Below are 57,671 nucleotides of genomic sequence, written 5' to 3' on the forward strand. Positions count from 1 at the left end.
AGAAGCTCAAAGACCCAAAACAGCGTGAATTTATTTACGGCAGCAGCGAAACGCTGATGGACCAGGTGTTCCCAAAACAAGCCTACTGGTCAACCTGGATTTTCTTTGCTGGGATCCTGGTGGTGGTCTTATTGGGCGCTATTCCGACACTGCGTCCAGCGTTTGAAATTAAAGGCGCGTTAAAACCGCTATCAATGAATCTGGTTATCCAGATGATGATGCTGATTGCGGGTGCCGTAATGTTGATAGTCTGCAAAGTAAATGCATCCGCTATCTCTAATGGTGCGGTATTTAAAGCCGGGATGGTGGCGATTTTCTCGGTGTTTGGTGTCGCCTGGATGAGTGATACCTTCTTTCAAGCACACCTTGAAGAGCTGAAAATAGCACTGGAAGGCGTGGTGAAAAGCCACCCGTGGACTTATGCCATCGTGCTGTTTTTGGTTTCTAAACTGGTAAATAGCCAGGCGGCTGCGTTAACAGCTGTGGCACCGATGGGATTGATGCTGGGTGTTGAGCCGAAAATGCTGATTGCCTTCTTCCCGGCATCTTACGGCTACTTTGTCCTACCTACCTATCCGAGTGATCTGGCATGTATTGGCTTTGACCGCTCGGGCACCACGAAGATTGGTAAATTCATCATCAACCATAGCTTCATTTTACCAGGGTTGATTGGCGTGAGCTGTGCTTGTGCGGCGAGTTACTTGCTGGTGATGACGTTCTTCTAAAAATACCCGTCATACTTCAAGTTGCCTCTTTGTTGGCTGCATTCACTCACCCGAATCACTTACTTTAGTAAGCTCATCGGGATTTGTTCTCTTGCCGCCGCTATGCAACTTGAATTATTAGGGTATTTAACGGATGAAATTAATGCGCTTCGTTCTGGGGTGTAAACTTCAACTCAATCAAGCTAATCGCTTTCTGAATTGCGCGGCGGGTCACCGGATCTGCCGCTGCCGGATGAGTGGCGAAATCAATGGTCTTTAATTGATTAGCCATTTTTTCGCGCACTTCTACCGGTGCAATCACATCAATTACATCCAGAATTTGCTTAATCACCAGCTGGCATGCCACCACATCGGAAACCAGTTCCTGGTCGGCAGATAATTGTTCAGACATCATTTCTCTCCTGTTTCACAATGGGCGACATAGTACATTTCTGCACGCTGAAACGGTATCGGTAATCGACATTCCATTACTTTATTCGCGCAGCGAATTTTGTGGCTTTTACAACAGTATTTTTATGGTCACACGATTAGAATGCTGCCAATAAACATAAGGGCAGAACAATGACAGAACATGAAAAATTGCTGGCGGGTTTGCATTACAACACCCGAGATCCTGAATTGCTCGGGATGTATCACAACGCACGGGCGGTAACCAAACAATTGGCACAGCTGGATTCTCATGACTTTGAAACCAAACTTACGCTGCTGCGTGAAATGCTGGGTGGTTTTGGTGATGAAAGTTGGATTGAATTACCGTTGTGGTGTGACTACGGAAAGCACGTCACCATTGGCCGTAACTGCTTTATTAATACCAATGTGGTGTTTCTTGACTGCAATACCGTGACGATTGGCGATAACACATTGGTAGGGCCAAATGTTCAGTTCTACACCCCTGTACATCCGCTGTCGGCGAAAGAGCGCCTGACCGGAGATCCCGATTATCCATTCCTCACCAGCGCCAAACCGATTGTTGTTGGCAGCAATGTCTGGATTGGCGGCAATGTGGTTATTTTACCGGGTGTGACGATTGGTGATAACACCACGATTGGCGCAGGAAGCATTGTCAGCAAAGATATTCCTGCTGGTGTGCTGGCAATGGGGCAACCATGCAAAGTAGTGCGGGAGCTTGAATAAGCCCCCCGCTATTAATCACGAGTTTTCAAACAACCAACAAGCAACCCGATGCCCTGGTGAAATCTCTTGCATCACCGGGCTTTGGCTTTGGCATTTATCCATCGCCCTAGGGCAGCGATTGCAGAATTTGCAACCTGGCCAGTCGCTCATGGCACCTGGTAATTCGCCTTTAATGCCGCCTTGATCAAGCATTTGCACATGCGGATCGGCCACCGGGATTGAGGCAAGCAGTGCCCGGGTATATGGATGCGCCGGCTCTGTATATAGAGTTTCAGCCGGTGCTTCCTCAACCAGAGTGCCAAGATACATCACACCAATTCGGTCTGAAATATGGCGCACCATGGACAGGTCATGTGCAATAAACAGATATGTCAGCCCCAATGCCTGCTGCAAATCCTGCAAGATATTAACCACCTGCGCCTGCACGGATACATCTAGTGCCGACAGTGGTTCGTCGCAAAGCACAAACTCAGGGTTTACTGACAGAGCTCGGGCAATACTTATACGCTGCCGCTGGCCACCGCTAAACTCATGCGGGAAGCGGTTTAAGTGTTCCGCTTTTAACCCCACTTTTTCCAGCAGTTCAAGTGTGCGGGTTTCGCGCTGTTGTTTACCATAACCATGGATTTTCATCGGCTCGGCAATTAATTGCGCGACAGTCATGCCCGGGTTAAGCGATGAGTATGGGTCCTGAAAAATTGCCTGCATGCGACGGCGCAACGGTTTAAGTTGCTTGTCGCTCATCTTTGCAATGTCCTGGCCTGCAAACTCAATTTCGCCATCGGTAATATCAAACAGGCGCAGGACGCTGCGCCCAAGTGTTGATTTCCCGCACCCAGACTCGCCAACCAGCCCGTAGGTTTCACCTGGATAGATATCGAAACTCACCCCATCGACAGCTTTCACTGGTGGCGTTTTATTAAACCATCCCTGTTGGCTATGGAAATATTTGCGTAAGCCCTTTACACGGACTAATGGCTTAACGTCCTGCATTGTTCACCTCCGAATCCCATAACCAACACATTGCCTGATGACCCTCTCCGGTTTGGTACATCGGAGGCAGGCTGCTACAACGATCCATGCGCTGCGGGCAACGTTCTGCAAACGGGCAACCAGGTGGTGGGTTGAGTAACCCTGGTGGCGAGCCTTCGATAGGTGACAAACGAGCGCTTGCCTCGCCTGGGCGCGGCAATGATGCCAAAAGCCCGCGGGTATAAGGGTGCGCTGGACGGTAGAAAATATCCTCCACGCTCCCCTGCTCCATCACAAGCCCACCGTACATCACCACCACACGTGAACAAACCTGGGCTACGACCCCAAGATCGTGCGTGATGAGCATAATTGCGGTGTCGGTTTGCTGTTGTAGTTGTTTTAGCAGGCGTAAAATCTGCGCCTGAATGGTGACATCCAGTGCAGTTGTTGGCTCGTCGGCAATCAGTAACGCCGGGTGGCATGAGAGTGCAATAGCAATCATCACGCGCTGGCGCATACCGCCACTGAACTCGTGCGGATACTGGTTGTAACGCTGCTCCGCATTACCAATCCCCACCTGCTGCAACATGGCAATCGACTTTTCTTTGGCCGCTTTTTTACTGAGGTTCTGATTGCGTATCAGGATTTCGCTCATCTGCTTGCCAATGGTCAGCACCGGGTTAAGTGCCGTCATGGGATCCTGGAAGATCATGGCAATATCGTTGCCACGAATATGGCGCATTTGTTCGGGAGTTTTACGGGCTAAATCTTCGCCCATAAAATGGACATGGCCGCCTACGACCTTGCCGTTGCTACCTAGCAGTTTGAGCACTGATTTACAGGTAACACTCTTGCCGCAGCCTGATTCACCAACAATCCCTACCACTTCACCGCGTTTGACTGCAAAGCTTACACCGCGCACCGCCTTGACTTCCCCTTCGCGGGTGAAGAAGGACGTTTGCAGGTTATCGAGTTCCAGTAAGTTATTCATCGCGGTTAGCTCCGGGCTCAAAGGCAGTACGTAATACATCGCCCAATACGTTAAAACTCAGCACCGTCAGCAAAATAAGGACACCCGGGAACATCGCAAGCCATGTTGCTTCACCAATAAAGGATTGCGCATTGTTGAGCATGCTTCCCCATGAGGCATTTGGCTGCTGCACACCAAGTCCGAGGAAGCTCAGCGTCGACTCCATCAGAATTGCTGAGGCGATATTCAGCGTTGCCGCAACCATAATGGTCGGCAAAATATTCGGGATGATATGGCGCGCAATAATGATTAACGGATGCTCACCACACGCGCGGGCGTACACCACATACTCACGCTCTTTCACCGACAAGGTTTCAGCCCGCACCAGGCGCGACATATTCATCCAGGTCAATGCACTGATAATCAGGATGATATTGGCAATGCCGGGCTTCAGGTATGCGTTCAGTACCAACAGCAGGAAAAAGGCTGGGATCGACATCAAAATATCGACTACCCGCATCATCAGGTTATCGATTCGCCCACCAAAATAGCCGCTGACAGTGCCTACCAGCGTGCCAATCAACGTTGAAAATATCATTGCCAGAAAACCGACCATTAACGAAATCTGGCCGCCGTATAAAGCGCGAGTGAAATAGTCACGTCCGTAGTCATCAGTTCCGAACCAGTGTTGTGCATCCGGCGGTGTGAGTCTTGCGGTCAGTGACATCTGGTTTGGGTCCCAGGGACTGAATGTTGCCAATAATGCTGCAATGCTGAAAACGACCAGAACCAGAAGTGATAATTGAGCTGGACGATTACGTTTCAGGCCATGTTTAACTTGTTGCCAACGTCTACTCATCGTCTTACCTCAACGCCTTAATGCGCGGGTCTGCCACGCGATATAACATGTCAGCCAATAAATTGCCGACGATAAGCATCGTTGAAGAGAGCATGATCATCGCCATGATTAACGGGTAATCCAGGGAAGTTATCGACTGAATCCCCAACAGGCCCATACCTGGCCAGGAGAAGACGCTTTCAGTCACGTACGCCCCCACCACCAGCTCGCCAAAGGAGATACCAAAGAGTGTGATAACCGGCAGCAGCACGTTTTTAAGGACATGACGGAATAGGATTGAACGACGTGTAGCACCGTATGCCAGCTGCGTTTGCACATAATCAGCCGACAACTGCGTAATGGTGTTGGAGCGGATGTAACGCACGTAATTGGAAAGGTTATAAAAACTCAGTGCAATGCACGGCAAAATACCGTGACGAACCACATCAAGCCACGAGTCTTCCATACCAATTGTTCGCATGCCCATACTCGGCAACCAGTTTAGCTGCACCGAAAACACGGTTATCAGCAAAATACCAAACCAGAAGATAGGCACCGAAATACCAATATAGGCAAACATATTCAGGAAGTGATCAAGCCAGCGGTGTTTGTAAGCGCCTGCCACTAAACCCAGCGGGATAGCCAACACCATAGCCAGAACTAGTGATGCACCCATCAGGCCAAGAGTTGCAGGAATGCGCTCGGCAATCATAGTTAACACCGGGCGATGGTAAATCAGTGAGTAGCCTAAATCCCCTTGCAGCACGTTTTTTAGCCACAACAGGTATTGCATAAACATGGGCTTATCGAGCCCCAGGCTGTGGCGGATACGCTCGATATCCTCCGGGCTCATACGCGGAGTAATATAAGCCTGCACCGGGTCGCCGGGAGCCAGTTTGACCAGCAAAAACGACACCAGCGAGATGAAGAACAGCATCGGCACCAGTTGGGCCAGGCGTCGGACTAACACATTGTTCATACTGCTTTCCAAAAAATAAGCCCCCAGAAGGGGGAAAACTGTAGGGCGAGTAGCTTGCGTTACCCACCCTACGACTACCTCAGGGCAGTGTGTTCATTATTGTTGATAGATCTTCGACCAATCCTGGAACATATAAACAGGCTTAGGTTCAGCCTCTTTGGTTCCGGCAAAACGTTTATCTACCGCAACAACCGCATTGGTATAAGCAATTGGGTACCATGCCATGTCGTTTGCAACGGTCTGCTGGATTTGCTTATAGATTTCAGCACGTTTTGTTTTGTCAATTTCAGTTGCGCCCTGGTTCCACAACGCATCGAACGCTGGGTTCTTGTAGTGGGCATAGTTATAAGCTTCGTTGCTCAGGTACAAAGACTTATAGCCATCAGGTTCCATACCCATGATGTAGCCACCCAGACTCAGCTCATAAGAGGTATTTTTCATATCCAGGCTGCGTTGCGACATGGCGTTAGCATCCAGTGGCATCAGCTCAACCGCAATACCCACGTTTTTCAGCTGCTGCTGAATATACAGCCCCATGCTTTCCTGAGTTTTATTGCTATTGATGTAGGCGAGACGCAGTTTCAGATCGGCAGGCGTGCCCGCTTCTTTCAACAATGCTTTCGCTTTTTCAACATCGTACTTGTAGGTTTCAACATCGTTGGTCTGATACAGCGTGTCTGGCGTCAGAATAGATGCGGCAGGTTGCGCATATTCCAGCGAAGAGAATGCAGCCTGAACCAGTTCATCTTTATTGATGGCATAAGCAATGGCCTGACGCAGTGCCTTGTTCTTCATACTGTCAATATTCTGGTTAAACGTCATATATGCCAGACGCCCTTCCGGGTAGATAACGAAGTCAAATTTACCGCTATTTTTCAAACGATTGACATCCTGAGGGTCAATCATCTTCATATTGATTTCGCCGTTTTGCAGCGCAAGATTGGCAGAGTTGCTGTCTTTAGCGAAACGGTAAGTCACAGTCTCAAGCTTCGGCTTGCCGTTCCAGTAATCATCAAAGCGTGTCAGCGAGTAATACTGCCCGGCGCGATATTCTTTGAATTTGAACGGGCCTGAACCGACTGGAGCATCGTTTTTGGTACTCTTTTCCAGATCGTCACTTTCATTAGCAAACACATGTTCTGGGATTGGGTAAATCTGTACCAGGGTGCCTACAAACGCAGCACTCACCTGTGGCAGAGTAAATTTCACGGTCAGGTCATCAATTTTGCTGACCTGAATTGGCTTATCGCCGTACACAAACATGCTGCGGAAGAAGCTGTGCTGTTTCTCATCAAGCAATTTGTTGAAAGTGAACACCACATCGCCTGCGGTAATAGGCTTGCCGTCTTGCCATTTCAGATTCGGTTTGAGTTTTAAGATGTATGAGAGGTTATCTTCTGAAGGCGTAAGACTTTCTGCCAGAGCCCATTCAATTTTATCGCCATTGAAGCTATAAAGCGGTGCGTATAGCGTCTGCATGATAGTCAGCGTAGTACGGTCGCTGGCATACAGTGGGTTCATCGCTAGCGGATCGCCGGTGGTCACCCCAACAATTAAATTGCCGCCATCCTGGGCTGCTTGTTTAGCCGGTGCAGGAGCAGCCGCAGTTTCAGTTTTTGCATTATCACAGCCAGAAAGGGCCAGGGCCAAAGAGGCAAACAGCGCAGATAACAACAGGGGTTTACGCATTTATCACGGACTCCATCTCAATTAGAGCCCGCATAGTGCACCAGCCATACCCACAATGTAAATAAGTGTAAAACGCATAACGTTATGCGAAATAGTGCTAAAGAAGAAATTGTGGATATAAAGATTAATATCGTGGGTAAAAAGGCAAATTTCAGACATAAAAAAACCTGCCGCAGCAGGTTTTTTTTCAAGCGGGCAGATTAAAACATGCCAGCCGGCGGTACATCTTTAAAAGTCTTGCAGTATTGCTCGAACATGCTTTTCAGGATTTTGCGCATTTTCATTGTGTGCTCCAGTTTTTTTGTTTTGCAGGTGTTGCTCGTTATGGGGCTAATAATAAGACATCCGTCACATAAATCAATAGTTTTGTGATGCGCATCACACATTTTCAGTGTGGATTTTACATTTCCGTCACACAAAATGGCTTGCATATCCACGACTTAACTGGTTAATTGACTCAACAATTTTTTAAAACATTATTTTAATTTTGAATTTCACTCATGACTAACTCCCCTTCTCCGGCAGCAAAGCGTGGCATTTCAGGAATGGCACTCCTGGTCGCTGGCGCTTTTTTTATGGAATTTCTCGACGGGACGGTCATTGCCACCGCGCTGCCGGAAATGGCCCGAACTTTTGGTGTTGATGCCGTTGATCTGAATATCGGTATGAGTGCCTACTTGCTGACTCTGGCGGTATTGATACCCGCCAGCGGCTGGATTGCGGACCGATTTGGCGCACGTAAAGTTTTCACCCTGGCACTAGGGATCTTCACCTTCGCCTCGGTACTGTGCGGCATGGCCAATACGATTGAGCAGTTTGTCGCGATGCGCATTTTACAGGGGGTCGGTGGTGCGCTAATGGTGCCAGTCGGGCGGTTGGCTGTGCTGCGTACAACCCCTAAGCATTTACTGATCACCGCGATTGCCACCCTCACCTGGCCCGCGCTGGTTGCTCCTATTATTGGCCCTCCTCTGGGCGGATTTATCACCAGCTACGCGTCGTGGCGTTGGATTTTCTATATCAACTTACCACTTGGGTTAATTGCCATGGCGCTGGCGTGGCGATTGATTCCAGATATTCATGATGATGACCGCCGCCCGTTTGACGGCATTGGCTTTACCGGCACTGCGGTGGCAATGATTAGCCTGGTGTACGGCCTGGAAATGCTTGGGCAATCGCAAATTAAGGTGCTGCCAACTGTGAGCTTGCTGGTATTAGGTGCAGCGGCGCTGTGGTTCTCACTGTGGCACTTTAAACACGCTAAGCACCCGATGATTCGCCTTGATGCTTTAAAGGTACAGACCTTTGGTGTGACGATGTACGGGGGCTCTTTATTTCGTACCTCCATCAGCGCGGTCCCTTTTTTATTGCCGTTGCTATTCCAGGTTGGTTTCGGAATGGATGCTTTTCATTCGGGCTTACTGGTATTGGCAGTCTTCGCCGGAAATCTCGCGATGAAGCCTGCAACGACATCGTTAATTCGCGCATTAGGGTTCAAGAAATTACTCATTATTAACGGCCTTCTGAACGTCGCTTCTCTGCTGGCTTGTGCGTTTCTTACTCCGCACACCGCAGCATGGGCGACCATAGCAATACTCTTCTTTGGCGGGATGTTCCGTTCGATGCAGTTTACGGGCATAAGCACCCTCGCCTTTTCAGATGTACCATCCACGCAAATGAGCTACGCCAACACGCTATTTAGTACCGCCACACAGCTTTCTGTAGGGCTGGGAATTACCCTTGGTGCGATAGGGATTCGTCTGGGGGAGAAAGTCAGTCAGTGGCTCGATTTAACCGCAATCCCAGGCATTTCTATCAAGATTTCTTTTGTGATGATTACGCTCATTTGCCTGGTAGGTTTGTTTGATCTGCTACGTTTACCACACAATGCGGGTAGCAGTGTGTCGAAAAAACACTAACCCTGTCGCGGGCCTCAATTACACTTAACTATAGGTCAGGTGTGTGAGGCCACTATGAAACGCTTATCGATATTCTTACTGATGATGTTATCGCTGATAGGGTCTCAAGCTCTTGCTGTTGAGATCCATCCTCTTACCAACCCTTCTTTGCATAACCCTTATCCAAAAACCAGTGCTGTGCAGCAAGACTGGCCGGAGATGATGCCGGAGCAAGGAATAAACAGTAAACATTGGGATGAGCAGCAGATGGCTGCCGAACATCAAAGGTGGCCGCAAGAGCCAGTTCCACATTTTAGCGGGCGAATCGAAGGATGGCGCTAAAAGCGCCACGAGTTAAAGCGGTGTTGGCACAAAAAATACGGCCAGCAAAGGCTGGCCGTAAGCATGGCTAAAAGAGATTAAGCAAGGATTTCGCGTACGAATGCTTCAATCTCTTTGTTCTGACAGTTTTCGAAGAAACATTTCTGGAAGCGTTCGCCGGTCACAGCGGTTTTCACTAGTTCACGGTCGATAGAACGCAGGGTATCCAGGTAGTTTTCTTTAACAACTGCAGCTTTAACCTGGTTCAGGATACCGGCGTTACGAACCTGTGGTTCTTTACGCTCAATCGGGTAACCTTCGCCTTTACGGCCAGTAAATGCTTTTTCAAACATGTAACGAACGTTGAGCTCAGCGCCCCAGCCGAAGCCTTTAGCGAATGCCAGTGACAACGCATTACCGTTGTTGATTTGTGAGAACAGGAATGCATCAGCAGGGTCCAGGCAGTAGCCACAAACCACACCTGGGTGGATGTTCAGAGACATCATTGCGCCCTGACCTGTGCCGCAACCGGTCACAACGAAATCTACAGCTTTAGAGTTCAACAGGATACTGGCCATAATACCGAGGTGGATGTAGGTCAGGTGGTGATCCTGCTCATCGCTCATACCTACGTTGTAAACCGGGTACTCTTTCTCAGCAGCAACCGCTTGCAACTCATTAAGAATGATTGCATTTTTGCCAGCCTGACTGTTTTCCATCATCAGTGCTATTTTCATTTCCGTCTCCTGATTGGGTCACGGGATTTTCCGTGGTGAATAGCTTTGGTATGCACTAACGATACTAGCTCACAAACACACTTTCAAATTTAATGAAATTTTGTTTTAAAAAATTAAGGTGCGCTCACACTTCTGTGTTCGACTGAGAGTATTCCCACATTTTCAGCCGGGTTTAGCGATGCGAAACATCGACACAATATCGTTAAGCTGGTGCGCTTGTTTTTCCAGTTCCACTGACGAAAGTGCAGATTGATGAACCAGATTGACGTTTTGCTGCGTGACCGCATCCATCTGTCTTACTGCAACCCCCACCTGCCCAATACCCTGACTCTGCTCACCCGACGCATTGGCAATATCTCCCATAATATTGTTCACTTGAGTGACCGCATTCAGAATCTCCCCCATCGCTTCACCCGCTTTCTTCACCTGTTCAGAACCAGTATGAATGTTATCAACGGACTCTTTGAGCAAGGTTTCTATCTCTTTCGCCGCCACTGCACTACGTTGAGCGAGATTACGTACCTCACTTGCTACTACTGCAAAACCTCGCCCTTGCTCACCGGCCCGAGCGGCTTCAACTGCAGCATTCAACGCCAGAATATTGGTCTGGAAGGAGATGCTGTTAATCACGGTGGTGATATCGACAATTTTATGAGAGCTGCTGGTTATCGTCTCCATCGTGGTCATCACTTTTTTTACCGACTCCCCGCCGTTTACTGCCGTCTTAGTCGCATTTTTTGCAAGCACGCTCGCGTGGCTGGCATTTTCAGCATTCAGCGTAACCGTGCTACTCAATTGCTCCATGCTGGTAGTCGTTTCTTCTAACGCTGCGGCGAGTTGCTCAGAACGAGAAGACAATTCGTTGTTCACCTCAGCCACTTCCGTGGCATTTCCGCGAATGGTGTGAGCGCTGGAACGAATGTTGGAAACGGCTTTTTCCCAATTCGACTGCATTTTTTGGATCGGTGAAACCATCAAACCAATGCAGTTACTGCCTAAATCAGGTAATTGGGTTTCGAGTTCACCACGCGCAAGAATATGCATATGTGCGCGAATGTTCTCGACCGGCTTCACCAGGCAGAAATAAAGATAGCGCTCAGTTACCAACGTAATGGCAATGCTTGCTAACACCGAAGCCCCGAGCAAGAAACGAACGATACCGATCCACTTTTCTTGTTGCGCATTCAGTACCAGGTTTTGTTGCAAATCATGTAAAAACCACAGCGCCAGCCCGGAAACACCGAGCCACGCCACTGACGAGAAGATCAGTATCAGCACCACCATGACGCGGATTTTGATATTACGAATAAACTTCATGTTTTGTATTTTCCTGGTGAAATAATAAAAAGTCTTTCCTGCACCAGCTGTAGTCACCTCAGCTCCGTTTATTCGGTTTTTGTATACCAATACTGAGAGTAGACCGTGCATTACCAGTATTGTCGGCACGATTCAGCCAAACTTGATGGCAGTTGTGATCAAAATTTAATCACCCCACAAATATTGGTGATGCCCATTTTCACCATTATTAAGCCCCAAAATTTATGTTAGGAAGATCCATTTACCTCGCCCTAATTGAAATTAAACAGCTTTATGCTGTTGGTCATTTTTCATTTTTGTGCGTGCTAAAATCATTAAAAAGTCATTCGAGCATCAGAATAATGAAAACTGTTTATTTAATTTTAACCACGGCGTTATTAGCTGGATGTACGGTGAATAAAACGCCTGTGCCCGTAAAAAGTAGTGAAGTGGTGGGTGTGGTTCGTCTGGGATTTGACCTCGCGCCATTACAAACGGCAAAAGTGGATACTTATGTTGCGCAATCAGCAGCCAGCCACCAATGCCAGCAGTGGGGTTATATCGCCGCATATCCTTACGGAGAGCCAATCAAAACCTGTAGCGTGACCAGTGGCTCTGTGTGCCTGAGCCAAAAAGTGACGCTTGAGTACCAGTGTCGCGGAGTGGGAATGGAGCGGTATCTGAAAGATGAGAGTGTTGTTCAATAATAGAACAATCACCTTAACGTCATTAAAATTAGGGTTGGCTAAGATTTATCTTCTGACCCATAAGTAAACAGTAATAATTCTTATTTTCAGAACGAATTAATTATAGAAAAGAAACAATATTAACAACCATTCTCATTACAATAATATAATTAACAATTCCTTTGCATTATAGAAATAATAAAATTAAAGTAGCGACATTGTTAAATATACATTCTCGTGGAGCGCACCATGCTAAAAGCTGAAATGATCGAAAAACTTAACGAACAAATGAATCTTGAGCTTTATTCCTCCCTGCTTTATCAACAAATGAGTGCCTGGTGCAGCTACCATAGCTTTGAAGGGGCTGCCGCTTTCCTGCGTCGCCATGCTCAGGAAGAAATGGAGCATATGCAGCGTCTGTTTTCTTACCTGACTGACACTGGAAGCTTGCCACGCATTAATGCGGTCCCGGCACCAGACCATGACTACTCATCTTTAGATAACCTGTTTAATGCCACTTACGAACATGAGCAGTTAATTACTCGCAAGATTAATGAATTGGCTCATGCTGCGATGACATCTCAGGACTATCCAACTTTCAACTTCCTGCAATGGTATGTTTCTGAACAACATGAAGAAGAGAAACTGTTCAAGTCCGTACTGGATAAATTAAGTCTGGTTGGAAAAAGCGGCGAAGGTCTGTATTTCGTAGATAAAGAGCTTTCTACCCTCGATACTCAAGCTTAATAAATATTCCCGGCAAGGATATCTTGTACTTGCCGGTTCTCCTTAACTAAAACTCCCCCTCTCCCTTCAGTAATCCCTGATAATCACTTTTCTGCTAAAAACCTTACTCTGTGGCGGATATCTGTTAAGCGTCTATACTCCAATTCAGCACCTTCTCATGTCAGTTTTCTATGGCTACTTGCTGGTGCAATGAGCTGCTCCACACATCGATTGTTAAGCATTATTTATAATAATAAGCGTCATGTTTTTCCTGTTACTTGCAATAACTAATATGGACAATATGATAAAATGTTAAGTAAAAACAATAAATTAATTAGAAAGTTATTTTTCCATGAATCATGGGATATTATGATCATCAAAAATAACTCTCATTCTTTTCCAGAAAATACCCTGGATATTTTAAATAATTCACACGCAAAATTACTGAAGAAAAAATATACCTTCCAGGCAGATCCTTTTATTATAGAGAAAGATAATAAACTCTACCTTTTCTATGAAGCACTTAGCTTTCTAAATTCTAAAGGCATTCTCAGATGTCGGATTCTTGACGATAATCTTAATGAGATTCAGGATATCAAACTAGAAGGGTTTGATGATTTAAAGTGCCATTTATCCTTCCCATATCTTTTTTATCTTAACGATAATCTGTTTATGATTCCTGAGTCTTCAGAGCGAAGAGAAGTGATACTCTTCCAATCCACTGAGTTTCCCACTCGCTGGAAAAAGGTGAAGGTGCTAATTTCTGACGCTGAATTTACCGATAATATATTCTTCACCTTAGAGAATACCTGTTACCTCATTTCTACCACACTTAACAATGAGATGGTTATTCACACTGCAGATCAAATACTCGGTGAGTGGAAAAAAATAAACCCGTCTTTAAAACTGTGCAACCACCATCACCGTGGGGCCGGTGCTTCTTATTTTATTAATGATAAGAAATATATCCTCACTCAAGAATGCACATCTGACTCTTACGGAAAATCCATTTTTATCAAAGAATTAATCACCATCAACCCACTGATTTTTGAGGAAAAACTGGTGGCACATGTCACACCTGAAATCAACCAAAGCGCAGGTATTCACACGTTAAACTTTTCGAATAACCATCTTGTTTATGACACCAAAAATTGGGTATTCAGCCTTTTGTCTCCTTTAAAAAAAGTTTTATTTAAGGCTTGGGTTAAATACCGTAAAAATCGTTTGCCTGAATATACATAAGAAAAACCCATCGACCGGTGCTAGGTTTTCAATATTTGACAGTAAATTAAGCACCGAATACCACCCTAGTTTTGTAATATTTATCTGGAGATATTATGGCAATTCTTGTAACAGGTGGTGCTGGCTATATAGGCTCCCATACTGTATTGGCTTTACTGGAAAGAGGTGATGAGGTCATCGTTATCGATAATCTCTCTAACTCATCTCAAGAATCTTTAGTCCGGGTTGCAGAGTTAACAGGAACAAAACCCACTCTCTATGTTGCTAATGTTTTAGATAAGAATATTTTGAGAACTATTTTTTCAAAACATTCGATTACTGATGTGATTCATTTTGCTGGTTTAAAATCTGTTGGTGAATCAATTAAAAAACCACTGGAATATTATGAGAATAATGTTACTGGCACAATAGTGTTACTTAGTGAGATGCTACATGCCGGTGTAAATAGCCTCATCTTCAGTTCATCGGCAACCGTCTATGGGAATCCCGAAAAAGTGCCGTTGAGCGAAGATTGCCAGACCGGCGGCACCACAAACCCTTATGGCACATCGAAACTTATGGTTGAGCAGATTCTGCGTGATTTCTCCCTCGCACAACCGGAGTTTCGCATTACCTGTTTGCGCTATTTCAATCCGGTTGGCGCTCATCAATCGGGGCGAATTGGCGAAGATCCTAACGGTATTCCAAATAATCTGGTTCCCTATATTTCACAAGTGGCAATCGGCAAACTGACGTGTCTGTCGGTATATGGCAATGATTACCCTACACCTGATGGCACAGGCGTTCGCGATTATATCCATGTGCTGGACTTAGCAAGTGGTCATCTGGCGGCATTGGATCATCAAACTGAGGGTGCATCTTTTAAAGCGATAAATCTGGGTACTGGCGTGGGTTATTCCGTCATTGATCTCATTGAGGCATTTGAAAAAACATCTCAGACTAAGATTAACTATAAGATTGTGGAACGCAGGGCCGGTGATATTGCGGAATGCTGGTCAGATTCATCTTTAGCAAAACAAACATTGGGATGGCAGGCCACGCGAACGATTGATGAAATGATGCGTGATACCTGGAACTGGCAGAAAAAAAATCCGAATGGTTACAGCTCTTAGTATGGCGAGGCCCGCGAATGGGCCAAGTATTGCCAACGCATATGCCGCTTGAAGTATGACGGATATTTACACTCTGAGTCTGTCTTGGCAGACTCAGAGCCAATTAATCAGTGAACATTTAACTTAGAAATCCGATACCAGCTATCACTACGTTTCCCTTCGTTAGCCAGATTAATTCTCGATTTCCCCGTCCCATCCAGTACTGCCACTTCGATATAATACTGCCCATCAGCCACCGTCCCAGGTATTGGCAGTTGATATGCGATTGGTCGCTTTCCGGGTAACCAGGTGCGGATATCATCACTGGTTTTCCCCTGAGCAATGACTGTGTTCAACTCGTTGACCACACGCCATGTCACGTTGTATTTCAAGTAAATGGGTGCGATACCGTCATTTGCCCACTGACTATTAAGCGTCAGAACACCACCTTTCGCGACAGCAGAATTATGGCTCAATGAGACTAAACGAAAACGATAACCAAGCCTGGTCAGCGCCTGGTCGACAATGCCGCGATACTCTTTTGGCACCGCCCGTGACTTCAAATTAATCGTACTGGCGTGTTGTGCGATGGCCCAGTCAAATGTGCGTTGCACTTCGGTAAGACTGTAATGTTGCTCGGTTTTCCATTCCGGCATGTACCCGCAGATTTCGAAACTCACAGGCGCTCGTTTCCAGGCATCATTGAAACCGGAATACGCAGCTTGAGCCGCCTCTAAGCGCTGCGGATAATCATCTTCCATCAGATTCCAGGTTGCCGAAAAGTTACGCCAGTCACCCAAACAATCAGCCCGCCAGCCTGCGCCCTGCTTCACGGCGCTGACCAGGTTGTCGCCACCGGCAATCAGCATAATTTTCGGTGTTTTTGGAAACGCGGTAAAATGCATTCTGACGTACTGTTCTAATTGCGCTGGTGTGTAGCGTTTATCGAGCGGTTTAAGTGAGGGGAAATTGCTGTTGTGCCACTCTCCCCACGACCCAACCATGCCGATATCAAGGTATGCCAGGTTTTCATTTCCGTCGTAGTGCTTGCCGAAAGCATTGAGCAGGCGCTGGCTGTATTGCAGAAATACTGGGTCATCGAGATTGGGGACGAAGGTTTTTCCGTCTGAAGTCCATACGCCCTTAACTTTTTTAATCAACCAGTCAGGGATTTTTGAACCGCTTTCCGGGCCATCCAGGGCCATAAAGCGCAGCCCGACGTTCATCGCGGGCGTGTGCATCGCCGCGAATTTAAAAGCGTCGTCAACCAATGCGTAGTTAAATTGCCCTTCAACCGGTTCAAGCTCGCTCCAATAGAAGCGTTCGTATTCAATGCCGGGATTCGGGTAGTCGGCCTCAGTGTGTTGCTCGCCGTAACCCTGGTGAAAACTGGCGATGCCCATGCCTGGGTTAGTGAGTGGGCCTGAGAGAGCCTTAGGTGTAACGACTGTCATCGACTCAGCCAGTACGGCTCCCGGAACGACCATGCACATCAACGCTATAAAAGTTTTAATATTCATGAGACTCCGTTATCCGTAGAGGGTTAATGAGCCAAAAGCTATTTGTTCCTCAGACTGAGCCACCAGTCCCAAATCCCAACATGGAAATCATGAATGAGATCAATGCCTACGGCAGACTTAATCATATATAGCGTGAGTAACACGCAGAGCGTTGCGAACAGCAAGCCTGAAAGGATCAAAATCGTCACGACGATGCGCACCAGTGTGGATTCTTTGCGTAGTCGCTTGCGGAAATCTCGCCCTAACAAAAAGACCAGATAATAGCGCCTGCCAAAAAATGGGAAGCTCTTGCGGACATCGATGCGATGACGTGACGACAACGTGACTGAAACTATCGCATCTTCTATATCCTGCTTTTGTTCAGCAGTCAGTTGTGCCTGGGTTTCCTCATCAAGCACTTCATAAAAACGATCAAGTACGAGTGGGCGTCTGGTTGAATTGCTCAATTTTAACCTATTGATTTGTTTATTGAGTGGTACACTTTGACTGTTTTTCTGGCAATTTCAAGCCAGTCATAATTTCGCAGGAAGTCACTGTAATCGGTATTGTTGAGTACTACTCTTGCCTTAATTTTTTCGGCTAAATCAGCCACATTGCCGACTTTAAAATAGGCTTCAGCTGGCAACCCTACTTCCAAATTCGCCGGAATATCACTGACTACCGCAGGCAGTGAATACGACATTGCTTCAAGCAATGCTATCGGCAAACCCTCGTGATACGAAGGCATTATAAACAGCTTAGCCTGGGAAAAGACTACCTTCAGTGCATCACCTTTTAAGAAACCGGTCAAAATAACATTCGGTGTTTTTATCGCTAATTGCTTCAGCTGCATACTGTAGTCAGAAGGATGATCTGCATCACCAACCAATACTAATGTCTCTGAGACGCCAGATTTATGATAGGCAGTAATCAAATCGTGTAACCCTTTTTCTTCCACAAAACGCCCTACCGCTACAAGATAGTTCTTAGGTTTTAACGCGTACCGACCCAGTGTTTTACTAATGGTTTCTGCTGCCAGCGGTTCCGGAATATTAACCCCGTTATGGATTAAATGTGCATCCATACGCCGATGTTTTTTTTGGATTAGCTGATTAATAACCTCGGAAATAACAATGACTTCATTGGCATAATTAACGGCAAGTTTTTCGCCAATCAGTAAAGCCTGTTTTGCAATGTATCCCCATTTCTGGCGCTCATAGTCAGGGCCATGATGAGTAAATACTACTTTCTTGCCCAGCAAACGTAGTAACGGCACGACAAGCCCAGGGCCAATGGCATGAACATGAACAATTGATGATTTATCAAACACGGTGCAAAATGCCGCTAAAACTGAATGGGCAATGGCTTCTAAAGAACGTTTTTTCGGTGCCCACAGTGCGCGGGTTTCGATATTTTTATATTGCGAATGACGGTAATCGACATAAGGAGCACGAGCAATAACACAGATATCGATATCAAATTGTTGTTTGATTGCGGGATAGAGATTTTGGCAATGCGTTTCTACCCCGCCTAGTACATCAGGAATTCCACGAGTGCCCAGAACCGTAATTTTTCTGGTCATATTATGACTTACTTAACAGTTCTTGATACAAATTCAGTAATGCCTGAAGATGATCGCGCATTGCATATTTACCGCAAAGGCGATCATGGGCATTTAGACCCATGCGTTGGGCTTTTTCTGGATTAATTGCCAAATCGTCAAGTATATCGGCAAGCTGTTGCGCATTTCCTGGTTCGAATAATGCCCCATCGACACCATCACGGATTTGTTCAGGTATTCCGCCAATGCGTGACCCAACGATTGGCCGAGCAAAAGACATGGCTTCAAGTACTGACATTGAGCAATTTTCATTACATTCCGAAGGCACAATAATCGCTCGCGCGTGCTTTATCAGATTGTCTAATTCTTCACCCTGATGTACAAAACCAAGAAACTCAGCATCGGGATATTTCTCAATCAATTCATTGTAGATAGGACCATGGCCGACAATTTTTAGTGGTATTTTATTACGCATCATCTGATGCGCTTGAGCCAAGGTTTCAATTCCTTTTTCAGGGCTGATGCGACCAACAAAAAGCAAATAGCCCCTATCTTCTATATTGTCAAATGGTTGGCTGTCATCAATGCCATTAACAATAACGTCAATGCGCGAATTGGGTAATGTGTGCTTTATCACCCCCCGCAAAAACTCACTAGGGGAGATAATAACGTCAATGGCCTGATAATTTTTTGCAATATATTGCCAGGTTGCTTCTAAAGAAATTAATAAACTCTTAAATGCCGAGCCTTCATAGCAACGATATTTGAATGCGTTATAGACGGCACCGTTGATACAAGCATCACACACCTTGCCATCGCGCAACATCGCGTATGATGGACAAGCAATTTTGTAGTCGTGTGCAGTTAACACCGTTTTACAACCAAAATCACGGGCAACTTTTATAATTGCAGGCGTTAGCTGATGATAGATATTATGAAAATGAACAATATCCGGGCGCTCTTTCTCCAGTAACGCTTTCATTTTCTTGCATGCTTCAGCATTATGAATGAAATTTACAGCTGTTTTAACCCCGCCAAATAAGTTACTGCTTTTATGATAATCAACATTACTGACAAAATATTCTGCGTAATCTGAGGGGAAATTTTTTTCATGTTGCATAGAGAAATCAATAACTTCGATACCAGCCTGCTTCAGCATATCGCGTTCTTGAAAATAAACTGTTTCCGCGCCGCCTTTGATGTAGAAAAATTTATTTACCAGTAATATTTTCATCATGGCCGCCTATTCATGAATAACTTTGCTATCGGGTGGAACCATAGGATCTCGTACTGGATGAGTCAGCCCTTTGACTAACCCAGCAGAGAGCACGGCTAAATTTATTACACTATGCAACCCGTTAATTAATGAGCGATTTTTAATCGCTTTCAGGATAATAAATGCAAGTAATGGCAGTAGCGCTACACCAATAATTTCAGCATTGAATGTCAATATCGAAACCAACAGCAAAAACATATAGATGGAAAAAATAATCTCGTTTTTGACCATTCTAAGAACGTGACTCAGATAGGGTCTCCCCCATGCACTGCGTAGTAACTCACCTGTTGCCTGGTTATAACCACTTCGCCAACGGTACATTATTAATTTGAATGTCGGCATGTTATGTGAGGTGTGACTGAAATAAGGAACATCAAGGCGATGGAGTTTATAACCGGCATGTAATAAACGCATCCCGAGCTCTGCCTCTTCAAAGGCATGCAGATTACGGTTGGTAAGATAACCAATTTTTTCAATTGCCACGCGACGGTATAAACCTCCCCCCCCTAAATGATCGCAATCACCTATCGGATATATTTCATGTAGTCGTTGCTTGCGTGACTTGAACTCATAATTTGCTGCATCATCCATTTCAACGGTACCCGCAACGCCCGCGTATTCTGGGTGTGCCTCAAGAAATGTAACTGCACTATCAATAAACCCTTTTTCCAGTTCCATATCGCCATCCATTAACAACAGATATTGACCCTCGCTATACAGATAACCTAGTTGATGCCCCACTCCACAGCAACGATCCGCAGGCTGCGTTAAAGACACCACGGTCACGCCTTTAGCGCTTGCTAATTGTTGAGTGTTATCGGTCGATAAACTATCAGCCACGATGATCTTATGCGGATAATCAGCAATCTGCTGTTGGATACTATCGATGGTTTTCTCGATGCACTCGGCTTCGTTAAGGGTTTTAATACTCACTGTAATAAACGGTTTATTAGCCATACTATTGCTCCGCATAACGATAAACGGACCGACGAATTACCAGACTCGAACCCAGCGATAAATAAAAAATAAATTGCAGCATTGGGGTAATTGTGAGTATTTGGCTATAGGGTAGGCTCAATAAACAGCTAATAACAAAAACACTAAAAGCAGGTGAGAAACTCAGTAACTGGAGGTCTTGTTGATCTAATTTCTCGCGATCCAACAAGGGCTTAGGCTGCACGATTTTTAGCGTATAAATAATTAGGCTAATAAATAGCAGAGTTCCTACTACACCCACTTCCCAAAGCAACATACTTAAAGAGGTCGAATCCAGAATCAAGTTATAGGTAAGGTTTAAAAAACCCTGCGAGACAATACTGCCACTGTTTGTCGCATTAAGACCATAGCCAAATAACGTGCCCGACAACCCCCAAAGATCGTTATTTTTAAGCCAAAAAGTCAGTGTGGTAAAGCGGCCCACCTCCCCTGATGGCAGAATATAATTGGGATCAAAAATGTAGTCTAACGACGACAGGAAGACACTTAATGAACTCTCTGTTGGGTCACTACCAAAGGCAGATGAATAACCAGAAGCCAGGATAAGTATCGCAAACGCAATCAATAGAGCCATGCCTGCAAAAATCAGCAGCAATGCTTTTAGATTTACTTTACTCATCCCTTTAACGTAGCTTGGCATTAGCCAAACCCAGCACATGAGTATTGGCGATAACAAGATAACAAATTTTACTTCGCCAACGATACATAAGCCAAAGCCCAATATGATATGCAGTGCCATTGATTTAAATGTCGTTAGTCCGTGCTTAAATTCAGAAATTTTCAACAGCATAATCAGCAGGCAAAACAGCCCCATGGCCGCAGTATTACCGCCGCCCATCGGGTCACCACCGAAGGTTCCAACCACTGAATCCCATTTATCTTCCTCACCATACGTGGCCACACGCTGGGGAACCACAAACAACAACTGGTAAAGAACCATCGGGAATTGTGCGTAAAATACCCAGTATAAAGTTTTGGTTACACGGTAGACCTGCGATTCACGGCAGAATCCTAATAACAGGCAGAGCATGATTAGAGATAGTGCAATTTCATTTTTAAATCCGACAATCGCATCCGTTACCCCTTCCTGCAAAATTGTCGATACCCCCGCCATGACCAGGAAGACGAGATACACCGTGAGCACAATTATTTCTTGCTTATCCAGCTGTAATGTTTCGTAGCGCGTTTGCATGATCAACAGGCTAAACATCAGCAATGTCAGGAAAAATGGGATCCACAGCACCGACAATAAGCCGGTGAAATATTGAGCCCCCCCACAAAACACAAGGGTAATTAAAGAATAGGTCTGTAAATAGTGCCCAGTATTAAGATTCATAATACAACCGGTCTGTCTTTTAAGAGGTTGGCGCGTTTATTGACCTTCAGATAAATAAACGCATAACGGACGAATGTTAGTACCGAGAACAGAATGATTGATGTGGCATAGTCATTATAAAAATAGGGTACAACAACAAACGAAATCAACACGATAGCCAACTGTTCAAACTGAATGCGTAAAAAGTAACGGTGAGAGCCAAAAATAAGCTCAATCACTGTCAGTGGGCAGACAGCCAAAGCCGGGAACAAATAAGGCAACATATATCGCGAAGTCGGAATTGAGTTAATCCAATCTTCACTAAAACCAAGGTGCATAACTATCGGATAGAAAATAAATACGCCTAAGGTACAAATAACCCCCAGTACCAGCAGCAGCAAGCGTACTTTTTTGTACTCGTCATAATTGAAGGTGTTATGTCTAAAATCGATAGACCATTTTGAAAAAATAGCATTGCGAACGGCATTTCCAACGATCACCACCGGAGCCAGACAGAAACGGCTCACAATAGAAAAATAGCCTGCAGTCAGTGCAGAGAACCAAAAGTTAATCAGCATAATAGGTAAATTACCGTTTGCCATTGCCAGCACTTCAGCACTACCTACTTTGGTGATGTGATGAACGTGTTTATTAAAGAACGCGAAATTATTTTTCGGACTTAAATGCTGTAATGTCACCGAGCGCAAATCAAATGCGCAAAGAATGCAGCCAATCGTCAGAAGCATCATTGAACCTGCCCATGCCCAATAGAATGCCTGAACATGTGTGGTGAGCATGACAGAAAGCACCACCACCACGGAAACAGATATTCTCTGAAAGACTAAAAAGCCAAAATTAGCCGTACGTAACGATAAGTTCTCCGATATCAACACCCACGTATTAGAAAGCGTGAGCAAATAAAGGAAGAAGATATTCTGGTCAAATAACCACGCAGTTAGCAAAGCATACGGGAGAGCAGTAATCAGACTTTGCAGTAAACAAAACACGACGTTTTGGGCCAGTTCATCATCTTGTTGCTTCGGAATCAAAAGTTGCGAAGCAAATGTGCATACCTGGGCACCAATCAGCGCAATACTGTAATTAAGCGCGTAAAGCCCTACCTCGGGCAGATCATATTTGTGAGAAATCAACCAAATAGAGAGCGCACCAATCAATTGCGAAATGACTGATGAACCAGCAATTGTAGACGCGCTCTTCAGTAAACTCATACCCGGCCTGTGCCATTCATCAGTTCGTTAGTTTGCAGGTTGAGTGAACGTAATCCCTCTTTGGTTTCCAGATTTTTATCAAAAACTTGATTAATGACTACGCCGATAACAACAGTCTGATTGGTTTCGATTTTATCCAGCGCGTGGATAATGTGCTCAGCTGGTGCCGCACCTGCTTTTAGTACAAATATCAGGCCATCTGTAACCCGACTAATTAACTGGCTATCCTGGCTCTGATTCACCGCCGCAGCATCAATAATAATGCGCTGATACTTGCTGCGTAGTTCGCGCATTAAGTGCTCAAGGTTCTCTGATGACAGCATGAGCAATGATGAAACTGTCGCATTACCACGCGCCAGGAAATCAAGATTTTCATTCACTTTAACAATCAGATTTTCGGAGGTAACTTCTCCACGAAGCAACTCGGCAACACCTTGCGCGGAAGGCTTAGCAAGTTCGCTCGACAAACCCTCGTTATTGTAAAAATCCAGGTCGATAAGCAGTGTTTTTTGATCGAAGCTAAATGAGTTAGCCAACAGATTTGCCAGCAGTGTACGTCCATCACCATGGTCCGCTGATGTCACAGTAATCGCCTGAAGCTGCCGATTATCCAACATAATATGGGTGCGGATGCTGTGAATGATGTCTGCATTGAGCGGGTTATTAGAGATAATATCGCGGATTTGCGCACGACTCCCGAGCCCCTTATAGCGGCGAATCTCACCGAGTGGTTCGAGGTTCAAGCGCTTCTTCACCTGGCTCAAGTTGTTAATCGTGCTGTCCATCGCGGCTTTCACAATGAAGTACATGATGCAAAATGCCAGCGCTAACAAAACCACCATAATAAACAGCAGCGATTTATTAGGCTTGGATGGGCGTTCAGCCGGTACTGCCGGGTCATACAATACAGCATCCGCCTCAGCATAATTACTCGAAAGTGACTGCTCTTGAGTACGTTGATATAACGTTTTGTATGACTCTTCAGTTTTATCCAGCACCAGTTTCAAACTGTTATAACCATCGCGCTTGGTTGCCAATTTCTGAAATATTTCTTTTTGCTGATCTAACTGTTTCTGGTAGCTATTTTCATCTGCCAGCGCTGCTTGATATTGCTGACGCAATCCAGTTTCCAGCTCACCCAGCACACTATAGGTTTGATCCTGGATCGCCTGAACCTGAGCCTGAGCCTCCTGAATTTTGGCATGCTTTGGCCCATAGGATTTACGCAATTCATAAAGCGAACGTTTCGCCTGGATCAAGGCAATACGTAAGTCCTGAATCTGCGCATGGTCCGAAATTACCGGGAGAGAAATGACATCTTCGAGAGATTTTCCTGTCCCTTTACGAACTTCGTTGTAAAGCGATTCAGCAGCCACGCGGCGCTGGGTCGCATCGGCCAAACGGTTAGTCACAATACCTAACTGCTCTGTTTCAAAACCATCTACACCACGGAAGGTCAACAATCCTTCTTTATTGAGATATTCATCAATTGCCTGTTTTTGTACGGCAATTTGTTTTTGCAAATCGTCCATTTTCTGCAGATTGCTTTCTCGAGCTTTCTGCGTATTGATACGCTTTTGTTCAGCGGTGTAGTTGATAAACGCCTGCGCAACACCGTTAGCTACCTTTGCTGCCATTTCTGGGGAAGGTGACTCATAGGAAATAGATGCCAGATGCGTCGTGCGAATACTGGTAATAGTGAGATTTTTCAGCATGGTTTTCAGCGCATTATCAATGCGTTGCTGCTGATTTTCGGGAGTGTTGGCATCTTTGCTGTCTGATTTAACGCCATTGAAATCTGGATTTTCATCCAATTTCAAATTTCGAACGGCCTGTGCAAGCACAATACGTGACTGCATCAACGCATATTGTGTTTCGTAGTAGCCGTTACGTGTCGAGTCATAGCCATCAACTTGCGGGAACGGTGAGACATTATCAGGCTGAGCCTTAACCAGCACTGTCGCCGTTGAGACATATTTCGATGTCATCATGTTGATAAGTGGCCAGGCAATCGCCCCAGCAATCACACCGCCGAGGAGGATTTTCCAACTGTTTCTTTTAATTTCCTTGGCAAACCGGGAGAAATCGATAGAGCTTTCTCGTTTCTTGCCATTTTCAACTATTGATAGTTTCATAGTTAGAAGAAGCCCATGCCAATAATCACGATATCACCAGGGTGAACGGAATGTCTTACGTCCACGTTCTCAAGCAATTGGTTTGTGCCAGCTAAGCGAATATTGATATCTTTGCGATCGGCTCTGTCTGTAAAGCCACCGGCCTGCGCAATCGATTTTTCAACTGTGAGCCCAGGTTCATAGGAAAATCCATTCGGATTTTTTACCTCTCCTGAAACATAGTATTTTCGGAACTCAGCAATATTCACCGTCACCATTGGATTTTGCAGGTAATCACCTCGCAGACGATTAGTTAACTCTGCACTCACCTGTTCTGGAGTTTTGCCTTTTAGCGTGAGTTGCCCAATATAAGGGAAAGTAATAGTTCCGCTTTTATCGAGTATAAATTTCATTGTTAGATCAGGTTCGCCGTACACATTAATACTAACGGCATCACCTGCATCAAGCAGATATCCTTTTGATTCAGAATCAGGATTATCCATTAGTGGCGGCTTAGATGCAGAACATCCTGCCAGAAGCACACTGAAAAATAAAAATACCCATAATTTCATTATTTTCATTTTAAATCTGCACCTTAGCTGTAAACATAATCAGCGAATTGTCATAACCCAACGTTCTCAAGACTTCTCTGTCGTCGTCAGGTCCGATATAAAACGAATCGGTCTCTTTATTTGAACGCAATGTATCTATTTGATATTTCAACTCAAAGTTAATAGAGGGCCTGAAGTCATAACTCATGGTGAAGGTGAACACACCATCCTTGTCATTTCTGTCCTTATCTTGCTTCTTATAGTCTTCTGTGGTGTACGAGTAATCTAACAAGGTGGAGAAACGGTCATCGAACCAAAAATGTTGATACGAAATGCCATACTGTGAAACCAAAATATATCCCCCCACTTCTGAAGGGTCTTTAATGCGTTGTGAGGTATGTGCTGTAAAAATAGATTGTTTGAGCGGCTTCCACTCGCCCTTAATATCCCAGTTTAGCCCATTAAAATCCTGCGAGTTGGGATTGTTCTCAAATGTTTTATACAACCATGCCAGGTTCATATCGATGTTAGTTTTACCAGTAACCTGTGATTTTATTCCATAAAGCAAATAATATTCGTCACTGTCTTTTTCAGAAGCATGATCATAATGGATCTGGTTGGTAATAAAGCTATAACGGAATCGCGTTTGCGATGTGTACTGGTCAAAAATTTCAGCAACGAGGCTGTTTTGATGCCATTCCTGCTGCTGGATATAGTTGTAAAAATCATTATCAGTATTCTGCACATCCTGCGTATTACCGAAACGAAGTTTTTTATAAATCAACGCAACTTCTGCTTTGCCACGCCCTTCAGGAGCACCGTAACTATAACGCAGTTCACTATTTAATAAGTTAGTGCTTAATGGAGAATTAACGCCAAATTCTTGAAATTGTTCAGGTATAAACCCTTCAGTAATGCCACGACCACGGTCTTCATGTCCAAGTGCATCTTCGACATTTAACATCAGGCCATGCATTAACCCATAGCGCCACGCGCCATTGAAACGAAATAAATGGTCGTTGTAATTATCAGTTGAATCATTGTTATAATTGCGATAATCACCTGAGTACATTAATAAGTATTTATCCTGATACCGTTGGCCAGTTAAACTCAACTCAGGTGTAGCACTGATAAAGTTTGAACCAATAGCATCTCTTTTATGTGGCTGATAAGTCACATTATCTTCATAACCATAATTCACACCAACGTTGCTCTGAAAATCAATACCCGCAATGCCGATATGTGATTTCGGTGTTAGATCTGCCATGGCCGGCGGCGATAAAACCATTCCGGCAATAATAAAATATTTAATATGCATTTTTACCGACAAATCCTTTGAAAATAGTCTTTATAATAATTTTAATATCTAGCCATAACGACCAGTTCTGGATGTATTCGATATCATATTCAACACGCTTTTCCATTTTATAAAGTGCATCAATTTCGCCGCGATAACCGTTAATTTGTGCTAATCCTGTGATCCCAGGCTTAACTTTATGGCGAATCATGTAGTTTTCGACTTGCTTACGATACTGTTCATTGTGTGTGACTGCATGAGGCCTGGGACCAACAATCGACATACTACCCTGCAATACATTGAAGAACTGCGGTAATTCATCGAGTGATGTGCGACGTAAAAATGCACCGAAACGAGTCACGCGCGGATCATCTTTTGTTGCTTGTACCACCGTATCAGAATTTTCCATCACGCGCATAGTACGGAACTTCCAGACTTTAATTTTTTGCCCACTCAAACCATACCTGTCTTGCTTGAAAAATATCGGCCCGCGTGAAGTTAGTTTTATCCCGATACTAATTAGTAATAACAGTGAGGAAATCAATACCATAATAATGCTGCCAAGAACTAAATCTTCGGCACGCTTAATAAAAGAACCAAATCCTTCAAACGGAGAACTCAGGATGCTGATCGTTTGCAAGTTATGTATAGAGCGCAACTTCGACATGTGAGTACTGTAGGAGTTAAAATCAGGAACGATATAAGTATTAACCGTGGTATCTGACATCATCGACAAAAAGTGACGAATTCTCTCTAATGCCACTAGCGGTAATGCGATATAGATCTCATCTACCCTTCCCGCTTTGGCCTCTTCAACAAGGCCACTTACTGACCCCTTAAAGGGGCTATTGATTTGGCCTATAAGTGTGCTGAATCTTGAAACATCACGTTCATCGTAGAAAGCCAAATCCAGTTTCATATCCGAGTATTCCTTAAGAAGCGCCTCTTCGGCCGCCAGACCATTGTCTGTAACTCCCACAATAGCCACATGTATGCTTTTCTTGGCTGAGTACTTAAGGACAATTAAATGGATTAAATAGAGTAAAAACAGTGGAATGGCATACCAGAAGAGCGTGGCTGGGAAAAAACCATTCTCAAAAATTCTTAAATAACCTAGTGATTGCAGTCCGCCAGCTAAAAATCTGACAAACTCAACAAAAACAATAGTTAAAAATGAGCACAGGATCAATCTTAGCTGACCACGTATGCTCCATTTCTTAGGTTTATGTAGATAAAGCTCAGTGTACTCGCCAAATAGTAAAAAAGTGGTAGAAAAAAGAAAGCTAAGCATCAAAACAGTACTTGCTGATTCCATGGCTAATAGAAATGCGCTCAATATTAAAATCGAGTTTATAAAGAGAAAATCAGCAAACTTAATAAATACTGGATACCCTCCATGGGTAAATTTCAAAGAATTTCTCGGCATAAGTAGACTCGTTATTCATTGAATTATCGTTGTTGATACTTTCCTTTCCCATCTTGATTATATCATAAATGTAAAGAATACAAGGGAATTTGTTAAGAATTGTAAAAGAAGGTGTTAGTGGTTAGTATTATTTTAAACACTATTAGGAATAGTGAAATGTGCCATGTAGATGTTTGTTTTACCACAGTAAGTTAACACAGCGATTTAAGCTGTTTTAACTTACTTATGGAAATTCGCTGTGGTAATTGGAAGGTTTTTTTCAAAAGCCAGACAGCACACCGAATGCTGCCTGGTTATTAAAAGAAAGACTTTGCTGCATGTAATTAATGTAAAACCGCCGACCCAGCCTCACGCTTTTCTTGCCAGAAGCGATGCAGTTGTAACGCAGCAGGACCAATTGCTGCCTGACTTGCTTCATATTCTTGCTCAGTCATTTGCTCAAGCTTTGCAATGTGCGCTTCATCCCCATGGAGAGCTATCGTGTCCAGCGCCGCTTCCAGTTGTTCTGGCAATGCCTCCCAATGACTCAGTTCTACACCACGCATATAACCAAAACACCACTCTTCTACAATGGTGTATTCCTTGCCATCAATTTCGCGTAAACCAAATAGCGGCTCGAACTGATCAGGAGCATGACACAGACGTTCTGCAATATCGTTCATATGCTGACATGCGAGATCGTTAAAGCGTTGCTGCTCCTTTTCACTCTCCCAATGAGGCAGCTGGGATTCGCCGCCCCAAAGTGCAGTTTGCCACTGCGTGAGTTCAATCGTTCCAGGGGCAGAAAGAATAGCAGTGAGCATCCCATCCAACTCGGACACATCCAGTACGGAGTCATCGTTACCATACTGAGTGAGTGTATCATCCAGCCATTCCAATTCTTCTTCGTTTAGTGGCCCTTGATTCATACTGAGTTCTCCAGAAGTTGTGCGATTTTTAAGTCAATGTTGATGCAAAGACTCATACGATTGATTTCAGCCTGTAGTATGCCGTGATATTCATCTAAGAATGAAAGATTTGTCAGAATGGATTCATAAAATACCGATCATCTAAAGAACAAAAACCACCGAAAGGTGATATGACGGAACGGCTTATCATTGATTTTATTATCAGGGTGCTCAAGGTGGGAGTTGTCGCCTACTTACACGTAAGTGCGATGGCGTTGGATAGCCATAGCGGGGAAAGAGCAGTCTTCTCTATAGCACAAGTGCAGCAAGCCAAAACGAGTACGATTATAAAACCACAAACTAAACAAGCTTTGAGTATAAAACAGTCAAATACTCGTGATTAATTTATTATCAGTATTCATAGCCAATACTAACGTTAATATATGAAAAAATTTAAACCAGGAAAAATGATAAAGTCTTGGTGCGCCGATATCACTTATTGAGTCTTCGTTGCACATGCGCTTGTGTAACTCATCAATATAACATACCAAAACCATTAAATAACATTAATTTAACAATTGATGTTTTGATAGGTCTTAACTGTTATTTTTAGAGTTAATGACCTTAAAAAACTATCACAAAATATTTTTATATTGATTCATTGAACGTTTTGAACGATTATTTATGTGATACAGAAACATCTCTTTCATCTGTTTGGGTGGCTAATTACGATGGTTTTATCAATCCGATGTAGAACCAACTTTTTGACGGCATATCACCCCTTCATGTTGCAGTAAAGAAATATTCTGAGATTGCGGGCATATTTAATGTGTAATTTTACACATTAAATATATCCAACTATAAAAATAAACTTATTAAGCAGAGAATAAAGCATGTTATTGGCAGAAGCCAAAGATGATATTTTACTGAAAAGAATGATAGGCCCTTTTTGTACCGGTGTGGCATTTTTCATCTTTCAGTTTCTGGCCGAGTCCCTTACCGCTCAGGAACATATTGCAGATGCAACAATCCGGTTTTATGACCTTACACTGCCGCTGATTTCTGCTTTGCTAGTGTTATACAGAAAGAAGGCGCTTCCTATACTAGGGATATTTTTCCTTTATTCGATCAATAGTCATCCATTATCAGCGAAACTGACACTCACTTCCCAGCTGCTAGCAGCATTAATCAGTCAGTTACTGTATTACTGGAACACGGGAAAACGTGGTACGGTCAGTTTTGGGCGTAGCCAGTTAACTCCGCGGCGCATAGGCTGGCTTGTCTGCTGCAACTCTCTGTTATATATATTTTTTCAACACTCACTTCAGACTTATTTTGATCCAGAGTCAGCCACTGAAATTTTTACAGTGCAGACACTGATTAACCTGCAATGGATGATGAACTCTTGTATTACGGGTATTCCCTTTTGCTATCTTTTGCTTCGGGTCTGCCATAAACCTGCATGGGGACTTCAATATTTAAGACACGTAAGGGCATCAGTAAAATCAGGCCCAGCCATTTTATATCAGGCAATCTGGTGGCTTTTACTGCTCATAATTATGTACTGCCTGATTTCAGAAAATCTCAATACACTGCTTTTTACCGACTATTCTTTACTGTGGTTATTGCCGGTAATGTTATGGGGGACAGTACGTATTGGGCATGCTTTGGTAGCTCCTGTATGGGTTATCATACTGGCATTGCTGGGAAATTATATTGATGGATATATTTCAATAGCAAATACGCTTACAGATGCCAACCATCTACACAGCTTAATCATATCATCCACAACTATTTTCATTTTCTCCCTGACAATTGTTGCTACAGGAGTGATATCTGCGCATAACCTAAAATACTCCCAACATGTCAGTAGATTATATCGCTCCGAGCCAAACACTGGGCTTCTAAATTTTCAGGCTCTGAGTATGGATATAGATAAACACTCAGCAGAAGCATTATGCCTGATTCGTTGCCCAGAGCTAAATGAGCTTGAACAGACTTATGGTGTGGAGTTTCGCTTTGAATTTGTTAAAGCGTTAAGTTCGTATATAACAGGTTTATTGCCATGTTGTGACCAGGTTTATTACAGCCCTGGTCACGGTATAATTCTAAGACTGAACACGCTACCGGACGTCCCAGTATTTTACAGATCACTCAGGGTTTTTCGCTTTCAATGGAAAACATCTATCCTCGGGCTCAATTGTGGGGTGGCCTATACTAGTGATAAAAGAATCATTCGCAATTTATCAGAAGCAATAAAACAGTTAAATATTAACAGTTATATTTCTTTGTTGCATGGAAGACCGTTATCTCTGAGCCCAACAGTTCCTGGTGATAACATTGTTGAATCAGGGATGATACGCGATGTTCTGCAACAAGCTATCGACAGACAATCGTTGTTGCTTATGGCACAGCCCATTGTATCCACGGTGCTCACTGCGCAACCCGTCATCTCTGTTCGGGGTAAAATTCATTACCATGAGATTCTTATTCGCCTCAAAACAGCAGATGGAAAATTAATTTTCCCGGATACCTTCCTTCCCCTGGCCCGCAAAGGTGGCCTGCTGCCTGCACTGGATATCACGGTAATAGAACAGACCTTCCGCTTTATGCAGACCCGAAAAATCTCTGATCCTGATTGTTATTTTTCAATCAACCTGACGCCAGAGTCACTTTACCAAACAGACTTTCTGGATAATGTCTCTACATTATTCAAGAAGTACAGCATTGCTCCTTACCGTATTATTTTTGAAATTATTGAGTCTGAAATTCTTGATAATGAAAATGTCTCAGACATCCTGAGGAGTCTGCGCAATGCGGGCAGTAAAATTGCCATTGATGACTTTGGCACAGGCTCCTCAAGTTATGACAGATTACGTGTTCTGAATGCAGACATTTTAAAAATCGATGGTTCTTTTATCAAAAACATTATTGATGATCCATTTAGCTACTGTGCCGTTAAATCATTTTGCGAAATGGCGAAATTAAAAAATATGGAAATAGTTGCAGAGTTTGTCGAAAATGAAGAAATCGCGAAAATGCTAACTGAGATGGGTATCGATTGGTTACAGGGATACCATATTGGGAAACCTATCCCCGTTGAGCAAGCAGAACTGTAATTTAATATTAAGTTAGTAATCGCATTTTACTCAGAAACCGCGCAACAACCTGACGACCTAAAATCCTAATAGGCTGTCAGGTTTTTTTGACATAAAAAAAAGCGCGACAGGCAGCTATGCTGGGCAATTGAAATATAGCGTACCAGGAAGCCGACAATCCAACAGCAACCACAAGAACCCAGCCTCCGGGCTCGTTTTTCTTTGGGCGTAAAAAAACCCGCAGGTTGCGGGTTTCATTTGCACGGATAGCACAGTCTAAAAGTCTGTCGCCACCCCATCGCCATTGACTCAAATTGCAGAAAGTAAAAAACCACCCGAAGGTGGTTTCCACGACACTGCTTTATCATTGATTTTATTACTTTTATTCCCATGGTGCCCGGGGCGGGACTTGAACCCGCACAGCGCGAACGCCGAGGGATTTTAAATCCCTTGTGTCTACCGATTTCACCACCCGGGCTCGGGAAGAAAGTGGAGGCGCGTTCCGGAGTCGAACCGGACTAGACGGATTTGCAATCCGCTACATAACCGCTTTGCTAACGCGCCAAAACCTTTTACCTTCGCAGGCTGTAACAGAAACTCTGCTACATAAATTTGGAGCGGGAAACGAGACTCGAACTCGCGACCCCGACCTTGGCAAGGTCGTGCTCTACCAACTGAGCTATTCCCGCAAAATCTAATCAATTAACCTTAAAGCTAATCATTTGATTTTACTATCTTCTGGCAAGCTGTGCTGCCGTTCGATGCGTTGCATTCTACTTACCTGACGCGATGAGTCAATGAAATTTTCCGTCATCGCACTCCGTTTGCTGAATTTTGCACCGTACCGATCACGGTTCGAGCAAATAAGCCCCTACTGCGTGCAAATATTGATGCATTAACCAGTGAAAGGGAATCAAATTTGATAATCCAATACCGTCTCTTCTGGCTCTAGCGCCAGTCTTTTAATGTCGGCAACAGAAAGCTCAGGATTGCACAGCTCAATAAAGCGCCAGACATAATTCCGTTGTAGCTGACCTCGCTTCAATCCAAGCCATACGGTGTTAGTGTCAAAAAGATGACGAGTATCGAGTCTGACTAACTCCCCTTCCTCGCTGCTTGCCTGAAATGCCACCAGACCGATACCCAATCCCAGCTCAACGTAAGTTTTCACCACGTCAGAATCCTGCGCGCTCAAAACGATATCCGGCGTTAAACCACGGCGGGAAAAGGCTTCGTCTATGCGCGCACGGCCAGTGATCCCCTGGCGATAGGTAATAATCGGCCAATGGCTAATATCATCAAGCGTGAGAGGATTAGCATGGATCAGTGGATGACCGCGCGGCACCAATAAAGTATGTGACCAGCGAAACCACGGATAAGCAACGACTAAGGGATCGGTACTCAAGCGCTCACTGGCAATACCAATATCTGCCGTACCATTATGTAGCAGCATCTCGATTTCTTGCGGCGTCCCCTGGATTAGCTCAAGGCGTACTTCAGGGAATAATGAGCGAAACGATTTGATAACCGACGGCAAACTGTAGCGTGCCTGAGTATGTGTGGTAGCAATTGTGAGCACACCGCTGGTGTCGTTGGTAAATACATCAGCCAGACGACGTACATTACTGGCTTCATTAAGAATACGTTCAGCAATCACCAGCAGGGCTTTACCCGGCTCTGTCATGCCCAATAAACGTTTACCACGACGGATGAAAATCTCGATACCGAGTTCTTCTTCAAGCTCGCGGATATGGCGGCTTACGCCCGATTGCGAAGTGAAAAGCATGTTGGCGACTTCGGTCAGGTTGTAGTCCCGCCGGGCCGCCTCGCGGATGATTTTGAGTTGCTGGAAGTTCACATTGCCCCCGGGGCATAACCATTCTTTACACTATTGTTAAAGTGGCAACCCCGATATAACAAATAATAAAAACCAGCAACTTATTCGATTTAGCAATAAGCCGAATCACCCTACCAGTAGCAGTTCGCGATTTTCCTGTGCAGGACGAACCACCAGCGACATCAAAATGTCTTTTACTGCCTGCGCCTGAGGGGTCAGCGCGGTACGGGCCGATAAATTCACCGAGAGTGGTAAATTCAGGGATGGGCTGGTGATACGCGCCATCCAGCCGTTTGCCGAACTCACCAGCGAGCGTGCCGCTGATTCTGGCAACACTGTTACCCCCATACCGCTGGCAATTGCCGCCGTCAGCGTCGAGATAGAATCAATCTCACCGATAATTTTTGCCGTCAGGCGGCGTAGTGAGAACGCTTCATCCACGCGTTTACGTACGGCGCTATAGTCACGCGGCAGGAATAGGTTCATTTCGGCAACCGCAGAAAGATCGACTGTCTGACCTGGACAATCGCGGGTGCCGACCAGAAACAACTCCTCTTTAAGTAACGGTTGGCTGATGATGCCCGCCGTTGGAGAACGGTCATACAAGACCGCCATGTCAAGCTGGCCGCTTAACAGCTTGTCATTCAGGACAGAACTACTGTTCTCATGCAGATAGACCAGCACGTCGGGTAATTCCGCACGTACTGCCTGTAATAAAGGCATGGTAATTGAAGAAGCTGCGGTACCGGGAGCCAGACCAATAGAAACCTGGCCACCTAAAGTTTGGCCCACATTGCAAACCGCTAATTGAGCCTGTTCACACTGGCGCAGAATAGTCCGCGCATGGGTATAGAGAATTTTTCCTGCTTCTGTTGGCGTTACGCCGCGTTTGGTACGAATTAACAGCTGCTGATCCATTTCACCTTCAAGGGTAGCAACTTGTTGGCTCAGCGCCGGCTGCGCAATATGCAGCACTTCTGCGGCCTGAGTCAGGCTACCAATATCGACGATTTTCACGAAGTACTTCAGTCGTCTTAAATTCATTTTGCCCCCTACACGGAATGCCAACGCCAGTCTCGGCAGTGATGTCTTTCTAAGAATTGCAATATGCTTGCCACTTTTGAGAAACATCCGACCAGATGTGCTAACAAGCTGGATAATAAGCGAAAGTGATTTAAAACGAGGAAAAATGAGTTTGAAACAGTGGTTCTCTTATGCCCCATTAGAGGTATTGGCGCACCATTACGGTGCGCCTGTTCATGCCATTACAATGAGGCCCACCAAAGACGTAGTTTCATTCCCCAAAGCGTAGTCCATCCGGTCGTTGACGAGACAACCTCTCCTTTATAAAGCACAACCAACGTAGGCGTGACACCAATCTGCCAGTTGCGAGATAACTCTCCTGAGGCATCATTGACCACTGGAAGATGGATCTTTTTTTGGGCTAACCAACGCGTCACATCCTGAGGTTCGCCTGAGCGTAGCGCAATTGTCATCACGTTTTCTCCCTCTCCCACCAACTGCGCAACAGAAGGTGTTGTATAGCGACACACGCCGCACCAACTGGCCCAGAAATAAAGGAGTAATGGGCGATCTTCACTCAACGCGCTCAACACTACTGCCTGGCCATCTAGTGTATGAAGTGGTGTGCTGTCGAATGTCGTGGGCATTTTCGGCGCTCGCCACCAGTCCATCAGAAAGACAATGGTGATGAGGACAACCATCATCACCAACGCTTCCCGTCCCCAGCGCTTTAATTTACTTTTCATTGGCCTGTGCCCGCTTTTCTATTACTAGCGTTTCCAGAGACTCCCATGGTACTGCCCCTGCCAGTAAAGTATCACCCACCAACGTTGCCGGCGTGCCTTCCACACCGACGACCCGAGCCAGCTGTAGGTTCAGACTCAGTGTTTCCCTACTCAATTCATCCGGCTTAACCACTGTCACCCCACTTTTGACGAACGCGGCATCAATAGTGGTTGCGGTGTGATTACCCTGTTTCGACATCAAACTGTGATGCAATGCCAGAAACTGCTGCGGGTTCTCGCGCCAGGTTGTTAAGGCGACACGCGCAGCAAGCGATGATGATTCACCACGAAATGGCAGCAGTTTGAACACTACCGCCACGTCGGGATACTTCTCCACAATCTTCTCAAGCATTGGGTCGAATTTTTTACAGTACGGGCAGTTGTAGTCGGTAAACGAAATGATGGTTAATTTCGGTGAAGTTGCACCAATCCTTGGGCTGGCAGGATCGTGATACAACGCTTGATAGATCATCTGCTGTATTTGTTCTTCATTATTAGGTTGCGTCTCGGCAGTGGCACCAAAAGTGGTCGCCAACAGCAGTACAAGCGTCATGATCATTTTCATTTTTTATCTCCTTTCGCATCATTTAGTGCGTTCAATACGACATCTCGTGTCAACAGAGTTGGCAGGGCTTTTCCTTCCGGTGTGCCGGGTCCATAGACCTGGTTGAATGGCACACCAACTTGCCCACGCTGTTTGAGGAATGTGGTTATCTCTTTTGAAGGGAGTGTCCAGTCACCGCGCAGCGCAACCACATCAGATTGCTGCAATACCGCTTGCACGTCGTCACGGGAAAGGACGTTTAACTTGTTAATTTTGCAGGTGATACACCAGTCGGCGGTGACATCAATAAACACACGCTTGTTTTGCGCGATTGCATCCTGAATTGCCTGTTCACTTAGCGGCTGCCAGGCAATATTTTCTTTAACGGGAGTATTTACTGCTGACCCAAAATGCACCGGTAACAGACTAACCAGCCATAAAGCTGAGCCCAGCATCATCACTGCCAGGATGCGGCGCAACCAGACCATCCAACGCCCGGGTTTCGGCAGTCGTAATGCCAATGAAGGGCGCATGGCAATAAGCAGCCATGGCAGGCTCATTCCCACACCAAGTGCTATAAAGATGCCCCACAATGTTGGCAACGATGCACCAAGTGCCACGGCAACGGCTGTGCCGAGGAATGGAGCACTGCAAGGTGTTGCCAGCAGCGTTGCCAGCGCTCCCTGCCAGAAATGCCCACTTATGCCATTGCCACCTTGCGTAGCAATCCTGGTTGTCACTTTTGAGGAAAGTCGGAATTCAAATAGCCCAAACAGGTTGGCACTGAACACCAACATCACTACGGCCATAAAGCCAATAAACCAGGCATTCTGGAACTGAATCCCCCAGCCCACCGCCTGGTTTGTCAAACGCAGTACCGTCATTAATAGCGCCAGCGCCATAAACGAAACGAGAATACCGGCAAATGAGGCGAGGAACTGTTGGCGAATAACGCGCTTTTCTTGTTTTTCAGCCAGTAACACAGAACCGAGTTTCATTCCCAAAACCGGCAACACACATGGCATCAGGTTAAGAATGAACCCACCCACCATGGCCAGCAGTAACACTTGCCAGAGTACAAAGTCGCCTCCTGCCTCAGGTACAACTGGCGTTTCAGCTATCGTGACATTGCTTTGCTGAGCAATGCCATTATCGGCGATAACCAAAGAGAGATTGCGCCCACGTAGATCGGGTCCGGCGCCGTCCCAACCATCACTAACTGGTACCGTTGCCCATAACGTTTCACCTTCGACACGATATTTTGGTTTACCGAAACTGGCATCCTCTGGCATATCAAAAAACAGCTCGGGTTTCTGCCAACCTGCGGAACGTGTGGCCTGCACAACCAGCTCAGCACTGTGATAACCAGCTTTCAGGCTATCGGTTAGCCCGTTATAAAGCGGCACTTTACCCATCGCTTGTGCATAATCGTGGGCAAATGCTGCGTTGCCATTCTCTGGTGTGATTTCAAAGGGAAAATCTGTCAGCAGGCAGACATCTTTGCAGGTCGAGAGGGTAAGTACACCTGCGATTTTCCCTGTAAATGCACCATCAAGCGCCAGTGGAATACTGACCGCGTTGTGGTAACCCTGAGTGGTAATGCCCGCCACATCAAAACGTTGCGGCATCGGCCAGAACCACTGGGCCGATTTCACGGGTTCGCTCCAGACAATAGTCGACGCAACGCCACCGTCACCCGGCGAACGCCAATAGGTTTTCCACCCTTCTTCAAGTTTCACATCTAGCAGGACGCGAGTTTCATCTGGCTGTGAAGTATCTGCACGCAGCCGAACGCTGGCGTGTTGATTATCCGTAGATTGAAGCCAGCCGGGTTCCGCAGCCCACGAAAATGGCAGCCATAGCAGTAGCAGGCAGAGCAACGCTCGCCTAAAAAGACTCAACATATTTTTTCTCCGTAAATGAATTATCGAACTGTGTTAAACAGCCGGTGTTTCATTCACGAAAAACGCAGAATCGCAGATGGACTCTTAGGGTGGGCGAACTAAATGCCCTGGCGGGAGAAACAGATGATCGTTCAGCTTGTAATGGCGCAATGAGCGCCAGAAGTAGACTGAAAACAAAAAATGCAGCTTCAAACAACACTGGAGGTGCGGCAAGTAATGACTTTGCACTCAATTCGCAAGGGGTAATCGATGCGTTATCTTCAACTTCAGAATTGCTGCTTTGCGAGAGCATGACGCTTTGGGCAGCTTTCATTTGCAAAGCGTGCAATCCCGCCATGCGCTGCGCGGTGCAAACTAACACCACCAGACATGCCAACAATAAAAACCACTTTGCAAAATGCTTCCGTTTAAACATGAATCCCTCGCACTATATGAACCGCATATCTTAACCAGTCGTTCTCGTTTGGCAACTGATGTGCTGTAAAGATATGTCTGCATGCCTGCATAGCCAGGTTTGATTGTTTTATCAGCAAACAAACCAGCAGTGTGATAACAGGCTTTGACAACCCCGAAGCGCATCGCTAATATGCGCCCCGTTAACCGATTCCTCTGTAGTTCAGTCGGTAGAACGGCGGACTGTTAATCCGTATGTCACTGGTTCGAGTCCAGTCAGAGGAGCCAAATTCGAAAGCCCGCTTAAGGAAACTTAAGCGGGCTTTTTTGTTTTTAGACATCTTTTCGAATTTATATATGATTTTGATTCAATAAGTTAGCGTGAAAAACCTTCCCGATGTGTTTTCATTTGTCTGCATGCATCGTGCGAAAATGGTGGTCAGATATGGGGTCTATCCGGTTCGATTGTGAAGTGACCACCAAATGTCTTAAAATGATTCTAAAATCCCCAGTTCCAAACCTTCTGATAAATTCTTCAAACTGAGCGATGCTCAGGTTTTCTATTTGCTTTTCAATCCCGACGGTTCCCGTCTCTGGTATCTCAAATATCGCTTTAACGGCAAAGAATCTCGCATTGGTTTAGGGACTTATCCCGCATTGTCTCTTGCAGAAGCCTGACAGCAACGTGATGGTATCCGCAAACTGCTGTCTCAGGGGATAAACCAGGCTTTTTCGTTTCTACCGCAACCAGTCATTCGCGAACCTGCTGCAAACGGTTTACCAGTTCGGCCAGGCTGCCTGCCTGCATTTTTTCCATTACGCGGGCGCGATGTACTTCTACTGTGCGCACCGCAATATTCATGCTGTCGGCAATTTCGCGGTTGAGTAACCCGTTTGCCACAAGCCCTGCCAGTTCCCGCTCTTTGGGGGTGAGTTGCTGATAACAGGTAACAATTTTTTGCCGGTCAAACTCTTGTGCGGAAACCAGTAGCGCGTGCTCTAACGCCATCTGAAGGGGCTTTGCCGCAACGGGCTTTTGCAGAAAATCGACGGCGCCGCGTTTCATTTGCTCCACCGCCATTGGCACATCGCCGTGCCCTGTCAGGAACACCACCGCCAGCGTACTGCCGCGCCGCAACATCTCCTCATGCACGCCCTGCCCGTCCATCACTGGCATACGCATATCCAACAACAACACGCCAGTCTGGTAAAGCTCGGCCTGAGACAAAAATAGCGCCCCCTCATTCCAGCAGCGAACATCGTACCCCAGGCTTTCAAGCAAAAATGCGCAGGCTTTGGTCACTGCCACATCGTCATCCAGCAAATGAATTATCGCCATCGCGGCTTCGTTCCTCTCTGTCCGTGAAATCTAACACTATGGCCACACCTGTCAGGCCATCCGGAGCTTTGTGATTCTGGATAGTAATTTCGCCCTGCCCGTAACGGACCAGGCGTTGGCAAATCACCAGCCCTAATCCCATCCCTTCTTCGCGGGTTGTCACAAAGGGTTGGAATGCCTGACGCAATAACACTTCATCAATCCCTCCGGCATTATCCTGCAGGGTGATTCGCGCGCCGCCATTTTTATGCTCCGCCATAATCCACACCGTTGTTGCTCCCGCCTGAGCCGCATTCAGGATAAGGTTCGTCAGCACCTGCTCAAGCAGGACCGGCGGCAGGTGCACGGTTAACTCAGAATGCACTTCCATTTGCAGTGTGACTGCCGGGAAATTCTGCGCCATGCGCAATAGTCGCCAGACGTGCAAAATAGCGTCATGAATATTGACCTGCCCCCACTCCTCCGTCATGACTGGATTTCCCTGTGCCTGGCTAACCCAGTGGCGCAAATTTCGCAGCGTGTCGGCTGCACGTTGTGCCTGGCTGTCAATTTCTTTCAGGGCGGGAAGCAACGGATGCTGCTCATCCTGCGCCTCAAGGCGGATCAGGCAGCCCCCGGCATAGTGACGAATAGCGCTAAGTGGTTGATTAAGCTCATGGGCAAAACCGGAGGTCATCTCCCCCAGGACACTCATTTGTCTTGCCGTTTCCAGTGCCTGTTCTTGCTGGCGCAACAGTACATTATTGCGTTCCAGTTGCTGACCACGCCGCCGCACCAGCAGCATGACCCAGATGTAATTTAGCATGAGCAACAGTAACACCAGCGCAACTGCGCCCATCGCGACCTGGTGTTGAATCAGCCAGCTTTTGATATCCAGCCACAAACGTCTCTGTTGCGGATGCTGGCGCACGTCGTGTAACAGCGCTTCAACCTGGCTGGTAGAAGCCGGAGCCCCCCAATGAAAAGGGGCGGTTTCTGGCGCATTAAACAGTACCCGCGTGACACGGTCCGCCAGTTCATCACTGACCGTCGGCAGTGCCGCAAAAGACCAGTCGGGATAAAGGGGTGTGCTGGTTAAACAGGGAATGGGAGCAGGATGGTTTATCAGCGCCACAAAATCTTCTTTATGGATAAGCCCTTCTTTATCCATATTGTCCAGCAGGCACACCGGCACTATCGCCGCCTGAACGGCTTTTTCGCGTAACAAATACACCAGGGCATCGGCCGGGAAGCCGGTAAAACGCAGTTGCAGGTCCCTTTCAGGGCGAATGCCGGCATCATTTAACGCCTTATACCCCAGTAAATAGCCGCCAAAAGCCTGTGCATCAATAGCGCCCACCGTTTTGCCGATCAGATCGTGTACCGAGGTGATCCCGCTGTCGCGCCTGGCCAGGATAGCACTGCCGATAACATTGCTCGCCGCTTTACCGCCGCGAGTGGAACGCAAAGAGGCTAGCCAGCGTAATGGTGAATGGCTGTTCAATTGCACAAACTGCGCGGGGTTAGTCACCACGAACTGCACCGTTTTACGGTTCACCGCCTCCTGCATTTGATGGAGATCCAGCGGCTGGATATGAAACTCCTCGCCAGGCAATTGTTGATTGAGGAGGGCTTCCAACGGTTGCCAGTGGCTGCAAGTCTGCACCTCGCCACGCATCGCCAGAATGCCAATATTCCACGACCCCGCCCATGCGGCACTACTCATCATGATGGCTGACAGCAGTAATGCCAGGCGTCTCATCGTTATGCCTCTCACCGAATTATCCCTGTTGATTATGTTGTTTTAGATCAACAACAAGACGGGTATGTGGTTAACCACAATAGAGTCCCCCCTCCCTGATTTTTACACTGTAAATCATAGACATTTTTAATACATCACCAGCCAGTCAACGACGTGACTTATGTTTTGTTGTTGCATCACGACGGGAGAAAATATGGACAGCAGTAAACGGCAGTTTCTCCAGCAACTGGGTATCCTGAGCGCGGGTGCCTCTTTAGTGCCGCTGGCTCAGGCGAAATTCCCCTTCTCCCCTGAGCGACATGAAGGCTCCACACGCCATCGTTATGCCATGCTTATCGACCTGCGCCGTTGTATTGGCTGCCAGTCTTGTACGGTTAGTTGCGCCATTGAAAACCAGACACCTCAGGGCGAATTCCGCACCCATGTCAATCAATATCAGGTGCGACTGGAAGGCGAACTCAGCGTCACCAACGTGTTGCTGCCCCGCCTGTGCAACCACTGCGATAACCCACCTTGCGTTCCCGTTTGCCCGGTTCAGGCAACCTTCCAGCGGGAGGACGGCATTGTGGTGGTAGACAACACGCGTTGCGTCGGCTGCGCCTATTGCGTTCAGGCCTGCCCTTATGACGCACGCTTTATCAACCACGAAACACAAACTGCCGATAAATGCACCTTCTGCGTCCACCGTCTCGAGGCCGGGTTGCTCCCCGCGTGTGTGGAATCTTGTGTTGGCGGCGCACGAATTATTGGTGATTTGAAGGATCCGAACAGCCGTATCGCGCAGATGCTTCACGAGCACAGCGATGCCATCAAAGTGCTGAAACCGGAGAACGGCACCCTACCCCATGTTTTCTATTTAGGCCTGGACGAGGCCTTCGTCACCCCATTGATGGGGCGTGCTCAACCCGCACTCTGGCAGGAGGTTTAAATGACGCATTCTCTGTTAATCGAGGAGGTACTGGCACGCCCGCAAGAGATAAGCTGGCTTCCCTGGGCTGTGCAATACTTCTTTTTCATCGGCATTGCCGCCTGTGCGGCCCTGTTTGCCTGTGTACTTCACTGGCGCAAAAGAGAGTCCGCAAAACTGGAAAACCTGACGCTGTTGATTGCCTTAACCTGCGCCATTACTGCCCCTCTGGCGCTAACGGCAGATCTGCACCAAACCGCTCGCTTCTGGCATTTCTACGCTTACCCTACGCCGTGGTCATGGATGCCCTGGGGCGCATTATTTTTACCGCTGTTCACCGGGTTTCTGGGATTGTGGTTTCTCGCACAACTTATCAAACGCTTCACACAAAAAAGCTACCGCGTGACGAAATGGCTGGCGCTGGCAAGTGCCTTAACAGCGGTGGGATTGCTGGTGTATACCGGTCGCGAAGTGTCTGTGGTACAGGCGCGCCCTGTCTGGTTTAGCTATGCGTTTCCTCTCGTGATGTTTCTCAGTGCTTTCCACACCTTTTTTGCGCTGCTCATTGTGTCACTGCGCAGTGAACAGGCATTACAGCGGAAACTGGCCCAGGGGCAACTCTGGATTCTGGGGCTGCTTGCCATCGTAGTCGTGTTTTGGGTCAGCGGTGACACGCTGTCTGGCACTGCTATTCGCGACTGGCTTGCAGTGGCCCCTTCCGCCAGAGGCTACGCTGCCGGTTGGGCCGTATTCTGGTGTTTATCTCTTGGTATTAGCAGCATGGCATTGCTTAAACCGTTATCCACGCCGTTACGCATTTTGCAGGCGTTCAGCGCCATGGCGTTGTGCTGGCTGATACGCTGGACCTTACTGATTCAGGTGCAAACCATACCGAAATTTAACGCGCAATTTAACCCTTACACCCTGCCCGCAGGAACCGATGGCTGGCTCGCCATCTTCGGCACCTTTGGTTTGTGGATAGCGCTGCTCATTATTGTTCGTGAAACCGTGAATGGTCTGGCAAGGAGAATGCAACATGGCTAATTTAACCCGTCGTCAGTGGCTTAAAGTCGGCCTCGCTCTGGGCGGAATGGTGACTTTTGGGCTGAGTTATCGGGATGTCGCAAAGCGTGCCATTGACGGTTTGCAAAACGGCACCTCCGGCAAGATAACCCGCGACCGCATCTTCGGTAATGCGTTGATTCCCGAAGCTAACGCGCAACCCCACTGGCAACAAAACCCGCAACAAGTGATCTCGATGACGCAATGCTTTGGCTGCTGGACGCAGTGTGGCGTGCGAGTGCGGGTCGACCGCGAAAAAGAGAAAGTGCTGCGAATTGCAGGCAACCCTTATCACCCTTTATCCCATGAACACCACATTAACGCCTCCGTCCCGTTTGCCGAGGCGATGGCGCAACTTGCAGGAGAAACCGGCCTCGACTCCCGCTCCACCGCCTGCGCCCGTGGCGCAACCATGATGGAAGGCCTGTACAGCCCGCTACGTATTCTGGAACCGATGAAACGCGTCGGTAAACGTGGAGAAGGAAAATGGCAGCGCATCAGCTTTGAACAACTGATAGAAGAAGTCGTGGAAGGTGGCGATCTATTTGGTGAAGGGTACGTAGAAGGTTTACGCGCGCTTCATGCCCCCACTACACCCATCGACCCGAAGCATCCTGGATTTGGCCCGAAAACTAACCAATTACTGGTGACCAATGCGGGTGATGATGGCCGCGATACGTTCCTGCGACGCTTTGCGCTCAACAGTTTCGGCAGCAAAAACTTCGGCGCACACGGCGCCTATTGCGGCCTGGCTTATCGGGCCGGTTCTGGTGCACTGATGGGCGATCTGGATAAAAACCCGCACGTGAAGCCTGACTGGGATCATGTTGAATTTGCGCTGTTTATGGGCACCTCACCGGCGCAGTCCGGCAACCCTTTTAAACGCCAGGCGCGGCAACTCTCCAGCGCCCGCGTGCGCGATAACTTCCAGTATGTCGTCGTCGCCCCAGCGCTGCCGTTAACTACCGTACTTGCCGACGATCGCGGCCACTGGCTGCCTGTTATTCCTGGTACTGATTCAGCGCTGGCGATGGGCATGATCCGCTGGATCATCGAGAAAGAACGTTACAACGCAGACTACCTTGCCACCCCTGATGCGCTAGCCATGCAGCAGGCGGGTGAGAAAAGCTGGACCAACGCCTCGCATCTGGTGATCACTGATGAGCTCCCGCAACTTGCCGGGCAGCATTTGACGCTGGCACATCTGGGGGCTGATAGCGCAAGCGATCCTGTGGTGCTTAATGAAAACGCAGAAATAGTTGCCGCCAGCCTTTGCCAGCGCGCACAGTTATTTGTGACTCAGCAAGTCACGCTGGATGACGGACAAATCGTCACCGTGAAAAGCGGATTCCAGTTGCTCAAAGATACAGCTAACAAACTCACACTGGCGCAATACAGCCAGCAATGTGGCGTGCCGGAAGAAAAAATTGCCGCGCTGGCGGATACCTTTACGCGCCACGGGCGAAAAGCCGCAGTCATTACCCACGGCGGGATGATGGCAGGCAACGGGTTTTACAACGCCTGGGCCGTTATGATGCTCAACGCGCTGATTGGCAACCTCAGTCTGGAAGGCGGAGTGTTCGTTAGCGGGGGTAAATTCAACGGTGCAGCCGATGGCCCGCGCTACAATATGGACAGCTTTTCTGGAAAGGTAAAACCGAAAGGGCTGAGCATCGCGCGCAGCAAAACTGCCTATGAATCCTCCGAAGAATACCGGAATAAAGTCGCCGCCGGGAAGTCCCCCTTCCCGGCTAAAGCACCCTGGTATCCGTTCGTGGCGGGGCAACTGACAGAACTGCTTACTTCGGCACTGGAAGGCTACCCCTACCCGCTGAAAGCGTGGATCTCTAATATGACGAATCCGTTTTACGGCATCCCTGGGCTGCGGGCCGTGGCGGAAGAGAAACTCAAAGATCCTAAAAACCTGCCGCTGTTTATTGCCATTGACGCGTTTATGAACGAAACCACAGCGCTGGCAGATTATATCGTGCCGGATACGCACAACTTCGAAAGCTGGGGATTCAGCGCGCCGTGGGCTGGCGTTGCCAGCAAAGCCACCACCGCCCGTTGGCCTGTCGTTTCGTCCGCAACTAGCCAAACCGCCGATGGGCAGCCGGTATCAATGGAGGCCTTCTGCATCGCAGTGGCTAAACGCCTCGAACTGCCAGGTTTTGGCGACAATGCAATTACCGACACGCAAGGTAACAGCTACCCGCTTAATCGCGCGGAAGATTACTACCTGCGTGTTGCCGCCAACATCGCATATATGGGCAAAGCCCCAGTCGCGGCAGCAAATCAGGAGGACGTGGCTCTCACCGGCGTGCAACGCATTTTGCCCGTGATGCAACAGACGCTAAAACCTGATGAGGTCAGCCGCGTCGCCTTCATCTACTCTCGAGGCGGACGTTTTGCCCCAGACAGCAGCGGGCGTGAGGATAATCTCGTCGGCAATGCGTGGCAGAAACCGCTGCAAATCTGGAATGCAGAAGTCGCCGCACATCGTCATGCCATTACTGGCGAACGTTATAGCGGCTGTCCGGCCTGGTATCCTGCACGGCTGTCTGACGGGCGCTCCGTGGACGAGATATTCCCTGTGCAGCAGTGGCCACTGAAACTGATTTCGTTTAAATCCAATACCATGTCCAGCAGCACAGCAACAATCCCACGGTTACATCATGTCAAACCGACTAACCTGGTGGCGCTCAATCCTGAAGATGGCAAGCGCTACGGCCTGGCGCACGGCGACACCGTCCGTATCACGACACCGGGCGGGCACGCGGTAGCACAAATCAGTCTGCTTCACGGCGTGATGCCTGGAGTCATTGCCATTGAGCACGGTTACGGGCACCGTGAAATGGGGGCGGCGCAGCATTATCTCGACGGTGAAGCCATGCCAATTGATGAGAAAATAAAAGCAGGGATAAACCTCAATGACCTGGGCTTTGCCGACCCTACACGCAAGGTCGCAAATACCTGGCTGGATTGGGTGTCTGGGGCATCAGTCAGACAGGGGCTTCCGGCAAAAATTGAACGGATATAATCCGTTCACAGGTGCAAAGGCCTGCATGTTTCCTGAGCCGGCTTTTGCTTTTCTGACCACGCCCCCTTCCGTTCCCTCCTCCCGATGACATACTATCGAAGCTGCAAACAGCCCTGTAAAAATCAGCAGGATGAGGAGAAAAGATGACGCATCAGACAGCCGCCACAGCCCTTACCCCGAACCAGGCCCTCGATAAACTAGAGGAGCTGTACGATGCCTCGGTCAACGCACTGCGCGACGCTATTGGCCAGTATGTTGAGAACGGCACACTACCCGAAATTGAAAAACGTGCCGCCGGTTTATTTGTCTACCCGGAGTTGCGCGTCAGTTGGGATGGCACCGTACATCATCCAAATAAAACCCGTGCCTATGCCCGCTTCACCCACTCTGGCAGTTACACCACCACCGTCACCCGTCCTGCTTTATTCCGCCATTATCTCGCCGAACAACTCACACTGCTTTATGACGACTATGGCGCGCAAATTGAAGTAGGGTTATCGCAGCATGAAATCCCGTATCCGTATGTGATTGATGGTTCCAGTTTGTCGCTGGACCGCTCAATGAGCGCCGGTTTGCCGCGCTATTTTCCCACCACCGAACTGTCGCAAATTGGCGATGAGACCGCCGATGGGTTGTTCCACCCTGGCGAGTTCTACCCGCTTTCGCATTTTGATGCCCGTCGCGTCGATTTCTCACTCGCGCGTTTACGCCACTACACCGGCACCCCGGTAGAACATTTCCAGTCATTCGTGTTGTTTACCAACTACACCCGCTACGTGGACGAGTTTGTACGCTGGGGCTGCCAGCAAATTCTTGACCCTGAAAGCCCGTATGTTGCACTTTCCTGCGCAGGTGGCGTGTGGTTGACGGCCGACAGCCAGGCCCCGGAAGAAGCGATTTCCGATCTCGCGTGGAAAAAACACCAGATGCCTGCGTGGCACTTGATCGATGCCAACGGTACCGGCATCACGCTGGTGAATATCGGTGTTGGCCCGTCGAATGCGAAAACCATTTGTGACCACCTGGCGGTGTTGCGCCCTGCGGCGTGGTTGATGATTGGTCACTGCGGCGGTCTGCGTGAAAGCCAGTCGATTGGTGATTATGTTCTGGCTCATGCGTATCTGCGTGACGATCACGTTCTGGATGCAGTGCTGCCACCGGATATCCCAATCCCAAGCATTGCCGAAGTGCAGCGTGCGCTCTATGACGCAACCAAACTGGTGAGCGGCATGCCGGGTGAAGAAGTTAAGCAACGTTTACGTACCGGGACTGTCGTCACCACCGACGATCGTAACTGGGAGTTGCGTTATTCCGCATCGGCTTTGCGTTTTAACCTCAGCCGCGCCGTCGCTATTGATATGGAAAGCGCCACCATTGCCGCACAGGGTTATCGCTTCCGCGTACCGTATGGCACGTTGTTATGTGTTTCCGATAAACCTTTGCACGGTGAAATTAAACTCCCCGGCCAAGCCAACCGCTTTTATGAAGGGGCGATTTCGGAGCACTTACAGATAGGTATCTGCGCGATTGATCTCTTGCGAGCTGAAGGCGAACGCCTGCACTCACGCAAATTACGCACTTTTAATGAACCTCCTTTCCGTTAAGAGAAAATAATAATGCAACACACCTCACCCCTGGCTGCCTTGCGCAGCCTGCTTAAAGAGCGCGAACTGGATGGCATGCTGGTTCCACGCACCGACGCATATCAGAGTGAATATTGCGCGCCTTATGACGACAAACTGGAGTTTATCAGCGGCTTTGATGGCTCTGCGGGCCTGGCGCTGATTCTGGCTGACCGCGCGTTGCTGTTCGTTGATGGGCGCTATCAGGTTCAGGCGCGCCAGCAGGTGAATCTGGACGAGTTTGAAATCCACCATTTACACGATGAGCCGATTCACCTCTGGCTTCATGAAAACTTGTCAGCCGGTAAACGTATCGCATTTGAACCACTACTGATGGTCAACAGCCAGTATGAAAACCTGCGTACCAGCGGCTGCGACCTGGTTGCCGTTAATGATGACCCGATCAATCAAATCTGGGCGACACGTCCGGCGATACCTCGCGGCCCGATACGCCAGATGCCTGATGAGATTAGCGGCGAATCAACCGCTTCCAAATGCGCCCGCGTCGCGCAGGCACTGACGCACGAAGGTGTCGATTATCTTGCCCTCACATTGCCAGACAATATTGCCTGGTTGCTTAACGTTCGTGGTTCAGACATCCCAAAAAGCCCGGTGCCGCTTTCTTTTGCGCTGGTTAAAAACGACGGTGCCGTTGAGTGGTTTGTTGACGAGACGAAGCTGCAACAACTCGACAGTTCAGTGCTGGAGTCAATAGCCCTCCACAGCCCGGAAACATTCCTCGCGCGCTGCCAGCAACTTGCGGCCGGCAAACGCTTTTTGCTTGATGGCGACAACACGCCTGTCGCCGTGCGCTTTGCTGTGGAACAAGGCGGCGGTGACATCGAATGGCAGCCAGATCCAATCACACTGATGAAAGCCAATAAGAACGATATAGAACTGGAAGGCTATCGTTCAAGCCACGTTCAGGATGGTGCCGCATGGGTTAATTTCCTTGCATGGCTCAGCCATGAAGTACCGCTGCGTGAAGCCGCTGGCAACCCGATTACTGAACTTGAAGCCCAGGAAAAACAGCTCGCTTTCCGTCAGGAATGTGACAACTTCATCGAGCAAAGCTTTGGCACCATTTCCGCCGCAGCAAGTAACGCCGCGATGTGTCACTACCACAGCGCGCCGGAAACCAACTTCGCCATCGTCGGTAATGAATTTTACCTCAATGATTCCGGTGGCCAGTATTTCAACGGCACCACCGATGCCACCCGCACGCTGAACTTTGGACAACTTGATGCCCAACGCCGTCTGCACTACACCGCGGTTCTGAAAGGCTTCCTGTCGCTGATTTCGCTGCAATTCCCGCAAGGTGCACAAGGCCACCAACTGGATGCATTTGCCCGTCGTCCGCTGTGGGAACTGGGTCTGGATTATGACCACGGTACGGGTCACGGCGTCGGGCACAACATGCTGATTCACGAAAACCCGCACCGTATGGCGAAAAAAGTGAACCCGTGGCCAATGCTGCCGGGCAACGTGCTGACTATCGAGCCGGGTTATTACCTCGCTGGCAGCCACGGCATTCGTATTGAAAACCAGGTAGAGGTTGTCGCCTCACAGCCGGGATTCTGTAAATTCGCCTCGCTGACGCTGATTCCGATTGATTTAAGCGCGGTGGAGTTACCGTTGTTAAGCGAGCAAGAGATTGCATGGCTTGATGATTACCACCAGTTGGTGCGGGAAACATTGTCGCCGCTCGTTTCCAGTACTGCGCGGCCATGGCTGATAGAGGCAACAGCGCCAGTTAGAACGCAACGCATGTAAATCCCTCAAAGAGCCGTGTTTTTGCGGCTCTTTTATTCTTTTTGTTGATTAAACCAGCAATCAAACGCATTTCACCTAAACAGCCTTTGACAACCCAGTAGCCGCTAGTTACTATGCGCCCCGTTAACCGATTCCTCTGTAGTTCAGTCGGTAGAACGGCGGACTGTTAATCCGTATGTCACTGGTTCGAGTCCAGTCAGAGGAGCCATATTAGAGAAGCCCGCTTAGGAAACTAAGCGGGCTTTTTGCTTTTTAACATTTGCGTTTTATAGCTGACCTGCTTTTCTAGATTCAATGCTAATTGGCACCGGCATCCCGGAACGACGGGTCAACGCTGCGCTCGCCATACCTGCATCTACGCCAGAACCTTGCGTCATATCGCGCAGTGTCGATGTCATTGGTAGCGGGACTTTCTTGTCAGATTCAAACTCCGCGCGGTTACGGGACAACGGCTCATGCACTTCCAACCAATGCCTTCCGTCAGGTTCGACGGTTGCTTTCACCGGCTGATCAATCAGCTGCACGCGCGCGCCCACCGGCACATTATCAAACAGATATTTAATGTCGTCTTTGCGTAGGCGGATACACCCTTGGCTCACGCGCAGGCCGATACCAAAGTTGGCGTTAGTACCATGAATAGCATAAAGCTTGCCGATGTAAATCGCATACAACCCCATCGGGTTATCCTCACCCGGCGGCACGTACGCTGGCAGAGTTTTCCCTTCTTTCGCGTATTCGCGTCGGGTATTAGGTGTTGGTGTCCAGCCTGGAGCTTCCTGCTTACGCTCAACCCTCGTCACCCAGTTACGCGGGGTTTCTCGCCCGGCCTGTCCAATGCCAATGGGGAAGATCTCAACCGTGTTGCTCTGATCCGGATAGTAGTAAAGCCGCATTTCGGCGACGTTAATCACGACGCCCTGGCGTACGGTATCAGGCAAAATCACTTGCTGCGGAATCGTCAACTGGGTACCGGCTTTTGGCAGAAATGGATCTACCCCTGGATTGGCTTCCAGCATATTGCTTAGTCCCTGCCCGTAGAGCGCGGCAAAGTACTCTAGCGGCTGGGTATTCCCTTCAGGTACGCTAACGGTTAGCGGCGAGCCAACCAAGCGGCTACCCTCGGGTGGAAGCATATAGGTAACGGCCTGGGCGCTACAGGTAACGGCGGCAAGCACAAGGGCAAGCGAGGATAAGCGAATCATAATTTCCCTATTATCGGATATGGCATCGATAGGTTAAATATAACCTTCTATTGAGATTCGGTGAGGATTTCGGTATTTGGATCTGGGGGAGTTTGGTGCTTGTAAGAGATGAGCCCGAAAGGAGCTCATCTCTTGTGTCTGATATGGTTATTAAGTGCCGGAACTGTCGAGCAGATCTTTGCTTGCCGCTTTTAAGTACTGGAACATTGACCAGAAAGTTAGTACCGCAGCGATAAAGAATAAACCGATCCCCGCATACTCAACCCACATATTTGGGCGCCAGAGCATACCAATCAGTGCCAGCATTTGCGCCATGGTTTTGGACTTACCAATCCACGAGACCGCAACACTGCTGCGCTTGCCAATTTCAGCCATCCATTCGCGCAACGCAGAGATTATAATTTCACGGGCAATCATAGTGGCCGCGGGCAGCGTCACCCACCATGAGTGGTAGTGTTCCACTACCAGCACCAGCGCAACCACGACCATAACTTTATCCGCTACGGGGTCGAGGAATGCTCCAAAGCGCGTGCTTTGGTTCCAGCGGCGCGCCAGATAGCCATCAAACCAGTCTGTTATTGCAGCAAACCAGAAGATAAACGCGCATAGGAAAGGTGCCCAACTGAACGGCAGATAAAAAGCCAGCACAAAGAATGGGATAAGGACGATACGAAACAGAGTAAGCAATGTCGGAATATTAAATTGCATAGTGCTGGTTAACTGTCTGTCGTAAGTGGAAATTGTCTCTATGTTGCTACAGAGCCCTTAATGTTTCAACGAGTAGAAGATCTTTTCTGCCAACGCTTGCGAGATGCCTGGCACTTTTGCAATTTCTTCTACGGATGCATTCTTTAATGGTTGCAATCCCCCCATATATTTCAACAACATCTGGCGACGTTTTGGCCCAACCCCTTCGATTGTCTCCAACGCACTGGTATTTTTCACTTTTGCGCGTTTTTTACGATGCCCGGAAATGGCATGATCGTGGGATTCATCACGGATATGCTGAATGACATGCAGCGCCGGGGAATCCGGCGGCAGAGAGAAACCTTCCCCTTCTGGTTCGAAGAACAACGTTTCAAGCCCGGCTTTGCGGTCCACGCCTTTTGCCACGCCGAGCAACAGTGGATGATTTTTATCCCACTCCACATCTAGTTCTGCGAAGACGGTTTTTGCCTGGCCGAGTTGTCCTTTGCCACCATCAATCAGGATAACGTCCGGGACTTTACTTTCATCGATAGTTTTACCGTAACGACGACGCAATACCTGGTTCATCGCGGCATAGTCATCGCCAGGTGTTATACCTTCTATGTTGTAGCGGCGATATTCCGCACGTAGCGGGCCGTTAGCATCAAAGACCACACAGGAAGCTACTGTCTGCTCACCCATGGTATGGCTGATGTCAAAGCACTCCATCCGTTTTATGGCTGGCAACTCAAGCACACTGGCTAAGGCTGCTAAACGTTGATGGATAGTCGACTGCTGCGCCAGACGCGTCACCAGTGCGGTAGCCGCATTGGTTCGGGCAAGTTTAAGGTAACGAGCGCGATCGCCTCGTGGTTTGGTCTGCACGTTGATGCGCCGCCCCGCCAGTTCCGTCAGAGAATCTGAGAGCAGGTTTTTATCCGGCAAATTGAAGTCGAGCAGAATTTCAGAAGGTAAGGTGCGCATCTGGCTGCCCTGCAAATAGAACTGGCCAACAAATGTTTCAACCACTTCTGACAGTTCTGTGCCATTGGGTACTTTCGGGAAGTAACTGCGGCTGCCCAACACTTTACCCTGGCGAATAAACAGCACATGTACACACGCCATACCCGAATCAAACGACACACCGATCACATCCAGATCGTCGCCGGTATTTGAGACAAATTGTTTTTCTGTCACACGGCGAACTGCCTGAATCTGGTCACGAATTCGCGCAGCGGCTTCAAATTCCAGGTTTTTGCTCGCCCCTTCCATTCTGGCGATCAATTGGTTCAGAACCTGATCGTCTTTTCCTGACAGGAACAAGCGCACATATTCCACCTGCTGGGCGTAATCTTCTTCACTGACCAAACCTGCAACACACGGCCCAAGACAGCGTCCAATCTGGTATTGCAAACATGGACGAGAGCGATTGCGATAAACATTGTTTTCGCACTGACGAATCGGGAAGATTTTTTGTAATAACGCCAGCGTTTCGCGTACTGCGTAACCGTTCGGGAATGGCCCAAAATATTCACCCTTCGCATGTTTCGCCCCACGATGCATAGCAAGTCGCGGGTGAGTATCACCGCTAAGGAAAATGAAAGGATAGGATTTGTCGTCACGCAGCAGCACGTTATAGCGTGGCTGATAAAGCTTGATGTAGTTATGCTCAAGCAGGAGCGCTTCTGTCTCGGTATGGGTTACCGTCACGTCGATATGCTGGATGAGTGCAACCAGAGCTTCCGTTTTACGGCTGGCAAGATTGCTCCTGAAGTAGCTCGACAGGCGTTTTTTCAGATCTTTGGCTTTACCAACGTAAATAACCGTCTCACTGGCGTCATACATACGATAGACGCCAGGTTGGCTGGTTACTGTCTTGAGAAAAGCTCGTGGGTCAAAGATTTCACTCACTACTGATTAACGTCTCCGCACTAAATAAACCATGACGAATGGCCAGGTGTGTCAGCTCAACATCGCCACTGATATTCAGTTTACTAAACATGCGGTAACGGTAACTATTGACCGTTTTCGGGCTTAGACTAAGCTGCTCAGAGATCTCATTGACCTTCTGGCCTTTGGTGATCATCAGCATAATCTGTAATTCACGCTCAGACAAACTGGCAAACGGTGTGTCCGTTTTTTCTGGTTCGATCTGGCTTAACGCCATCTGTTGGGCGATGTCTGATGCAATGTAACGCTGACCCGCGTTTACTGAACGAATCGCATTAACAACATCCTGCGGTGCTGCACCTTTACTTAAATAACCCGCAGCACCTGCCTGCATGACTTTCGCCGGCAGCGGATTTTCAGTGTGAATCGTCAGCATAATCACTTTGATATCAGTTGAGTATCGCGCGATTTTGCGTGTTGCTTCAAGGCCACCAATGCCCGGCATGTTCATGTCCATCAGGACAACATCAACCTGATGGCTACGGCACCACTTAACGGCATCCTCACCGCAATTTGCTTCACCTGATATCTTGATCCCTTTGATATCTTCAAGAATGCGTCGTATCCCTGCGCGCACCAGTTCGTGGTCATCAACAAGAAGTACGTTGATCAAAGGGGACTCTCCAGAAAAGGAATTACGCTACTAAAAATTATCACGCTATATTAACGGGTTTTCCGGTAACTTTAAAATGCAAAAACAGATTTTCAGAGTTTCCACTGTTTTTGGAAATTTAATTGTACAGTGGAAACTGTACAAGCAAATTGATTAATTTATGTCTTTAAATAATAAAAATGCTTTTCACATTAAAAAAAACGATAATCCATTAATATTAGACGTATTAAATAATGCTTATACACCCTAACTTTTAACTACAAACAAACATAATCAAAACAATTTAACAGCATCGTACAGATTACAACCTGGACGATTAGCGTTAGCACTAATAAAATGGTTTACGATTGTGCTATACTCCGCCGCCTTACGAAACCGTTACACAAAACAACGGTGTACCAACCGAGACCGAGGAACACAAATGAGCACTCCTGATTTTTCCACCGCAGACAACAGTAGTGAACTGGCTATTGAAGTTACCTGCCTGAAAGCTATGCTGACTCAGATGCTGAAAGCCATGGGCCAAGCCGATGCAGGCAAGGTTATCATCAAAATGGAAAAGCAAATTGCTCAGATGGACGACTCGGCACACGCAGAAGTCTTTGGTAATACTGTTAAGCAAATTAAACAGGCTTACCGTCAGTAATCGTTAAACGGCGGCTGGATGAGGAATGTTTCTCCAGCCGTTTCGTCGAAGAGTCATCGAATTAACTCCCCTTTCAAATTATTCCAATCGCTGCCGCATAACAGGCAATTTGTGTTTTATTTGGCGCGTTAAATTTCTTCTGCATATTTTTCTGATGAAAATTGACGGTATTTTCTGATATCGACAAAATAATAGCTATTTCAGCCGATGTTTTTCCTTCCCCCGTCCACTGCAATATTTCCCGCTCGCGCTTGCTGAGTTTTAATGTCAGCGCATCCATAGACGGATCGTTGAGACGTGTTAATGTCATCAGGCTCAATTCACCCAAATACTGCAGGCGTAACTGAAGCTCATCGCCAGGTAATACTTTCCCTTTGCCCTGAGTACGTGAAACCGAGTAAAAACCAATCGCCCGATTAGGTGCCATTACACACTGACTAATGCCGCGGCGCAGGCCGTGATCCCTTGCCGCATCCCAGAACTGCGGGGTATCACTAAAAAGCTCGTCATCCCAGGGTAAATGACCACGCATGAAGTTTTCCGGGCGTAGCACCGGGTCAATCGCAAAGTAGTTTTCTGCATGGTAGTGATCGAGCCAGCTTTGAGGATAGGAAGACCTTAAAGAGGTTTTTGGACGAGTAAATGGCACCGGGTGACGTATACATAGCGAGTAATAGTCAAACTCCAACAGCTCAGTTTGCTGATGCAGAATTTTTGTTATTTCATCAGCCTGAGTGACAGACTGGAAGATATTAAGCGCATCCAGCCGCCAGCTAAAAAAGTTACGATCATCCATTATATCTGGCGAATCTCCTGACAATGAATTCATTTTCAAATGTAATGCTTAACGCTATCACATTTACCAACATTATTTATATGATTTAACTGCAACAACAGCTGAATATTGAAAGTCATTACTCAATAGTTATTTTTTATTTATAACGCTTATTAATTACAGGGTTAATTCACTATAAATAAATGGCCCCATTTGGGGCCGTTCAAGCTACTGCGTCAGGAACTTTTCAAGAAATTGCTGGGTACGAGCCTGCTTAGGGTTAGCAAACAACTCTCGAGCCGGCCCCTGTTCAACAATACGTCCCTGATCCATGAAAATAGCTCGGTCAGCAACATCACGGGCGAAGCTCATTTCATGGGTCACAATCACCATGGTTCGCTTCTCTTCAGCCAGCTGGCGGATTGTACTCAATACTTCCCCCACCAGCTCCGGATCGAGTGCTGAGGTTGGCTCATCAAACAGAATCACTTCCGGGCGCATCGCCAGCGCACGGGCAATCGCTACACGCTGTTGCTGGCCACCTGAAAGGCGGCGCGGGTAACTGGTTTCTTTGCCGCTTAAGCCAACTTTCGCCAGCAGCTCACGGGCGCGCGCTATTGCTTCTTCCTTCGGCTCACCTTTAACAATCACCGGCCCTTCAATGATATTTTCAATCACCGTGCGGTGCGGGAAAAGGTTGAAACTTTGGAATACAAAACCAACATGCTGGCGCAGTTCGCGCACTTTATTCTTTTGCTTATTCAGCGAAAGCGCTGCATCAATGGAGATATCGCCAACCCTTATGGTTCCCGACTCCGGTTGTTCCAGCAAGTTAATGCAACGTAAGAGCGTAGTTTTACCTGAGCCGCTTGGCCCAATAATCGCCACCACTTCACCCGCTTTTACTTCCAGATCGATGCCATGCAGCACGGTCTGCCCATGGAATTTCTTGATCAGTTGTTTTACGTCGATGGCACTCATTTTGGATCCCTGTCCTGGCGATTGAGTTGATTTTCAAAGTAGTTCTGCAACGAAGAGAGCACCGTTGCCATCACCCAGTAAATCAAGGAAGCCGCGAGATACATGGTAAACACCTCAAGCGTGCGCGAAGTAATAAGCTGAGCCTGACGAAACAACTCGGGAACCTGAATTGTGGCTGCAAGCGAGGTGTCTTTTACCAGGCTGATAAAGCTATTACTCAGTGGTGGTAATGCAACACGCGCGGCCTGCGGTAAAATCGCCCGGCGCAAAGTTTGCCACGGCGTCATACCGATA

Annotated in this window: 52 protein-coding genes, 5 tRNA genes and 1 pseudogene (2 of these 58 cut by a window edge); 19 read left to right on the plus strand and 39 right to left on the minus strand. The window is 47.3% G+C overall.

Translation table 11 applies throughout. The features are described 5' to 3' along the window. Positions 1-725, plus strand: partial view of an anaerobic C4-dicarboxylate transporter gene (locus tag M977_RS02645; protein WP_064511996.1) — the 3' portion only. Its footprint begins 619 nt before the window's first position; the window shows 725 of its 1,344 coding nt (coding positions 620-1,344); its start codon lies off the left edge, out of view; its stop codon occupies positions 723-725. Between the two features lie 139 nt (positions 726-864). On the opposite strand, the gene M977_RS02650 is transcribed toward M977_RS02645, so the two are convergent. Next, a complete protein-coding gene (locus tag M977_RS02650; RefSeq protein ID WP_034496127.1) occupies positions 865-1,116 on the minus strand; it encodes a DUF2766 family protein in 252 nt (83 codons plus the stop codon). A gap of 170 nt (positions 1,117-1,286) precedes the next feature. Here M977_RS02650 and M977_RS02655 point away from each other — a divergent pair, with 170 nt between their 5' ends. Beyond that, positions 1,287-1,859, plus strand: coding sequence for a sugar O-acetyltransferase (locus M977_RS02655; protein WP_064511997.1), 573 nt, complete (start codon positions 1,287-1,289; stop codon positions 1,857-1,859). A 15-nt stretch (positions 1,860-1,874) separates the two neighbouring features. Here the strand turns inward: M977_RS02655 and M977_RS02660 are convergent, their stop codons facing one another. The 6 genes from M977_RS02660 to azuC all read right to left on the minus strand — a co-directional run bounded on the left by M977_RS02660 (position 1,875) and on the right by azuC (position 7,591). Next, positions 1,875-2,852, minus strand: coding sequence for an ABC transporter ATP-binding protein (locus M977_RS02660; RefSeq protein WP_064511998.1), 978 nt, complete (start codon positions 2,850-2,852; stop codon positions 1,875-1,877). Continuing rightward, on the minus strand, positions 2,839-3,822 hold the full coding sequence (locus tag M977_RS02665; protein WP_064511999.1) for an ABC transporter ATP-binding protein: 984 nt from the start codon (positions 3,820-3,822) through the stop codon (positions 2,839-2,841). Before M977_RS02665 ends, M977_RS02660 begins: the two co-directional genes overlap by 14 nt. Continuing rightward, the gene (locus M977_RS02670; protein ID WP_064512000.1) at positions 3,815-4,660 is read right to left on the minus strand and encodes an ABC transporter permease; all 846 of its coding nucleotides are present in this window, start codon (positions 4,658-4,660) and stop codon (positions 3,815-3,817) included. The genes M977_RS02665 and M977_RS02670 overlap by 8 nt, the downstream gene beginning before the upstream one ends. A gap of 4 nt (positions 4,661-4,664) precedes the next feature. Further along, positions 4,665-5,618 (minus strand): ABC transporter permease, encoded by a 954-nt coding sequence (locus tag M977_RS02675; RefSeq protein ID WP_064512001.1) that lies wholly within the window; start codon positions 5,616-5,618, stop codon positions 4,665-4,667. 96 nt (positions 5,619-5,714) lie between these two features. After that, the gene (locus M977_RS02680) at positions 5,715-7,307 is read right to left on the minus strand and encodes an ABC transporter substrate-binding protein (RefSeq protein WP_064512002.1); all 1,593 of its coding nucleotides are present in this window, start codon (positions 7,305-7,307) and stop codon (positions 5,715-5,717) included. A gap of 200 nt (positions 7,308-7,507) precedes the next feature. Beyond that, on the minus strand, positions 7,508-7,591 hold the full coding sequence (azuC, locus tag M977_RS25140; RefSeq protein WP_115628089.1) for a stress response protein AzuC: 84 nt from the start codon (positions 7,589-7,591) through the stop codon (positions 7,508-7,510). A gap of 216 nt (positions 7,592-7,807) precedes the next feature. Here azuC and M977_RS02685 point away from each other — a divergent pair, with 216 nt between their 5' ends. Both M977_RS02685 and M977_RS02690 read left to right on the plus strand, forming a co-directional pair. Then, complete coding sequence (locus M977_RS02685) at positions 7,808-9,226, plus strand: MFS transporter (protein ID WP_064512003.1); 1,419 nt, start codon at positions 7,808-7,810, stop codon at positions 9,224-9,226. 54 nt (positions 9,227-9,280) lie between these two features. After that, positions 9,281-9,547: a hypothetical protein gene (locus tag M977_RS02690; RefSeq protein WP_064512004.1), complete on the plus strand. Its 267-nt coding sequence runs from the start codon at positions 9,281-9,283 to the stop codon at positions 9,545-9,547. A gap of 77 nt (positions 9,548-9,624) precedes the next feature. On the opposite strand, the gene M977_RS02695 is transcribed toward M977_RS02690, so the two are convergent. Together M977_RS02695 and M977_RS02700 are read right to left on the minus strand one after the other, a co-directional pair. After that, positions 9,625-10,263, minus strand: coding sequence for an RpiB/LacA/LacB family sugar-phosphate isomerase (locus M977_RS02695; protein WP_034455054.1), 639 nt, complete (start codon positions 10,261-10,263; stop codon positions 9,625-9,627). 162 nt (positions 10,264-10,425) lie between these two features. After that, a complete protein-coding gene (locus M977_RS02700) occupies positions 10,426-11,580 on the minus strand; it encodes a methyl-accepting chemotaxis protein (RefSeq protein ID WP_064512005.1) in 1,155 nt (384 codons plus the stop codon). A 392-nt stretch (positions 11,581-11,972) separates the two neighbouring features. On the opposite strand from M977_RS02700, the gene yecR reads away from it, so the two are divergent. From yecR to galE, 4 genes are all read left to right on the plus strand, one after another. Beyond that, positions 11,973-12,266: a YecR family lipoprotein gene (gene yecR, locus M977_RS02705; RefSeq protein ID WP_342446873.1), complete on the plus strand. Its 294-nt coding sequence runs from the start codon at positions 11,973-11,975 to the stop codon at positions 12,264-12,266. Between the two features lie 228 nt (positions 12,267-12,494). Next, the gene (gene ftnA / locus M977_RS02710) at positions 12,495-12,992 is read left to right on the plus strand and encodes a non-heme ferritin (RefSeq protein ID WP_064512007.1); all 498 of its coding nucleotides are present in this window, start codon (positions 12,495-12,497) and stop codon (positions 12,990-12,992) included. Between the two features lie 288 nt (positions 12,993-13,280). Then, positions 13,281-14,213 carry a glucosamine inositolphosphorylceramide transferase family protein gene (locus M977_RS02715; protein ID WP_064512008.1) on the plus strand — a complete coding sequence of 311 codons (933 nt, stop codon included), beginning with the start codon at positions 13,281-13,283 and terminating at the stop codon, positions 14,211-14,213. A 95-nt stretch (positions 14,214-14,308) separates the two neighbouring features. Beyond that, entirely contained in the window at positions 14,309-15,325 is a 1,017-nt protein-coding gene (gene galE / locus M977_RS02720; protein ID WP_064512009.1) for a UDP-glucose 4-epimerase GalE, read from the plus strand. A gap of 107 nt (positions 15,326-15,432) precedes the next feature. On the opposite strand, the gene M977_RS02725 is transcribed toward galE, so the two are convergent. From M977_RS02725 to M977_RS02780, 12 genes are all read right to left on the minus strand, one after another. Beyond that, positions 15,433-16,824 (minus strand): DUF4832 domain-containing protein, encoded by a 1,392-nt coding sequence (locus tag M977_RS02725; protein WP_064512010.1) that lies wholly within the window; start codon positions 16,822-16,824, stop codon positions 15,433-15,435. Positions 16,825-16,862: 38 nt separating this feature from the next. After that, positions 16,863-17,270: a hypothetical protein gene (locus M977_RS02730; protein WP_064512011.1), complete on the minus strand. Its 408-nt coding sequence runs from the start codon at positions 17,268-17,270 to the stop codon at positions 16,863-16,865. Positions 17,271-17,272: 2 nt separating this feature from the next. Beyond that, complete coding sequence (locus M977_RS02735) at positions 17,273-18,385, minus strand: glycosyltransferase family 4 protein (RefSeq protein WP_064512012.1); 1,113 nt, start codon at positions 18,383-18,385, stop codon at positions 17,273-17,275. 1 nt (position 18,386) lies between these two features. Next, positions 18,387-19,598: a glycosyltransferase family 4 protein gene (locus tag M977_RS02740; RefSeq protein WP_064512013.1), complete on the minus strand. Its 1,212-nt coding sequence runs from the start codon at positions 19,596-19,598 to the stop codon at positions 18,387-18,389. Between the two features lie 9 nt (positions 19,599-19,607). After that, positions 19,608-20,597 carry a glycosyltransferase family 2 protein gene (locus M977_RS02745; RefSeq protein ID WP_064512014.1) on the minus strand — a complete coding sequence of 330 codons (990 nt, stop codon included), beginning with the start codon at positions 20,595-20,597 and terminating at the stop codon, positions 19,608-19,610. A gap of 1 nt (position 20,598) precedes the next feature. Beyond that, complete coding sequence (locus M977_RS02750) at positions 20,599-21,972, minus strand: hypothetical protein (protein ID WP_064512015.1); 1,374 nt, start codon at positions 21,970-21,972, stop codon at positions 20,599-20,601. Next, a complete protein-coding gene (locus tag M977_RS02755) occupies positions 21,969-23,180 on the minus strand; it encodes a lipopolysaccharide biosynthesis protein (RefSeq protein ID WP_064512016.1) in 1,212 nt (403 codons plus the stop codon). Before M977_RS02755 ends, M977_RS02750 begins: the two co-directional genes overlap by 4 nt. Further along, positions 23,177-25,315 (minus strand): GumC family protein, encoded by a 2,139-nt coding sequence (locus M977_RS02760; RefSeq protein WP_064512017.1) that lies wholly within the window; start codon positions 25,313-25,315, stop codon positions 23,177-23,179. The genes M977_RS02755 and M977_RS02760 overlap by 4 nt, the downstream gene beginning before the upstream one ends. Positions 25,316-25,317: 2 nt before the next feature. Beyond that, positions 25,318-25,875 carry a polysaccharide biosynthesis/export family protein gene (locus M977_RS02765; RefSeq protein WP_064512018.1) on the minus strand — a complete coding sequence of 186 codons (558 nt, stop codon included), beginning with the start codon at positions 25,873-25,875 and terminating at the stop codon, positions 25,318-25,320. Position 25,876: 1 nt separating this feature from the next. Beyond that, positions 25,877-27,163 carry an outer membrane beta-barrel protein gene (locus tag M977_RS02770; protein WP_064512019.1) on the minus strand — a complete coding sequence of 429 codons (1,287 nt, stop codon included), beginning with the start codon at positions 27,161-27,163 and terminating at the stop codon, positions 25,877-25,879. Continuing rightward, positions 27,153-28,568: an undecaprenyl-phosphate glucose phosphotransferase gene (locus tag M977_RS02775; RefSeq protein ID WP_064512020.1), complete on the minus strand. Its 1,416-nt coding sequence runs from the start codon at positions 28,566-28,568 to the stop codon at positions 27,153-27,155. Before M977_RS02775 ends, M977_RS02770 begins: the two co-directional genes overlap by 11 nt. 323 nt (positions 28,569-28,891) lie before the next feature. Next, entirely contained in the window at positions 28,892-29,476 is a 585-nt protein-coding gene (locus tag M977_RS02780) for a UPF0149 family protein (protein WP_064512021.1), read from the minus strand. A 170-nt stretch (positions 29,477-29,646) separates the two neighbouring features. On the opposite strand from M977_RS02780, the gene M977_RS02785 reads away from it, so the two are divergent. Further along, a complete protein-coding gene (locus M977_RS02785) occupies positions 29,647-29,859 on the plus strand; it encodes a hypothetical protein (RefSeq protein ID WP_064512022.1) in 213 nt (70 codons plus the stop codon). A gap of 489 nt (positions 29,860-30,348) precedes the next feature. After that, positions 30,349-32,574 carry an EAL domain-containing protein gene (locus tag M977_RS02790; RefSeq protein ID WP_064512023.1) on the plus strand — a complete coding sequence of 742 codons (2,226 nt, stop codon included), beginning with the start codon at positions 30,349-30,351 and terminating at the stop codon, positions 32,572-32,574. 370 nt (positions 32,575-32,944) lie between these two features. Here the strand turns inward: M977_RS02790 and M977_RS02795 are convergent. The 9 genes from M977_RS02795 to M977_RS02835 form a co-directional block, all read right to left on the minus strand. Further along, positions 32,945-33,031: transfer RNA gene (locus M977_RS02795), tRNA-Leu, on the minus strand. A 12-nt stretch (positions 33,032-33,043) separates the two neighbouring features. Further along, positions 33,044-33,117: transfer RNA gene (locus tag M977_RS02800), tRNA-Cys, on the minus strand. A 49-nt stretch (positions 33,118-33,166) separates the two neighbouring features. Next, positions 33,167-33,242: transfer RNA gene (locus tag M977_RS02805), tRNA-Gly, on the minus strand. A gap of 224 nt (positions 33,243-33,466) precedes the next feature. Further along, the gene (gene cbl, locus M977_RS02810) at positions 33,467-34,411 is read right to left on the minus strand and encodes an HTH-type transcriptional regulator Cbl (protein ID WP_064512024.1); all 945 of its coding nucleotides are present in this window, start codon (positions 34,409-34,411) and stop codon (positions 33,467-33,469) included. Between the two features lie 105 nt (positions 34,412-34,516). Continuing rightward, the gene (gene nac / locus M977_RS02815) at positions 34,517-35,434 is read right to left on the minus strand and encodes a nitrogen assimilation transcriptional regulator NAC (RefSeq protein ID WP_064512025.1); all 918 of its coding nucleotides are present in this window, start codon (positions 35,432-35,434) and stop codon (positions 34,517-34,519) included. 221 nt (positions 35,435-35,655) lie between these two features. Further along, positions 35,656-36,159 (minus strand): protein disulfide oxidoreductase, encoded by a 504-nt coding sequence (locus M977_RS02820; RefSeq protein ID WP_064512026.1) that lies wholly within the window; start codon positions 36,157-36,159, stop codon positions 35,656-35,658. Beyond that, positions 36,149-36,763 (minus strand): DsbA family protein, encoded by a 615-nt coding sequence (locus tag M977_RS02825; protein WP_064512027.1) that lies wholly within the window; start codon positions 36,761-36,763, stop codon positions 36,149-36,151. Before M977_RS02825 ends, M977_RS02820 begins: the two co-directional genes overlap by 11 nt. After that, a complete protein-coding gene (locus M977_RS02830; protein ID WP_064512028.1) occupies positions 36,760-38,646 on the minus strand; it encodes a cytochrome c biogenesis protein CcdA in 1,887 nt (628 codons plus the stop codon). The genes M977_RS02825 and M977_RS02830 overlap by 4 nt, the downstream gene beginning before the upstream one ends. A 49-nt stretch (positions 38,647-38,695) precedes the next feature. Next, on the minus strand, positions 38,696-39,061 hold the full coding sequence (locus M977_RS02835; protein WP_064512029.1) for a hypothetical protein: 366 nt from the start codon (positions 39,059-39,061) through the stop codon (positions 38,696-38,698). A 190-nt stretch (positions 39,062-39,251) separates the two neighbouring features. On the opposite strand from M977_RS02835, the gene M977_RS02840 reads away from it, so the two are divergent. Next, a tRNA-Asn gene (locus tag M977_RS02840) sits at positions 39,252-39,327 on the plus strand. A gap of 216 nt (positions 39,328-39,543) precedes the next feature. After that, positions 39,544-39,714: pseudogene (locus M977_RS24180) on the plus strand (Arm DNA-binding domain-containing protein); the annotation flags it as partial. A 76-nt stretch (positions 39,715-39,790) separates the two neighbouring features. Here the strand turns inward: M977_RS24180 and ttrR are convergent. Both ttrR and ttrS read right to left on the minus strand, forming a co-directional pair. Continuing rightward, positions 39,791-40,378: a tetrathionate respiration response regulator TtrR gene (gene ttrR / locus M977_RS02845; RefSeq protein ID WP_064512030.1), complete on the minus strand. Its 588-nt coding sequence runs from the start codon at positions 40,376-40,378 to the stop codon at positions 39,791-39,793. Beyond that, on the minus strand, positions 40,353-42,134 hold the full coding sequence (ttrS, locus tag M977_RS02850) for a tetrathionate respiration histidine kinase TtrS (protein WP_157092026.1): 1,782 nt from the start codon (positions 42,132-42,134) through the stop codon (positions 40,353-40,355). Before ttrS ends, ttrR begins: the two co-directional genes overlap by 26 nt. 178 nt (positions 42,135-42,312) lie before the next feature. Here ttrS and ttrB point away from each other — a divergent pair, with 178 nt between their 5' ends. From ttrB to M977_RS02880, 6 genes are all read left to right on the plus strand, one after another. Then, positions 42,313-43,047, plus strand: coding sequence for a tetrathionate reductase subunit TtrB (gene ttrB, locus M977_RS02855; RefSeq protein WP_064512032.1), 735 nt, complete (start codon positions 42,313-42,315; stop codon positions 43,045-43,047). After that, positions 43,048-44,070 (plus strand): tetrathionate reductase subunit TtrC, encoded by a 1,023-nt coding sequence (gene ttrC, locus M977_RS02860; protein WP_064512033.1) that lies wholly within the window; start codon positions 43,048-43,050, stop codon positions 44,068-44,070. Further along, on the plus strand, positions 44,063-47,128 hold the full coding sequence (gene ttrA, locus M977_RS02865; protein ID WP_064512034.1) for a tetrathionate reductase subunit TtrA: 3,066 nt from the start codon (positions 44,063-44,065) through the stop codon (positions 47,126-47,128). The genes ttrC and ttrA overlap by 8 nt, the downstream gene beginning before the upstream one ends. Before the next feature lie 143 nt (positions 47,129-47,271). Beyond that, a complete protein-coding gene (locus M977_RS02870) occupies positions 47,272-48,732 on the plus strand; it encodes an AMP nucleosidase (protein WP_064512035.1) in 1,461 nt (486 codons plus the stop codon). A gap of 12 nt (positions 48,733-48,744) precedes the next feature. After that, on the plus strand, positions 48,745-50,523 hold the full coding sequence (locus M977_RS02875) for an aminopeptidase P family protein (RefSeq protein WP_064512036.1): 1,779 nt from the start codon (positions 48,745-48,747) through the stop codon (positions 50,521-50,523). 132 nt (positions 50,524-50,655) lie between these two features. Beyond that, positions 50,656-50,731 (plus strand) — tRNA-Asn (locus M977_RS02880). 58 nt (positions 50,732-50,789) lie between these two features. Here the strand turns inward: M977_RS02880 and ldtA are convergent. The 4 genes from ldtA to uvrY all read right to left on the minus strand — a co-directional run bounded on the left by ldtA (position 50,790) and on the right by uvrY (position 54,975). Continuing rightward, positions 50,790-51,725 (minus strand): L,D-transpeptidase, encoded by a 936-nt coding sequence (gene ldtA, locus M977_RS02885; protein ID WP_064512037.1) that lies wholly within the window; start codon positions 51,723-51,725, stop codon positions 50,790-50,792. Positions 51,726-51,875: 150 nt separating this feature from the next. Next, positions 51,876-52,433 carry a CDP-diacylglycerol--glycerol-3-phosphate 3-phosphatidyltransferase gene (gene pgsA / locus M977_RS02890; RefSeq protein WP_064512038.1) on the minus strand — a complete coding sequence of 186 codons (558 nt, stop codon included), beginning with the start codon at positions 52,431-52,433 and terminating at the stop codon, positions 51,876-51,878. A gap of 57 nt (positions 52,434-52,490) precedes the next feature. Continuing rightward, positions 52,491-54,323 (minus strand): excinuclease ABC subunit UvrC, encoded by a 1,833-nt coding sequence (uvrC, locus tag M977_RS02895; RefSeq protein ID WP_064512039.1) that lies wholly within the window; start codon positions 54,321-54,323, stop codon positions 52,491-52,493. Further along, a complete protein-coding gene (gene uvrY, locus M977_RS02900) occupies positions 54,316-54,975 on the minus strand; it encodes a UvrY/SirA/GacA family response regulator transcription factor (protein ID WP_064512040.1) in 660 nt (219 codons plus the stop codon). The genes uvrC and uvrY overlap by 8 nt, the downstream gene beginning before the upstream one ends. 421 nt (positions 54,976-55,396) lie before the next feature. Here uvrY and M977_RS02905 point away from each other — a divergent pair, with 421 nt between their 5' ends. Further along, complete coding sequence (locus tag M977_RS02905; protein ID WP_034458173.1) at positions 55,397-55,621, plus strand: DUF2594 family protein; 225 nt, start codon at positions 55,397-55,399, stop codon at positions 55,619-55,621. A gap of 73 nt (positions 55,622-55,694) precedes the next feature. Here M977_RS02905 and sdiA read toward each other — a convergent pair whose 3' ends face one another. The 3 genes from sdiA to tcyL all read right to left on the minus strand — a co-directional run. Further along, positions 55,695-56,417, minus strand: a complete 723-nt coding sequence (gene sdiA, locus M977_RS02910) for a quorum-sensing transcriptional regulator SdiA (RefSeq protein WP_064512041.1) — start codon at positions 56,415-56,417, stop codon at positions 55,695-55,697. 207 nt (positions 56,418-56,624) lie between these two features. Continuing rightward, positions 56,625-57,377 carry an L-cystine ABC transporter ATP-binding protein TcyN gene (gene tcyN / locus M977_RS02915; protein ID WP_064512042.1) on the minus strand — a complete coding sequence of 251 codons (753 nt, stop codon included), beginning with the start codon at positions 57,375-57,377 and terminating at the stop codon, positions 56,625-56,627. After that, positions 57,374-57,671: the end of a cystine ABC transporter permease gene (gene tcyL / locus M977_RS02920; protein WP_064512043.1), read on the minus strand. The gene runs 371 nt beyond the window's last position; the window shows 298 of its 669 coding nt (coding positions 372-669); its start codon lies off the right edge, out of view — the gene reads right to left on this strand; its stop codon occupies positions 57,374-57,376. The genes tcyN and tcyL overlap by 4 nt, the downstream gene beginning before the upstream one ends.

It is taken from the genome of Buttiauxella gaviniae ATCC 51604, assembly GCF_001654835.1.
Classification (GTDB): Bacteria; Pseudomonadota; Gammaproteobacteria; order Enterobacterales; family Enterobacteriaceae; genus Buttiauxella; species Buttiauxella gaviniae.

Excerpts from the sequence above, each read along its gene's own strand:
- M977_RS02650 (WP_034496127.1), bottom strand. The coding sequence starts at position 1,116 with ATGTCTGAACAATTATCTGCCGACCAGGAACTGGTTTCCGATGTGGTG.
- M977_RS02655 (WP_064511997.1), top strand. The coding sequence starts at position 1,287 with ATGACAGAACATGAAAAATTGCTGGCGGGTTTGCATTACAACACCCGA.
- M977_RS02660 (WP_064511998.1), bottom strand. The coding sequence starts at position 2,852 with ATGCAGGACGTTAAGCCATTAGTCCGTGTAAAGGGCTTACGCAAATAT.
- M977_RS02665 (WP_064511999.1), bottom strand. The coding sequence starts at position 3,822 with ATGAATAACTTACTGGAACTCGATAACCTGCAAACGTCCTTCTTCACC.
- M977_RS02670 (WP_064512000.1), bottom strand. The coding sequence starts at position 4,660 with ATGAGTAGACGTTGGCAACAAGTTAAACATGGCCTGAAACGTAATCGT.
- M977_RS02675 (WP_064512001.1), bottom strand. The coding sequence starts at position 5,618 with ATGAACAATGTGTTAGTCCGACGCCTGGCCCAACTGGTGCCGATGCTG.
- M977_RS02680 (WP_064512002.1), bottom strand. The coding sequence starts at position 7,307 with ATGCGTAAACCCCTGTTGTTATCTGCGCTGTTTGCCTCTTTGGCCCTG.
- azuC (WP_115628089.1), bottom strand. The coding sequence starts at position 7,591 with ATGAAAATGCGCAAAATCCTGAAAAGCATGTTCGAGCAATACTGCAAG.
- M977_RS02685 (WP_064512003.1), top strand. The coding sequence starts at position 7,808 with ATGACTAACTCCCCTTCTCCGGCAGCAAAGCGTGGCATTTCAGGAATG.
- M977_RS02690 (WP_064512004.1), top strand. The coding sequence starts at position 9,281 with ATGAAACGCTTATCGATATTCTTACTGATGATGTTATCGCTGATAGGG.
- M977_RS02695 (WP_034455054.1), bottom strand. The coding sequence starts at position 10,263 with ATGAAAATAGCACTGATGATGGAAAACAGTCAGGCTGGCAAAAATGCA.
- M977_RS02700 (WP_064512005.1), bottom strand. The coding sequence starts at position 11,580 with ATGAAGTTTATTCGTAATATCAAAATCCGCGTCATGGTGGTGCTGATA.
- ftnA (WP_064512007.1), top strand. The coding sequence starts at position 12,495 with ATGCTAAAAGCTGAAATGATCGAAAAACTTAACGAACAAATGAATCTT.
- M977_RS02715 (WP_064512008.1), top strand. The coding sequence starts at position 13,281 with ATGTTAAGTAAAAACAATAAATTAATTAGAAAGTTATTTTTCCATGAA.
- galE (WP_064512009.1), top strand. The coding sequence starts at position 14,309 with ATGGCAATTCTTGTAACAGGTGGTGCTGGCTATATAGGCTCCCATACT.
- M977_RS02725 (WP_064512010.1), bottom strand. The coding sequence starts at position 16,824 with ATGAATATTAAAACTTTTATAGCGTTGATGTGCATGGTCGTTCCGGGA.
- M977_RS02735 (WP_064512012.1), bottom strand. The coding sequence starts at position 18,385 with ATGACCAGAAAAATTACGGTTCTGGGCACTCGTGGAATTCCTGATGTA.
- M977_RS02740 (WP_064512013.1), bottom strand. The coding sequence starts at position 19,598 with ATGAAAATATTACTGGTAAATAAATTTTTCTACATCAAAGGCGGCGCG.
- M977_RS02745 (WP_064512014.1), bottom strand. The coding sequence starts at position 20,597 with ATGGCTAATAAACCGTTTATTACAGTGAGTATTAAAACCCTTAACGAA.
- M977_RS02750 (WP_064512015.1), bottom strand. The coding sequence starts at position 21,972 with ATGAATCTTAATACTGGGCACTATTTACAGACCTATTCTTTAATTACC.
- M977_RS02755 (WP_064512016.1), bottom strand. The coding sequence starts at position 23,180 with ATGAGTTTACTGAAGAGCGCGTCTACAATTGCTGGTTCATCAGTCATT.
- M977_RS02760 (WP_064512017.1), bottom strand. The coding sequence starts at position 25,315 with ATGAAACTATCAATAGTTGAAAATGGCAAGAAACGAGAAAGCTCTATC.
- M977_RS02765 (WP_064512018.1), bottom strand. The coding sequence starts at position 25,875 with ATGAAAATAATGAAATTATGGGTATTTTTATTTTTCAGTGTGCTTCTG.
- M977_RS02770 (WP_064512019.1), bottom strand. The coding sequence starts at position 27,163 with ATGCATATTAAATATTTTATTATTGCCGGAATGGTTTTATCGCCGCCG.
- M977_RS02775 (WP_064512020.1), bottom strand. The coding sequence starts at position 28,568 with ATGCCGAGAAATTCTTTGAAATTTACCCATGGAGGGTATCCAGTATTT.
- M977_RS02780 (WP_064512021.1), bottom strand. The coding sequence starts at position 29,476 with ATGAATCAAGGGCCACTAAACGAAGAAGAATTGGAATGGCTGGATGAT.
- M977_RS02785 (WP_064512022.1), top strand. The coding sequence starts at position 29,647 with ATGACGGAACGGCTTATCATTGATTTTATTATCAGGGTGCTCAAGGTG.
- M977_RS02790 (WP_064512023.1), top strand. The coding sequence starts at position 30,349 with ATGTTATTGGCAGAAGCCAAAGATGATATTTTACTGAAAAGAATGATA.
- nac (WP_064512025.1), bottom strand. The coding sequence starts at position 35,434 with ATGAATTTAAGACGACTGAAGTACTTCGTGAAAATCGTCGATATTGGT.
- M977_RS02820 (WP_064512026.1), bottom strand. The coding sequence starts at position 36,159 with ATGAAAAGTAAATTAAAGCGCTGGGGACGGGAAGCGTTGGTGATGATG.
- M977_RS02825 (WP_064512027.1), bottom strand. The coding sequence starts at position 36,763 with ATGAAAATGATCATGACGCTTGTACTGCTGTTGGCGACCACTTTTGGT.
- M977_RS02830 (WP_064512028.1), bottom strand. The coding sequence starts at position 38,646 with ATGTTGAGTCTTTTTAGGCGAGCGTTGCTCTGCCTGCTACTGCTATGG.
- M977_RS02835 (WP_064512029.1), bottom strand. The coding sequence starts at position 39,061 with ATGTTTAAACGGAAGCATTTTGCAAAGTGGTTTTTATTGTTGGCATGT.
- ttrR (WP_064512030.1), bottom strand. The coding sequence starts at position 40,378 with ATGGCGATAATTCATTTGCTGGATGACGATGTGGCAGTGACCAAAGCC.
- ttrB (WP_064512032.1), top strand. The coding sequence starts at position 42,313 with ATGGACAGCAGTAAACGGCAGTTTCTCCAGCAACTGGGTATCCTGAGC.
- ttrC (WP_064512033.1), top strand. The coding sequence starts at position 43,048 with ATGACGCATTCTCTGTTAATCGAGGAGGTACTGGCACGCCCGCAAGAG.
- ttrA (WP_064512034.1), top strand. The coding sequence starts at position 44,063 with ATGGCTAATTTAACCCGTCGTCAGTGGCTTAAAGTCGGCCTCGCTCTG.
- M977_RS02870 (WP_064512035.1), top strand. The coding sequence starts at position 47,272 with ATGACGCATCAGACAGCCGCCACAGCCCTTACCCCGAACCAGGCCCTC.
- M977_RS02875 (WP_064512036.1), top strand. The coding sequence starts at position 48,745 with ATGCAACACACCTCACCCCTGGCTGCCTTGCGCAGCCTGCTTAAAGAG.
- ldtA (WP_064512037.1), bottom strand. The coding sequence starts at position 51,725 with ATGATTCGCTTATCCTCGCTTGCCCTTGTGCTTGCCGCCGTTACCTGT.
- pgsA (WP_064512038.1), bottom strand. The coding sequence starts at position 52,433 with ATGCAATTTAATATTCCGACATTGCTTACTCTGTTTCGTATCGTCCTT.
- M977_RS02905 (WP_034458173.1), top strand. The coding sequence starts at position 55,397 with ATGAGCACTCCTGATTTTTCCACCGCAGACAACAGTAGTGAACTGGCT.
- sdiA (WP_064512041.1), bottom strand. The coding sequence starts at position 56,417 with ATGGATGATCGTAACTTTTTTAGCTGGCGGCTGGATGCGCTTAATATC.
- tcyN (WP_064512042.1), bottom strand. The coding sequence starts at position 57,377 with ATGAGTGCCATCGACGTAAAACAACTGATCAAGAAATTCCATGGGCAG.